At 32.4% G+C, this 57,671-nt stretch carries 52 protein-coding genes and 2 pseudogenes (1 of these 54 running past the window's edge); 23 read left to right on the forward strand and 31 right to left on the reverse strand.

Features of this window, described 5'->3' with window-relative positions:
• Positions 1 to 166 precede the first annotated feature (166 nt).
• The 10 genes and pseudogenes from BUC23_RS14370 to BUC23_RS14410 form a co-directional block, all read right to left on the reverse strand.
• Positions 167 to 676 (reverse strand): hypothetical protein, encoded by a 510-nt coding sequence (locus tag BUC23_RS14370; RefSeq protein ID WP_073210613.1) that lies wholly within the window; start codon positions 674 to 676, stop codon positions 167 to 169.
• Positions 677 to 1,358: 682 nt separating this feature from the next.
• Positions 1,359 to 2,297: a ketopantoate reductase family protein gene (locus tag BUC23_RS14375; protein WP_073210615.1), complete on the reverse strand. Its 939-nt coding sequence runs from the start codon at positions 2,295 to 2,297 to the stop codon at positions 1,359 to 1,361.
• A 70-nt stretch (positions 2,298 to 2,367) separates the two neighbouring features.
• Complete coding sequence (locus BUC23_RS14380; protein WP_073210742.1) at positions 2,368 to 2,949, reverse strand: Crp/Fnr family transcriptional regulator; 582 nt, start codon at positions 2,947 to 2,949, stop codon at positions 2,368 to 2,370.
• Positions 2,950 to 3,335: 386 nt separating this feature from the next.
• A complete protein-coding gene (locus BUC23_RS14385) occupies positions 3,336 to 3,935 on the reverse strand; it encodes an HD domain-containing protein (RefSeq protein WP_073210617.1) in 600 nt (199 codons plus the stop codon).
• A gap of 233 nt (positions 3,936 to 4,168) precedes the next feature.
• Positions 4,169 to 4,348 carry a hypothetical protein gene (locus BUC23_RS14390; protein WP_073210619.1) on the reverse strand — a complete coding sequence of 60 codons (180 nt, stop codon included), beginning with the start codon at positions 4,346 to 4,348 and terminating at the stop codon, positions 4,169 to 4,171.
• Positions 4,345 to 5,181 carry a pentapeptide repeat-containing protein gene (locus tag BUC23_RS14395; RefSeq protein WP_073210621.1) on the reverse strand — a complete coding sequence of 279 codons (837 nt, stop codon included), beginning with the start codon at positions 5,179 to 5,181 and terminating at the stop codon, positions 4,345 to 4,347. The genes BUC23_RS14390 and BUC23_RS14395 overlap by 4 nt, the downstream gene beginning before the upstream one ends.
• Positions 5,182 to 5,774: 593 nt before the next feature.
• The gene (locus BUC23_RS14400; protein ID WP_073210623.1) at positions 5,775 to 6,470 is read right to left on the reverse strand and encodes a hypothetical protein; all 696 of its coding nucleotides are present in this window, start codon (positions 6,468 to 6,470) and stop codon (positions 5,775 to 5,777) included.
• Positions 6,471 to 6,683: 213 nt separating this feature from the next.
• Complete coding sequence (locus BUC23_RS14405; RefSeq protein WP_139259899.1) at positions 6,684 to 9,860, reverse strand: hypothetical protein; 3,177 nt, start codon at positions 9,858 to 9,860, stop codon at positions 6,684 to 6,686.
• A 63-nt stretch (positions 9,861 to 9,923) separates the two neighbouring features.
• Positions 9,924 to 10,172 (reverse strand): annotated as a pseudogene (locus tag BUC23_RS17855) (SMEK domain-containing protein); the annotation flags it as partial.
• 350 nt (positions 10,173 to 10,522) lie between these two features.
• A complete protein-coding gene (locus BUC23_RS14410) occupies positions 10,523 to 10,831 on the reverse strand; it encodes a hypothetical protein (RefSeq protein WP_073210628.1) in 309 nt (102 codons plus the stop codon).
• Between the two features lie 1,344 nt (positions 10,832 to 12,175).
• Between BUC23_RS14410 and BUC23_RS14415 the strand changes: the two genes are divergently transcribed.
• From BUC23_RS14415 to BUC23_RS14425, 3 genes are read left to right on the forward strand one after another with little or no spacing between them, the layout of a single operon-like run.
• Positions 12,176 to 15,202 (forward strand): SusC/RagA family TonB-linked outer membrane protein, encoded by a 3,027-nt coding sequence (locus BUC23_RS14415; protein WP_073210630.1) that lies wholly within the window; start codon positions 12,176 to 12,178, stop codon positions 15,200 to 15,202.
• A gap of 15 nt (positions 15,203 to 15,217) precedes the next feature.
• Positions 15,218 to 16,588, forward strand: a complete 1,371-nt coding sequence (locus BUC23_RS14420) for a RagB/SusD family nutrient uptake outer membrane protein (RefSeq protein ID WP_073210632.1) — start codon at positions 15,218 to 15,220, stop codon at positions 16,586 to 16,588.
• Complete coding sequence (locus BUC23_RS14425) at positions 16,588 to 19,242, forward strand: S9 family peptidase (RefSeq protein ID WP_073210634.1); 2,655 nt, start codon at positions 16,588 to 16,590, stop codon at positions 19,240 to 19,242. Before BUC23_RS14420 ends, BUC23_RS14425 begins: the two co-directional genes overlap by 1 nt.
• 132 nt (positions 19,243 to 19,374) lie before the next feature.
• On the opposite strand, the gene BUC23_RS14430 is transcribed toward BUC23_RS14425, so the two are convergent.
• The 5 genes from BUC23_RS14430 to BUC23_RS14450 all read right to left on the reverse strand — a co-directional run bounded on the left by BUC23_RS14430 (position 19,375) and on the right by BUC23_RS14450 (position 22,879).
• A complete protein-coding gene (locus BUC23_RS14430; protein ID WP_073210636.1) occupies positions 19,375 to 19,659 on the reverse strand; it encodes a hypothetical protein in 285 nt (94 codons plus the stop codon).
• 84 nt (positions 19,660 to 19,743) lie between these two features.
• Entirely contained in the window at positions 19,744 to 20,841 is a 1,098-nt protein-coding gene (locus BUC23_RS14435; protein WP_073210638.1) for a hypothetical protein, read from the reverse strand.
• A gap of 15 nt (positions 20,842 to 20,856) precedes the next feature.
• Positions 20,857 to 21,327, reverse strand: a complete 471-nt coding sequence (locus tag BUC23_RS14440) for a MauE/DoxX family redox-associated membrane protein (RefSeq protein ID WP_073210641.1) — start codon at positions 21,325 to 21,327, stop codon at positions 20,857 to 20,859.
• A gap of 159 nt (positions 21,328 to 21,486) precedes the next feature.
• A complete protein-coding gene (locus BUC23_RS14445) occupies positions 21,487 to 22,407 on the reverse strand; it encodes a helix-turn-helix domain-containing protein (protein ID WP_073210643.1) in 921 nt (306 codons plus the stop codon).
• Positions 22,408 to 22,441: 34 nt separating this feature from the next.
• Positions 22,442 to 22,879, reverse strand: a complete 438-nt coding sequence (locus BUC23_RS14450) for a DUF7793 family protein (RefSeq protein ID WP_244153814.1) — start codon at positions 22,877 to 22,879, stop codon at positions 22,442 to 22,444.
• A 191-nt stretch (positions 22,880 to 23,070) separates the two neighbouring features.
• Here BUC23_RS14450 and BUC23_RS14455 point away from each other — a divergent pair, with 191 nt between their 5' ends.
• Complete coding sequence (locus BUC23_RS14455; RefSeq protein WP_073210645.1) at positions 23,071 to 25,494, forward strand: aminotransferase class I/II-fold pyridoxal phosphate-dependent enzyme; 2,424 nt, start codon at positions 23,071 to 23,073, stop codon at positions 25,492 to 25,494.
• A gap of 168 nt (positions 25,495 to 25,662) precedes the next feature.
• Here the strand turns inward: BUC23_RS14455 and BUC23_RS14460 are convergent, their stop codons facing one another.
• Positions 25,663 to 25,953, reverse strand: coding sequence for a hypothetical protein (locus tag BUC23_RS14460; protein ID WP_073210647.1), 291 nt, complete (start codon positions 25,951 to 25,953; stop codon positions 25,663 to 25,665).
• Between the two features lie 663 nt (positions 25,954 to 26,616).
• Here BUC23_RS14460 and BUC23_RS14465 point away from each other — a divergent pair.
• The 3 genes from BUC23_RS14465 to mobC are packed head-to-tail and all read left to right on the forward strand — an operon-like array spanning position 26,617 to position 30,310.
• On the forward strand, positions 26,617 to 27,006 hold the full coding sequence (locus tag BUC23_RS14465; RefSeq protein ID WP_073210649.1) for a plasmid mobilization protein: 390 nt from the start codon (positions 26,617 to 26,619) through the stop codon (positions 27,004 to 27,006).
• On the forward strand, positions 26,994 to 28,310 hold the full coding sequence (locus BUC23_RS14470; protein ID WP_073210650.1) for a relaxase/mobilization nuclease domain-containing protein: 1,317 nt from the start codon (positions 26,994 to 26,996) through the stop codon (positions 28,308 to 28,310). Before BUC23_RS14465 ends, BUC23_RS14470 begins: the two co-directional genes overlap by 13 nt.
• A 17-nt stretch (positions 28,311 to 28,327) precedes the next feature.
• Positions 28,328 to 30,310 carry a conjugal transfer protein MobC gene (mobC, locus tag BUC23_RS14475; RefSeq protein ID WP_073210746.1) on the forward strand — a complete coding sequence of 661 codons (1,983 nt, stop codon included), beginning with the start codon at positions 28,328 to 28,330 and terminating at the stop codon, positions 30,308 to 30,310.
• A 181-nt stretch (positions 30,311 to 30,491) separates the two neighbouring features.
• Here mobC and BUC23_RS14480 read toward each other — a convergent pair whose 3' ends face one another.
• The 13 genes from BUC23_RS14480 to BUC23_RS14530 all read right to left on the reverse strand — a co-directional run bounded on the left by BUC23_RS14480 (position 30,492) and on the right by BUC23_RS14530 (position 42,539).
• A complete protein-coding gene (locus tag BUC23_RS14480; RefSeq protein WP_139259901.1) occupies positions 30,492 to 30,839 on the reverse strand; it encodes a hypothetical protein in 348 nt (115 codons plus the stop codon).
• Positions 30,793 to 31,059, reverse strand: coding sequence for a hypothetical protein (locus tag BUC23_RS14485; protein WP_073210654.1), 267 nt, complete (start codon positions 31,057 to 31,059; stop codon positions 30,793 to 30,795). The genes BUC23_RS14480 and BUC23_RS14485 overlap by 47 nt, the downstream gene beginning before the upstream one ends.
• Positions 31,060 to 31,182: 123 nt before the next feature.
• On the reverse strand, positions 31,183 to 31,947 hold the full coding sequence (locus BUC23_RS14490) for a hypothetical protein (RefSeq protein ID WP_073210656.1): 765 nt from the start codon (positions 31,945 to 31,947) through the stop codon (positions 31,183 to 31,185).
• On the reverse strand, positions 31,944 to 32,336 hold the full coding sequence (locus BUC23_RS14495) for a hypothetical protein (protein ID WP_073210658.1): 393 nt from the start codon (positions 32,334 to 32,336) through the stop codon (positions 31,944 to 31,946). Before BUC23_RS14495 ends, BUC23_RS14490 begins: the two co-directional genes overlap by 4 nt.
• 134 nt (positions 32,337 to 32,470) lie before the next feature.
• On the reverse strand, positions 32,471 to 33,256 hold the full coding sequence (locus BUC23_RS14500; protein WP_073210660.1) for a hypothetical protein: 786 nt from the start codon (positions 33,254 to 33,256) through the stop codon (positions 32,471 to 32,473).
• 339 nt (positions 33,257 to 33,595) lie between these two features.
• The gene (locus BUC23_RS14505) at positions 33,596 to 34,876 is read right to left on the reverse strand and encodes an HlyD family secretion protein (RefSeq protein WP_073210662.1); all 1,281 of its coding nucleotides are present in this window, start codon (positions 34,874 to 34,876) and stop codon (positions 33,596 to 33,598) included.
• A 46-nt stretch (positions 34,877 to 34,922) separates the two neighbouring features.
• The gene (locus BUC23_RS14510; RefSeq protein WP_073210664.1) at positions 34,923 to 37,145 is read right to left on the reverse strand and encodes a peptidase domain-containing ABC transporter; all 2,223 of its coding nucleotides are present in this window, start codon (positions 37,143 to 37,145) and stop codon (positions 34,923 to 34,925) included.
• The gene (locus BUC23_RS14515) at positions 37,145 to 38,758 is read right to left on the reverse strand and encodes a hypothetical protein (RefSeq protein ID WP_139259903.1); all 1,614 of its coding nucleotides are present in this window, start codon (positions 38,756 to 38,758) and stop codon (positions 37,145 to 37,147) included. Before BUC23_RS14515 ends, BUC23_RS14510 begins: the two co-directional genes overlap by 1 nt.
• Positions 38,751 to 39,830: a grasp-with-spasm system SPASM domain peptide maturase gene (gwsS, locus tag BUC23_RS14520; protein ID WP_084538362.1), complete on the reverse strand. Its 1,080-nt coding sequence runs from the start codon at positions 39,828 to 39,830 to the stop codon at positions 38,751 to 38,753. The genes BUC23_RS14515 and gwsS overlap by 8 nt, the downstream gene beginning before the upstream one ends.
• Positions 39,831 to 39,910: 80 nt before the next feature.
• Positions 39,911 to 40,882, reverse strand: coding sequence for a grasp-with-spasm system ATP-grasp peptide maturase (gene gwsG / locus BUC23_RS14525; protein ID WP_073210669.1), 972 nt, complete (start codon positions 40,880 to 40,882; stop codon positions 39,911 to 39,913).
• Positions 40,883 to 40,964: 82 nt separating this feature from the next.
• Positions 40,965 to 41,099 (reverse strand): hypothetical protein, encoded by a 135-nt coding sequence (locus BUC23_RS17795; protein WP_279625706.1) that lies wholly within the window; start codon positions 41,097 to 41,099, stop codon positions 40,965 to 40,967.
• A 177-nt stretch (positions 41,100 to 41,276) separates the two neighbouring features.
• Complete coding sequence (locus BUC23_RS17800; protein WP_279625707.1) at positions 41,277 to 41,408, reverse strand: hypothetical protein; 132 nt, start codon at positions 41,406 to 41,408, stop codon at positions 41,277 to 41,279.
• Positions 41,409 to 41,882: 474 nt separating this feature from the next.
• Positions 41,883 to 42,539, reverse strand: coding sequence for a response regulator (locus BUC23_RS14530; protein ID WP_073210671.1), 657 nt, complete (start codon positions 42,537 to 42,539; stop codon positions 41,883 to 41,885).
• A 98-nt stretch (positions 42,540 to 42,637) separates the two neighbouring features.
• Here BUC23_RS14530 and BUC23_RS14535 point away from each other — a divergent pair, with 98 nt between their 5' ends.
• The 15 genes from BUC23_RS14535 (at position 42,638) to BUC23_RS14600 (ending at position 54,757) form a co-directional block, all read left to right on the forward strand.
• Positions 42,638 to 43,351 carry a LytR/AlgR family response regulator transcription factor gene (locus tag BUC23_RS14535; RefSeq protein WP_073210673.1) on the forward strand — a complete coding sequence of 238 codons (714 nt, stop codon included), beginning with the start codon at positions 42,638 to 42,640 and terminating at the stop codon, positions 43,349 to 43,351.
• A gap of 366 nt (positions 43,352 to 43,717) precedes the next feature.
• Entirely contained in the window at positions 43,718 to 43,879 is a 162-nt protein-coding gene (locus BUC23_RS17550; RefSeq protein ID WP_208609323.1) for a hypothetical protein, read from the forward strand.
• Positions 43,880 to 43,966: 87 nt separating this feature from the next.
• Positions 43,967 to 45,979 carry a tetratricopeptide repeat-containing sensor histidine kinase gene (locus BUC23_RS14545; protein WP_073210677.1) on the forward strand — a complete coding sequence of 671 codons (2,013 nt, stop codon included), beginning with the start codon at positions 43,967 to 43,969 and terminating at the stop codon, positions 45,977 to 45,979.
• Positions 45,980 to 46,354: 375 nt separating this feature from the next.
• Positions 46,355 to 47,329, forward strand: coding sequence for a hypothetical protein (locus tag BUC23_RS14550; protein ID WP_073210679.1), 975 nt, complete (start codon positions 46,355 to 46,357; stop codon positions 47,327 to 47,329).
• Positions 47,330 to 47,575, forward strand: coding sequence for a hypothetical protein (locus BUC23_RS14555; protein WP_073210681.1), 246 nt, complete (start codon positions 47,330 to 47,332; stop codon positions 47,573 to 47,575).
• Positions 47,576 to 47,623: 48 nt separating this feature from the next.
• The gene (locus tag BUC23_RS14560) at positions 47,624 to 47,941 is read left to right on the forward strand and encodes a hypothetical protein (protein ID WP_073210683.1); all 318 of its coding nucleotides are present in this window, start codon (positions 47,624 to 47,626) and stop codon (positions 47,939 to 47,941) included.
• A 1-nt stretch (position 47,942) separates the two neighbouring features.
• On the forward strand, positions 47,943 to 48,383 hold the full coding sequence (locus BUC23_RS14565; RefSeq protein WP_073210684.1) for a hypothetical protein: 441 nt from the start codon (positions 47,943 to 47,945) through the stop codon (positions 48,381 to 48,383).
• Positions 48,384 to 48,498: 115 nt separating this feature from the next.
• Positions 48,499 to 49,728, forward strand: coding sequence for a TRAFs-binding domain-containing protein (locus BUC23_RS14570; RefSeq protein WP_073210686.1), 1,230 nt, complete (start codon positions 48,499 to 48,501; stop codon positions 49,726 to 49,728).
• A gap of 5 nt (positions 49,729 to 49,733) precedes the next feature.
• On the forward strand, positions 49,734 to 50,138 hold the full coding sequence (locus BUC23_RS14575; protein ID WP_073210688.1) for a TIR domain-containing protein: 405 nt from the start codon (positions 49,734 to 49,736) through the stop codon (positions 50,136 to 50,138).
• A gap of 6 nt (positions 50,139 to 50,144) precedes the next feature.
• Positions 50,145 to 50,756, forward strand: a complete 612-nt coding sequence (locus BUC23_RS14580) for a toll/interleukin-1 receptor domain-containing protein (RefSeq protein WP_084538363.1) — start codon at positions 50,145 to 50,147, stop codon at positions 50,754 to 50,756.
• Positions 50,757 to 50,768: 12 nt separating this feature from the next.
• The gene (locus tag BUC23_RS14585; RefSeq protein ID WP_073210690.1) at positions 50,769 to 51,353 is read left to right on the forward strand and encodes a TIR domain-containing protein; all 585 of its coding nucleotides are present in this window, start codon (positions 50,769 to 50,771) and stop codon (positions 51,351 to 51,353) included.
• On the forward strand, positions 51,353 to 52,081 hold the full coding sequence (locus tag BUC23_RS14590; protein WP_208609324.1) for a DUF4231 domain-containing protein: 729 nt from the start codon (positions 51,353 to 51,355) through the stop codon (positions 52,079 to 52,081). Before BUC23_RS14585 ends, BUC23_RS14590 begins: the two co-directional genes overlap by 1 nt.
• Before the next feature lie 19 nt (positions 52,082 to 52,100).
• The gene (locus BUC23_RS17860) at positions 52,101 to 52,241 is read left to right on the forward strand and encodes a hypothetical protein (RefSeq protein ID WP_208609325.1); all 141 of its coding nucleotides are present in this window, start codon (positions 52,101 to 52,103) and stop codon (positions 52,239 to 52,241) included.
• Positions 52,234 to 52,908: a hypothetical protein gene (locus BUC23_RS14595; protein ID WP_073210692.1), complete on the forward strand. Its 675-nt coding sequence runs from the start codon at positions 52,234 to 52,236 to the stop codon at positions 52,906 to 52,908. Before BUC23_RS17860 ends, BUC23_RS14595 begins: the two co-directional genes overlap by 8 nt.
• A 424-nt stretch (positions 52,909 to 53,332) precedes the next feature.
• Positions 53,333 to 54,757, forward strand: coding sequence for a phospholipase D family protein (locus tag BUC23_RS14600; protein ID WP_073210694.1), 1,425 nt, complete (start codon positions 53,333 to 53,335; stop codon positions 54,755 to 54,757).
• Positions 54,758 to 54,872: 115 nt separating this feature from the next.
• Here BUC23_RS14600 and BUC23_RS14605 read toward each other — a convergent pair.
• Positions 54,873 to 56,075, reverse strand: a pseudogene (locus BUC23_RS14605) (IS256 family transposase).
• A 332-nt stretch (positions 56,076 to 56,407) separates the two neighbouring features.
• Complete coding sequence (locus BUC23_RS14610; protein ID WP_073210750.1) at positions 56,408 to 57,169, reverse strand: XRE family transcriptional regulator; 762 nt, start codon at positions 57,167 to 57,169, stop codon at positions 56,408 to 56,410.
• Between the two features lie 90 nt (positions 57,170 to 57,259).
• On the opposite strand from BUC23_RS14610, the gene dinB reads away from it, so the two are divergent.
• Positions 57,260 to 57,671, forward strand: the start of a protein-coding gene (gene dinB / locus BUC23_RS14615; protein ID WP_073210696.1) for a DNA polymerase IV. 770 nt of this gene lie beyond the right edge of the window; the window shows 412 of its 1,182 coding nt (coding positions 1–412); it begins with the start codon at positions 57,260 to 57,262; its stop codon lies off the right edge, out of view.

Here is a 57,671-nt window from a genome sequence, read left to right on the forward strand (position 1 = left end):
AGTGTGGTTTTGATTAATCACTTGAGTAAAACCATCTGAAAAGAGAAGCTTATTCAAATAGTCATTTCATGCTTAACGGTATGAGCTGATAAATGGTAAATCAGAATCTACAATCGGAGGCCCTTTAAAAAGGCCTCCTTTTTTTTAGGATTAATGTTTTCTCTTTTCATGACTTTTCGTCCTCAACAATTAGTTTCAACGAATTGATGTAATCCGTATCAAATTCGATCACTCGTATTTTGTTTGGCTTAAAACTCATCTCTCCCTCAAATTGTCCTTCGGTTCCCAAAAAATCGATGACCAGTTCCTCTTCATCCAGTTTTATCAGTTTACCCAGATAAACTGCTTCATCTGATTTTGTTGCAATTTGCAAAATCTCATACTTGTTTGCTAAAAAGTGTATTATAGAAGACAAATCTCTCAACGGAATTATTTCTTCTGCACTTGTTTTTAAACCTTTTAATTTAATTACTCTTTCTGTAAATTCATGATCTTTGTCTTGAATAATAGCCTTTACATTCTTGTTTTTTAATATTGTGTAGCCATCAATTATAAAATCTACAAGATTATTTTTCAGTAAAATCCAATCCTCGGTCCAATCAATAAGAAAACCACTAAAGATTTCTTTTTTGTCGTCAAACTCTATTGTAATTAATTGTCGTACGTATTTTTCCATTATGTTTATTAAGTTTGAGAGTATGCTGCTTCAGTTTGCCTGAAACGCTAGGGTAAAAAGTTTCAAATGTACTTTGTTTTGTCAATCAGAAAGTAAATATATTAGATTTACACTACAATTAAAAACTATTTCTAGTCGGTTTTCATATTATATAATTATCCCTAACTAGGGTATTCATATTTGATAAAATCATCCATATACACTAAAAAAAAGGACAGTGCATTATCATGAAATTTTAAAATTAGATGATAAAATTAGCCCCTAAAAAAAACCTCTCAGCATCTATTTCATTCCTTCCCCCTACTATTCCAATCCAACTTCCATTTATATCATAAGCCCTCCTAAGCTCATAAATCTTCCCCAAAAGGTAAAGACATAAAACCCAAACTATATTTTTACCATTTTGCGCGGTCGGGGTTAAGTAACACACGAAAGGATTCGTTCGGTAGCGGGGGTTTTTCAAGTTCATAAGACATACGTCCTCATTTTCGGCTTCCTTTAGGGAAGGGTCAATTCCTCCGTTTTTGACAAGTAGTAATCCCGAATTGACAAGTACTACGTATCGCTATAAAACAGAAAAAGATGCCTGGGCATCTTTTCTATTTGTCACTATACAAATTATTTATTCTTTACCCCTTTTTTCCAACTATCATTATAAGAATAATTTTTGCGCGTAGCTTTTTTAAATAATTTGATTTATTTCTTTGTATATCTTTATTGTTTCTTCTGTTTTTATACCTAATTGTTTACCATAATTTATAATTGCACCAGCGAATAATTCCAACTCATTATTTTTCTTTTTTGAATTTACGTCCAATTGTAATGATGTAGGGGTCGCATAGGGAAAAGAAAGTCCTTTTTCAAAAGTCCTTCTTATTATGTCAGCAGGTAAATCAATTTTGATTTTTGTAGTGATTAATTGAATTTCCTCCATAATTTGTGTTGCTCTTTGTTTAAGAAAATCTTCTTCACCAACTTGTCCAATAGATTTATTGTATCTCGCAGAAACCAAACCAAAACTCGCAATAAAGAAAAACTTCGTCCAAATGTCTACAAAACTATTTTGCTTAAAAGTAATATCCGCGCCACTATTATTGAAAATGTCGATTATCCATTTTGTATCAGTTTCTTGATTCACAGGATCTTTTCCAATAATTATTTTTCCCGTATTACCTGTGTGTTCTACAATTCCTTTTTCTTTTATGTGTGAGGCAACGTACACACAAGAAGGTAAAAATGTTCCGTTTTTAATTATATGTCTTACTCTTTCGTAAATGTCGGCTCCATTCATTAAAGCCATTACGGTTGTGTTTTTGGTTATTTTGTCTTTTATTTGATTACAAACATTTTCTAAATCATATTCTTTTACACAAATCAATATCAAATCCGATTCTTCAATTTCATCAAAGTTGTTAATAATGTTACTTGGTTTTGCAACAGATTGAGTATATTCTGATGAGAGTAGCGTAAGTCCATTTTTTTTAACTATTTCATAAGTTTCATTTCTTGCTACAAAAGTGATTTTATAGTTAGGATTGTCTTCAATAAGTTGCGCTATTTTAAAACCAAAATAGCCACCCACGCCACCAAGTCCGATTAAAGTTATTTTCTTTGAATTCATAAATTTATATTATTTTAGAATACAAATTTCTTGATAAATAAATTAAAACTTCTTGTCATTTGACAAGAAATTAAATTTTGGAAATTTCTTTTCTAATTCGGCTTAAAGAACTGTCAGTTATACCCAAATAAGAGGCGATAATTTTTAAAGATGCATTTTGAAATATGTTTGGATGTTTCTCCAAAAGTTTTGTATATCTTAAGGTTGCGTTTTCTTTTACCATTTCTAACATTCTATCGTGAAGTTTATAGTAGTTAATTATGAATAACAGCCGACTAAACTCTCTGAATTCGGGAATATTATGAAAGTTGTATTGGACATTTTCTAAATTTGTTTTCCAAAAAATGCAATTACTTAAGGTTTGATAATTTTCTTTTACAGGTTTTTGTGTAAAAAAAGAAAGAAAATCATTTACAAAACAAGGGGCTGAAAAGATATTTGTAGTAACTTCATTTCCATTATTATCAAAAGTATAGGAACGAACGAAACCACTTTCTAAGAAATAAGTGTCTTCACTGATACTATTTTCTTGTAATATAAACTCGTTTTTAGAAAGTTCAAACCTGTCAAATTTTGATGCAATCTTTTCAGCAATTTCAATTTTCATTGGCAAAACTGATTGAATGTAAATTTCCAAAATTTCTGTTTTCATTCTATATTTTTTTGTCGTTATATTTCTATTCTTTGTGGTAAAGTTAAGCACAACTCTTTTATATATGCGACTTCCAATTACAAACATATCAATAACGCTATTAACAAAAAAAACTCATCAGCATCTTCTCACTCCTTCCCCCTGCTCTTCCAGCTACCATTTATATCATAAGCCCTCCTAAGCGCATAAATCTTCCCTAAAAGGTAAAGACATAAAACCCAAACTATGATTAGTTCTATTATTTTTTACCATTTTGCGCGGTCGGGTGCCTTTTAAGTACTTATTTTCAATTAGGAACTAATGTTTATTAAAATTCCGAATGTTCAATTTAGCACTAAACCCCTCCATTTTGCCAAACCGCTTTTAGTGGCAGTTCTTCTTCTCGGTCAGTCAGTTTTTTTTATTAGAATTCCTTTGTCCACACTTTCGTTTATTAAATTCTCGGCATAATTCCAAATTGCAGACGAACCGTTTTTAATTGCTTTTTTCTTATCATAAACTTTTTGATACGGCACATTAAATTCCGTCCAAGTTCCACCATTATTTGAAGTGTTTTGCAATAGTGGTTCAAATCTATCCATTAATTTTGCAAATTTTGCTTCGTCCGTTATACCTTCTTCAAATTCTTCCCAAATTGCTATGAGTTCTTCGGCTTGTTCTGATGGTAAAAGTCCAAATATTCGCTTTGCGGCAATAAGTTCTTCGTCGGTATTTGTATGGCTTTTTGTAGAATCGTAAATAAAAGTGTCGCCCGCATCAAATTCTACGATGTCGTGGATTAAAACCATTTTCAAAACTTTAAGAACATCTATCGGTTTGTCCGAATGTTCCACCAATACAATTGCCATCATTGCTAAATGCCAACTATGTTCTGCGTCATTTTCGTGTCTATCGCTGTTAAACAGTTTAGTTTTGCGTTGAATGTATTTCAACTTGTCTATCTCTTTTATGAAGCTTACTTGTTTTAATAAATTGTCTGTCTGCATATTTCTATAAATGTTGAGAGAATTTTACTGTCTGTGTAATGTCTTTTAAAATTGCACTAACGTCAGTTCGGCTAAAAACGTTAAAACGAACTCTATTTGGTTAATCAGTGAGTTAATATATGATTTAAACTACAATTATTTTTCTTTTTAAACTCCCTATGGTTCTCCATTCAACACGGGTTTCTTTGTTCGTGCTGCGCACGCAACGAAACTCTAGCTGTTAGCTGTAGTATTTACTTTTTACCGGTTCCTCCACATCCACCACAACTTACTCTACCACTTCCATTACAACCAGAACAATTCACAACTCTAGTTTCATTAAGACCTTTATTTTGGCTTTTCGCACCTCTTCCTCCACAGCCAGGACAAGCTATTTGACCGTTACCGTTACATCTTGAACAATTTTCACTCATAATATTTTAGTTTTATTTAATTTGATATTTTTTTTGTTAAATATTTTTTTTAATTGACTTTCTAATATTATTGAATTCGTTAGGTCAGCATTAGTTAAGTCAGCTCCTTCAAAGTCAACAGTTGTCAAATCAATATTTAATAATTTACAATTGATTAATTTGGTATAAGATAAATCAGTGTTTTGCATAGATGAATCAGAGAAATCACTATTAGTAAAATCGCAAGCTGTAAATACTGAACGATCTAAATAAGATCTTATAAACTTTGAATCACAAAAATAAACACCTTTTATTGTTGTGTCTTTGAGTACTATTCCAGAAACTTCCGAAGATTTAAAATTCGCGCCTAATAATTCAATAATGTTATTATTTATTAATTTAGATTCATATAAAAATTGTAGAACTTGCCCTTTTCTTTCATCATTAAGAATTTCTATTGCAACAATTGTTCGTGTTCGCGCAATAATTTTACTTTCTTTATTTAAATTAATATCAAGTAAATTTGACTTTATTATTAAGTCTGAAATAACTCTGAAGTAAGAATCTAAGTTTTCATTTTGTTTATTTTCAAAATCTTTTTTCTCGTCTTTAGATTTTTCATATTCTTTATATATCCATCCAATTATTGCCACAGATAAAGGTATAATTAGTAAATCTAGCCAATCCCATAATTTTTTTGGCTCTGGTCCATTTTTTACAGCATCATAAGGTGCTAATCCCATCCATTCAGGAGAATCGTATGGAAAAATTGCATTATATCCAATATATAATGAAAATGCAATTATAATAATGATGATAATTGTTTTTATATAATTAATTTGATTTTTCGTCATTTTTTCAAATATTACAGCTAACTAGCATATAGGCTAATAAACTCAAGCTCTTTTGTTTCAAAACGGCACGATAGGCGCAAGTTTTGGCATAAATTGTTGCGTCTTATTTAGCGTCATCCTTATACAAATTTAAAAAAAAATCTTACATATGAAAGGGCCCGATTGTGTTTTTAAAAGCAGAACTGATCACATGAGTATAGATCATTGTCATTTTTGGGCAGTTATGCCTATATTGCTTAATGTTTCCTAAAGCGGTTCTGCTTTCTAATAAATAATAGCGTACGAAGTCGGGAGACTTCGCACAGCACACCCTATATTTAAGAATGTTTAGTTTTCAAAGAATACTTCGGAGAGCGGGATTTCCAACAAAAAAATCATAAATATCACTCATATTTCATGTGTTTAGTAAAATTACCGATAACGTCAGCACGTCTAAAAACCTCTAAACGAACTGATTTTTTTATTAATTAGAAAGTAAATATATGTGATTTAAACTATAATTATTTTTCTTTTTGACTACCTCCAGTCCAGTTCAACACAGTTTTCATTGTTCGTGCTACGCAAGCAACGAAACTTAACTGTTGTGAGAAGTTTTAATATTTAGAAAGTATTTTATTTGCAAACTCTATAGCAATTTTTGGCTCCATAGATTTTTCTATTTGGCTTACTAATTCTTCTAATCTATTTTCGTCAAATTGATAACGATCAATTATTATCTTATCATGCAAAGACTTAAGGAATGCTACAGGGGCATATTCAACTCTATTATAAAAAGTTAAAATATCCTTATAAGATAAATGATCTTTATCTTTAAATTCTACTGGAATCTTTCTACTTTTTAAAATTGCATCGTGTTTAATAGCATTATTAACTTCTCTTAATTCGTCAATATCGTTGAAGCAATCAAGTTTTCGAATATCAATTTTTTTGATTTTTAAAATATCAGAAATTGTTTCCCACTTATATAACTTTGACTTGTCTAAATCTTTATAGCTCGAGTTCAATAAAAATTTTAAACTTGTTTCGAAATGCTTATAAGAATAAATAATTTTCATTTCAGATAATGCCTTTAACTCTTCTTCGCGAAATAAAATATCATAGAAAACTTCTGAATCCACAATCGTATTTTCTTTGTTAATTTCCTTTAATTTTAAAATTTCTTCTTCATGCTTTTTGATGGCATCTTCAGCAATTTTGTCAAAGTGATTATTTTCGACGTGTAAGACAAACATTTTGAAACCTAACTCTTCAGCTTTTCTATTGTTTGTATATAATGTTGATTTTGTCATTTTAGTTCTTAAAAATTTTCCATAACGTCAGTTCGTCTAAAAACCTCTAAACGAACTCTAAACGAACTCTATTTGTTTAATCAGTGAGTAAATATATGTGATTTAAAAAACTTTTTAAAACTACCTCCGGTTCCGTTCAACACGGATTTCATTGTTCGTAATGGGCACGCAACGAACTCTAGCTGTTAGCAGCTTCCTTTATTTTTACGAATTCTATTTTTTCAACTCCTTTATAATAACTTTTGCTTTATCAAAACCAATTTTTTCTAAATCTGGAATTATTTTATCTTTAAATATTTTGTCATTTCTTCTTTGATTTGCTTTTAGAATAATTGATTTTCTGCAATTGAATAATAATTCATCTGCATATATTTTAAAAACGCTTTTGTGTAACTCAAATAAGCCTGAAAGTGATTTATTGATGTCTTCGTTTTGAATTGTGATTACAAAATTATCATTATTTATTTTTAAAAAAGTTTGCAGTTCTTTATCATATTTTCCCTTTGTTGATTCTGAAATACGTCTTATAACTTGAAATAGCGGGCCAATCTCAAAACCTTTGTGATTATTTTTTTGCAATTTGCTTAATAAATCTGTTTTACAATATTTCTCAATTAATTCTGAATTTATTGAATACCCAAAGTAAAATGATTTTAGAAAGTCGCTAATTGTTAATTTATTGTACCTTCTCTCTATTTTAGTGTATCTTTTTAAATATTCATTAAGCAAATAACTAGCTTTTTCGTTACAGTTTTGTTCGTGGTTTTTATAAACTTTATTTTTTAATCTATTTAATATTTCTAGTGATTGACATAAATTTATTTCAATATTTAAGAGAGAAACTATTAAATATTCACTATTTAGTTGATTAAAAAGGCTGATTGATTTATCTATATCAAATTCTGAAATTACCCTAAAAATATCATCTGCATAACTTATTTTTTTGTTTATGAGATAATTATCAATTAAGTTTGGAGTAATTGATGAAATAATATTTTTATCAAAATCCTTAATTTTTAAGATTTTGGGATTTCGTATTAGTTCGATAATTGAAGTACTAGAATCTATATTGTCAATTGTTTTTTTTGCAATCTGAATTGTTTGAGAATTTTTAATGCTTAAATTTTCTTTTGCAAATTCATAAAATGAAAGAAGAGAATTAATATCTTTTTCTGTTTCAATTTTTGTGATAAATTCATTTTTATTTGTTACTTCATTTACAATTAAAAAAAATAGTTTTGGTTCATCAGAAAGACGTTTTAACTCTAAAACTCTTGCTCTAAAATTTGATAAACTATTTTCGTTTATTAATTTATTTTTTAGAATTCCATTTTTTAAATCATTCGATAAAAACTTTTTAGCTGATGCAGAATTTATGTTTGATAAATCAGACAATGCTTTTGAATATTCAGATAAAGAACAATTTACTAATTTTTCTTTTATTATATTATTTTCAATTAGTTGATTGTAAATAAATGTACAAGAATTTGTGCCTACCGAAATATCAATTTTTTGGAGTTCTCTTAATGATTTTGCAATTTGATCTATTTTTTGCTTTTTTGCTTTCTCGATTAGTTTATTCCAATCCATTTTTCGGATTAGACTATAAACAAGTTTTTTTGTTTCACTTGAAGTATTTAATTCCGAAAGAGAATTTGTTATGTTTGAAAATCCTGGAAGTTTGTTTATCTTTTCTAGCCATTCAGGAAAGTGTAGAGAATTAAGAATTTTACAAACTGTTTCAGGTTTCCTACTTTGTTTACTTACTCGCATTGTCAATTCTACAATAGAATTGTTTTTTACAATTTCATTTTCAGATAATACATTTGTAATTTTTTCAAATGGCAATTCAATCGATATTAATTCTGAAATCTGAATTAAATTAGAATAATTCATATAATCTTGATATAGAAATAAATTGAGTTTATTTCTATTTAGATATGTTATTATTAAATTATAAAATTTTAATAATTTTAAATTATCTATTTGAGTACATATTTTAAATAGAATTGATATTAAAGAATTTACTTCAAATTCTTTAATATTTGACGAAAAAGATTCTATAATTATTTGCTCTATTTTTTCATTTTCTAAAATCTTTATTACAATTCCTGTTTCTTCTGAAATTTCGGAACTAAAAAATTTATTTAGTAATAGATGAATATTTAATGAGTATTCTTGTCTATTGAATTTTGTAATATAATTAATTATTAATTCTGACTTTTTAGCCAAATCAATATCATTATTCACTTGTGAAAAAGAATCAAATATTAGTTTTGCATATTCTTTATGTGGAAAATAATGATAATCACTTGATGAATATTTTAAAATTATTCCTTTTTCTTTTAGTTTATCATTAATTTCTTTTTGCCCTTTTAATAAGATAAATGGAATATCATTTTTATATAAAAGGCTATAAGTATAAAGAGAATCACTTTTGAACTCGTTTAATTTATGTTCATCATAAAAATTCTCTAAAATGCTATTTTGGTTAATCTTATCAAAAGTTATATTGTTTGATATTTTATTTCTTTTTTCCCAAACTCGTAATGCAATATTTAACTTTAATAAGTTACTACTCGTGTTTTTTAAAATATCAAAGTAATTTCCTTTAAACCAAATAATTTCTGCATATTGAATTTTTAATAGATCAATCTTTTTCGAGATTATTCCTGAAATTTTTTCTTCTAAATCTTCATTTAAATCTATTCTGTAATATTTGATTTCTTCAATTTTATCATAAATGCTATTTTCGTCATATTCATCAAAAGTTTTGTAGTAACGAGATAGAAAAAGAGATTTAATCCATTTATGTTTCGATAATCTATTTTTTATTTTTAAAAATAATTTAATGTTATCGTGAATATTGTCTAAAATCACTAAAGAATGACAATGAGATATTTGTATTAATTCTTCTAGAATTTTTGATTCGTCAAAAATTGGTTCTGTAAGATTCAAATAAAAGATTCTTTTGTTTTTTATTTTTTGAATAATTGCATATGCAATTGTAGTTTTTCCACTGCAAGGATTTCCTAAAATACAATATTGTTCTGTAATGTCATTTGTAAAATTGTAAGCTAAACTGTCAATTTTACGTTGTTCCTTTTTACTGAAATATATTAAATCTTCGTTGTTAAAATAAGTTGTGTCGTCAAATTTTTGTTTTTTTTTAATTTCTTTGAAAAGAACTAATTTTGACAACCCATAAAACTCTTCACTTATTTCTTGTTTTATTAATTCAGAAATTTCGATCCTTTTTTCTTTATCTAATTGGTTTATATCGCCAATTAAATTTTTAATTGTTTTAATATAAATTTTTACGCCATCAAGTTCTTCAACAATTGATGTATCAATATCTTTTAGATATTTAGTTTCAATTATAAAAAACACCCAAAGTTTTTCTAATCCTTTACTTTTCCAATTGTTTAACGTAAGTTTTTTAGTTTCATTAATTTTGGTTTTCTCGTTACTTTGGATTGCAGTAATTTGGATTCCAATTTTTTTTTCGAAATCATATAAGTCAATTCCTTTTGAGTTTAATTTCTCGTAGTTTAAATTTATTAATTCTTCAAAATCATAAACTTTCTTGAAAATTCTCATAAAGAAATCTTCGGCTTTTATTTTTTCATCGTGAAGATTTAAAAGACTTCCTCTTTGTATTTTATCAGTATAGGCGAAAAGATTAAGTTCTATGTCATTCATTTTCGTCTTTTATTAGTTGTTTAGAAGTTTCGTCGTCTGAAGGTTGCCACTAACTTGTGTATTAGGAATGATAAAATCAGATCTATTACTCTAATTTAGAGTGGATGTGTCTGATACCTATCAGACTTTATTTATCATCAAATATATAATAATTATCCTATAAATTATAAAAAGGTATTTTAATTTGTTACGGTATTTTTCTACATAACAAGAAGATACGTAAGTAGTCTTTGTATTGAACTATTCAAGGAGTACCGGACAGGATAATAATATAAAACAGAAAAAGATGCTCGGGCATCTCTTTTAGCATATTATTTATTCATTTTCAATGACAACCTTTTAGATAGCTATTATTTTTTATAAGCTTTTTTAACTAGTTGTCCTTTAGTCTCCTTATGAAATTTTAATTTTTCATCTTCTTCCTCCACTAATTTGAAGAAATCAGATAATGAAATTTCTAAAAAATCGCAGATTGCAAAAAGCTTACTACATGTTACATTATGATCACTAATATATCTTTCTAGACCTAAATTTTTACCAATCTCCGTAAAATATTCATTATTTTCACTTAAGATTACTCCATTGCGATCCTTATAAAGCTTCTTAATAACAGTAGAAATAGCCTTAGTAAGTTCTTCAATCTTTATCTGTTTTCCCATATAAACAAATTGAATTATAAAAAAACACCTTAACAATTACACATGTGTAAATAATATTTATATATTTGTACTATTAATTACATTTTATTTAATGTAAATTTGCGTTTCTTCATATAAAAATATTTGAAGCATTCGCTTTGAATCTCGTATCAGAAAACTGGTAATTTTAAGCAACGAGATGATAAGTAAGATGCTCACGTCCCATGCCGTGGGCTCACTTATTGTTGCTCGGTATACCAGTACCTCTGATGCATTAAGATGAGTTCCATGCCATTTTTTATTGTCTTGGTACATAACTCTCTTATATTCTTAGCACCGCTTCTTCATTTTTCATAGTCTCGCAGCAGTTTAACCCGCATGCCTATGAGTAAAATACAACTACAAACCTAAAAGAGCTTACGCCTAGCGCTAGCAGTGGTTTCAATCCGTAAACCACCAAAATCACCATCAAGGAAATCGCATTTTCTTAGCCGGTAGTAAACTCTTATGCCTAACGGCAACTAAAAACGATAACAGAAAACTTAAAAAAACGTCTATGAATCTATAAGTTATTCAGAACTATAAAACACCTGCACCGAAAGGTCCTTTGAATAAAAACACCTAGTTAATTTAATTTGAATTTGTTAATAAAAGGTGCAGGTTATTTTCTAATCCTAAAACTCTTTGCCTATGATAAACTAATAATAATGAGGTTGCTTTGCTTCGTTCCTCGCAACTCCTCGCAATGACACACTAAAAACAAGGACCTCTAACTCGCCGGCAAACTAATCTAGAGGACCATCACTAACGAAACTAACGTTTCAATTCACTAAACCAATATTAATTGATCAGATGAAATATGACAAACAAATAAAAGCGGCATTAATAGTGGCGTTTATAGCACTACTATTCTTTTGGTTTTCTGGCTGCGACCGTTTTACGGGAGGTTAAAATGTTGAATTTTAAACTTTTACCCGATGGATGTAATTCAATTCGCTTAATTTTTTAAACACATAGAAATATAGATTTTAAAATTTTGGAAGGCGTTTCACTTTCTTAAAGAGAACCATAGTTATCTGAATAAATTTTTATTACTGACAGCCAACGGATTAAATTTTAAATGTTGCCTACAGAACCCGACAAAGAAATAGATCAATCTAATTAAAATGATGCCTATGATAAAATTATAACTACTACTAGTGAGGTTGCTTCGTCCCTCGATAAGAGATTAGCTAACGCTCCGTTCGCTTCGCTCGGGTGCGTCGTACCTCGCAATGACAAAAAAAGGCCCTCTAACTCGCCGGCAAGCTAACTTAGAGGACCATCGCTAACAAAACTAACGTTTCAATTAACTAACCCAATATTATGAATAAATTTTCATTTTACAAGGGTGGTTCGGCTTTTTGGTACCTGATTCTTTTTGGGTTCTTATTAACCTACACCCCTGTTCGAGCAAAAACGGTACTGAGGCCAATGCCTTCGTTACCTCAACAAACTCAAATAAGCGGTATCATTACTCATGGCACTACTCCCTTACCGGGTGTTACCGTGGCCGTAAAAGGAAAGAAAAATAATGCTGCTATCTCTGATTTCAACGGGCAATACATCCTTCCAGCTGCTCCTACTGATACCTTGACGGTCTCTTTTATGGGATTCAAAACAGTACTCGTTCCCATAAACGGACGCAAGATAATCAACATACAATTACGGGAAGATGCGACTATGTTACAGGAGGTCAAAATTAATGCCGGCTATTATTCTGTAAAAGAAAGTGAACGCACGGGTAGTATCGCTAAAATCACATCCAAAGAAATCGAAAAGCAACCCGTTACCAATGTACTTGCGACTATGCAGGGACGAATGGCGGGTGTTGCTATTACACAGGACAGCGGAACACCTGGTGGAGGATTTACTATCCGAATTCGTGGACAAAACAGTTTGCGAGCAGATGGAAATGAACCTTTATATGTGATTGATGGAGTGCCTTATTCTTCAGACACAGTAGGATTCAACCTGACTTCGGCAGCTACACAAGGTACTACAAGTCCGCTTAATAGCATTAATCCTGCAGATATAGCAAGTATTGAGGTCCTTAAAGATGCCGATGCGACTGCCATATATGGCTCCCGTGGAGCAAATGGTGTGGTATTGATCACTACTAAAAAAGGGAAAGCAGGCAAGACTACTTTTAGCATTAATGCTTCTACTGGTTACGGCAAAGTAACCAAGATGCTGAACCTGATGGATACCTCACAATATTTAGAAATGCGAAAGCAGGCTTTTGCCAACGACAGTTTTACAGAATATCCTGCAAACACTTATGATGTCAATGGTACATGGGATCAAAACAGGAATACCAACTGGCAAAAGGAACTGATTGGCGGAACGGCCCAAATAACCAGTTTTCAGGGATCTGTTTCTGGCGGCAGTGCTGCAACCCAATATCTTTTAAGCGGTAACTATAGAAATGAGACCACTATACTACCAGGAGATTTCAAATATGGCAAAGGTTCGGTACTTTTTAGCATGAATCACATGAGTGACGACCAAAAATTTCGCATGGCCTTTTCAGCGGGTTATACGGCACAGAAGAATAACCAGTCTGCATTTGATCCAACATCACTTTCCCGAATCCTAGCACCTAACGCACCTGCATTGTATGACAGTGAAGGCAACCTGAATTGGGAAAACAGCACTTGGGTAAATCCACTTGCAAATTTTGAGCAGGAATTTCTATCGCACACAAATACGCTTTTGGCAAACTCAGTACTGTCCTATGAAATCGCAACAAATCTTCAATTTAAAACAAGTTTTGGATTTACGGATTTGAAAAACATCGAAAAGAAGACAACACCCTATACGATCTACGATCCTGCCTATGGAATAGGTAGTGAATATTCTACATTGCATTTGAACCATACTGAACGACAATCATGGATTATTGAACCTCAATTAAATTGGAAAAAAAATCTTGGTAAAGGCAAAATTGAAGCGCTTTTAGGTAGCACCTTCCAAAATCAGATCGCTACTCGATTATATGAATTTGGTTCCGGTTTTGCCAGCAATAGTTTAATCAATGATTTTGCCTCAGCTTCTTTCAGGTATGTATATACCAGTGACGAATCAATTTATAAATACCAAGCATTTTTTGCAAGGGTCAATTACAATTGGGACACAAGATATATTATTAATGCCACAGGCAGAAGAGATGGTTCCAGCAGGTTTGGGCCAGGCAAACAATTTGCCAATTTTGGGGCGCTGGGAATGGCGTGGCTGTTTTCTAATGAATCATTCTTTAAAGAAAGTAAGCTGTTAAGTTTTGGAAAACTTCGCGCCAGTTACGGAACAACAGGTAACGATCAGATTGGAGATTACCAGTTTTTAAATACCTATGTTTCATCAGGGAATGCCTATCAAGGTGTTATCGGTTTATCTCCGGCACGGCTTTACAATCCTGATTTTGGTTGGGAAACAAATAGGAAATTTGAAGTAGCATTAGAAGTAGGATTTTTAAAAGATCAAATATTTCTCACTACTGCGTGGTATAAAAACCGTTCTTCCAACCAACTTGTGGGCATTCCATTGCCGGGTACAACTGGCTTCACATCCCTTAATGCTAATCTTGACGCTACTGTACAAAACAGCGGTTTTGAAATCACCTTACGGACTATAAATTTTCAAGGCCAAAATTTCAGCTGGACTAGCAATTTTAATATCTCTGCCAGCCGCAATAAACTGATTTCCTTTCCAGGACTGGAAACCTCTCCTTACTCGGGAACCTATGTTATAGGCCAATCGCTCAACATACAAAAACTGTATCATTTTACAGGACTGAACCCTGCAACAGGCGTATATGAATATCAAGATGTAAATGGCGATGGCATACTTTCATCAGTAGATGATAAGCAACAGCTTGTTGATTTTACCCCTGATTATTTTGGAGGACTCCAAAACCAGTTTACCTATAAAGGATTACAGCTCGATTTTCTTTTCCAATTCGTTAAACAAACCAAAATAGACAATGGACCATCAGTTCCAGGCATTGGTCAAAATCAACGTCCAGAAGTTCTAAACAGTTGGCAGCAAGCAGGCGACCAAACTCCTTATCAACAACTTACTACAGGCTTAAATAGTAATGTAGTCAGTGCTTATTACCGGTATTCAGAAAGCGATGGTGCCATCACAGACGGCTCGTACATCCGTTTAAAAAATATCTCTCTGACTTATGACCTCCCTTTAAAAATGGACAATGGCATACGCTGCAGGCTTTATTTACAAGGGCAGAATCTACTAACTTTTACTAAATATAAAAATGGCGACCCTGAATCAAAATTTAACGGTTATCTGCCACCGCTAAAATTTTATACTGCTGGAGTTCAACTTACTTTTTAATTAAAACCTATAAAAATGAAAACTCAAATATTTTTTTTATTTCTCCTTGCATTGTGTTTCCAATCCTGCGACAGTTTTGTAGCAGTAGATCTTCCTGATTCACAATTGACCGGTGCCAATGTTTTTAAAGACCGAACAACAGTAAATGCAGCTATGGTTGATGTATATTCGAAATTACGGGACAGTGGACTTTTGACCGGAAGCTTAGAGGGATTATCCGTTAATCTAGGATTGTATGCTGATGAACTCAGCTATTATGGTCCAAGCGGTAATAACGCAGAATTTCGATTCAATAATTCGCTGATTGACTCCGATTCTTCCGTCTTACAGATTTGGAATGCAAGCTATAACCAAATTTATTCTGCCAACGCCATAATCGCGGGAGTTGAAAATTCGGTCGCATTGGCGCAAACCGACAAAAACCACTTCAAGGGTGAAGCGTTGTTTGTACGAGCCTTAGTGCATTTTTATCTTGTGAATTTATTTGGAGATATCCCATATATTAAAACCACCGATTATGAGCAAAACCGACTAGTGCATCGTATGCCTGTCGATGCAGTGTATGCTGCTATACTTACAGACCTAAATCAGGCAGTCTCGTTGCTGCCGGAAACCTATGTTACGGCAGAAAGGGTACGTCCCAATAGAGCCACGGCTTATGCATTGCTTTCCAGAATTTATTTGTATGCGGGCTCATGGCCAGAGGCGGCGAATGCAGCTTCAGCAGTTTTGAATAATCCTATGTATATATGGGAAGATTATCTGGACAAGATTTTCCTCAAAGAAAGTACTGCAACCATTTGGCAGTTTAAGCCAAAAACAGAAGGAGGCAATACTGATGAAGGGGATTCCTTTAATTTTGTAACGGGTCCTCCACCCAATGTTGCCCTAAGTTCCACTTTGCTTTCTTCATTTTCTAACGCAGACCAACGAAAGGTACACTGGACTGCCGCCGTAACTGATGGGACAACAACATGGTACCATGCCAATAAATACAAACAATCCTATGGCGCACCAAGTTCTATGGAGTATTCTATAGTGTTTCGGCTTGCGGAGCAATACCTGATACGCGCTGAAGCACGAGCTCAACAGGGTGACCTGATAGGTGCAAAAGAAGACTTGAATAAAATTCGCCATACTGCAGGCCTTGGAGATACTCCAGCGGTTACGGCTAATGAAATAGTTACGGCAGTTTTAAACGAAAGAAGACTGGAATTCTTTACCGAGTACGGACAACGGTTTTTTGACCTAAAACGCACTGGAAGGCTAGATGAAGTATTGTCAATATCCAAACCAGGATGGGATTCGCATGATGCTTTGTGGCCGATTCCTGCAACGGAGATGCTTGCAAACCCTAATTTATATCCACAAAATCCTAGTTATTAATGAAAATCAAAGATAAAAAATATTTGAAATTTGTTCATAGTTCCATCTCTATGTTCATTTTGGGATTAGCTTCCTGTTCCGTTACAGGGCAAGAACTACCGAAAAAACAACTTTTTCCAAAAGACTATAATCTTTGGGGAACCTTGCAGCCTCTTCGCATTTCTGATGGAGGAAAATGGGTGAGTTATAATATGCACTATGAATCACAGCAAGATACTATTTTTGTAAAAAACAGTTCTGGAACTATTCATTACTCCTTTCCCAAAGGGAGCAACGGACATTTTGGTGGAGACAATATCTTTGGATGCTTGCAATCAGACTCAAGCCTCCATCTTACGAACTTAAATAACGGCATTTCTGAAATCATTCAAAATGTAATACGATATGATTTTTCGACAAATGGGGATTATTTGCTGACACTTGTTTCAGAATCAGATAATCAAAAGCAGCTTATAATCAGAAGGGATGGAAAAATTATTGAAACTATCAGCGGAATTACGAACTATGTTTGGAATGACAAAAAAGATAGTATTTTATATGCAACTACTGTAGGAGACAAGTCAGCTATTGGAACTATTTGTATATCCAAGAATTTAAAAAAAAGGATTATTCTCGAGAACTCAGAAAACTCCTTTTTACAACTGACTTGGCAACATAATGGGAAATCAGTTTCCTTTTTTAAAGCGAAAGGAACTACTGCTCACGACGAAAATCAGATATGTTACTACAATTTAGCTTCAAAGAAACTGCATACTTTATCAGCTTCTACAGCCGAAAATTTTCCGGACAATATTATAATAGATTCAGGCTACGAACTACCAATAACCATTTCTGATGATGGTAGTAAGGTCTTCTTCGGAATTAAAAATCATGAAATTCAGGATCAAAAAAAAGGTATAGATACTGTTGAAATTTGGAATGCTACAGACAAATGGCTGTATCCTGTTAAAAAGAAAATTGACGATTGGAAACATTCCCCGAAATTGGCAGTCTGGTGGCCTGAAAGTGGTGCGTTTCGTCAAATCAGCACTATAGCGCAACCATGGGTTATGCTTACTGGCAACCAGGAATATGCAATTGTGGCAAATCCAGGAACCTATTTGCCGCAGTATACCTTTACAGGTGATATGGATTACTATATCATCAATCTTAAAAATGGGAAACAAGAGTTACTACTCAAAAAGCAATCCAGCGAATCAATGCATATGGGTATTTCGCCCGATGGACGTTACATCAATTATTATCGGGAAGGAGATTGGTGGGTTTATGATATCGCTCGTAAAAATCACACTAATATTACCCAAAAACTGCGTAATACGTGGGATACTACGGATAATGATTCTGCAAATGCTGTTATGGTTTACGGCAATCCTGGATGGTCGAAAGACAGTAAAAACGTTTTGCTATATGATGCTTTTGACCTATGGGCAATTTCAAGTGACGGTTCAGTAAGTAAAAGACTGACTGATGGTAGGCAAAGAAATATCCGTTTTACTATTGACGCTTCTGAATTTGGAAATAATGTCCTGGGCAATTATTCTGGTCGTAGCGCTTCCAGTTGCGACCTTTCCGCTAAATTATTGATAGAAGCCTTCGATTTTTACGGTTGCAGTACAGGCTATTTTTCATGGAGCACCCCCACTGGTCTTCATCCCTTGGCATTTAATGATAGTTCCATCGACAAACTGATAAAAGCACGAAACAGCCAGTCCTTTGTATATCAGGAACAAACCTACGATCGTTCTCCTAAGATGGTTATCAAAACATCTGAAAAAGCAAGAGCCACGACGCTGGTCGAAAGTAATACACAGCAGAAAAATTATTATTGGGGGAAAGCAGAAATGATCCATTATACAAACAGCTTCAATAAGCCATTAAATGGAGCATTATTTTATCCTGCGAATTATGATCCAAAAATAAAATATCCCATGGTTGTTTATATTTATGAAAAAGTATCACGCAACATCCACAGCTATGTCAACCCTTCTTTGCAAAATGTAACAGGTTTCAATATTACTAACCTTACCACAAAAGGCTATTTGGTGCTGCTTCCAGATATTACTTATGAAAGTATTAATCCAGGGCTTTCTGCCACTGATTGTGTTAGCGCGGCCGTTAAAACAGTTGTTGATAAAGGTCTGGTTGACCCAAAAAAAATTGGATTGGCAGGTCATTCTTTTGGAGGCTATGAGACTAATTTCATCATAACACAAACCGATATTTTTGCGGCAGCAGTCAGCGGTTCTGGTGTATCGGATATCATATCGGCCTATTTTAGTGTGGGACCCATTACTGGAATAGCAGATATCTGGCGTTATGAAAATCAGCAATTTCGGATGGGGAAATCTTTTTACGATAATCAGGAAGCTTATTATCGAAATTCCCCAATTGTACATGCAGCTAAAATCACGACTCCATTATTGTCATGGACAGGTAATAAGGATAAGATTATCCGGTGGGAACAGAGCATGGAATTTTACCTTGCTTTAAGTAGGCTCCAAAAAAAACATATTATGCTGGTTTACCCTGAAATGGATCATGTTCCCTCAGATCCACTACAACAGACAGACCTGACAAAACGCGTGGAGCAATGGTTTGACTTCTTCTTAAAGAATGAGCCAGCCTCCTCGTGGATTACAGAAGGCTTCGATTAAATCCAAAATCACAACTTTAAATAGCTGTGAAGTTATAATTTTGAAACAGCTATTTTGGAAATGTAAAAGATAATAAAAATGCAGTTACTAAAATTTTAGTAACTGCATTTAATGGCATGGGACATTGTCCAGCTAGTTGTTTTTATAAAGCGGAACAACACAGGCACCTGTGCCATCTTTTAACCATACTTGTCTTGGTGAAGTCTCACTCGACATACAAATATTTGCCGACACTACAGTCGTGCAATTCACATTCTGTGGCTCGCAGGAATTGGGCAAAGCGCTATGTGCAAAGGCCGTAATAGGTGGCTTTTTTGTTGCGTCAATACGTGATGCATTGGTAGTCACCGCTCCCGCGCTTGCCAATGCGAACGCAGCAATTGGCAATACTAACATTTTTACAAAACTTGTTTTCATGATATTAAAATTTAAATTTAAAAAAAATGATCTACTCTTTTCTACAGGTTTTCGATCTTAGTCCTGCTACCGGCCGGTATTTATTTAAAAAGCTTTATTATCACTCTTAGTATTTGAAATTCTGTGTATCAAATTTTGCCTAAATTTGAATTTCTGCAGATGATGCCCGATAATTACATAGAGATCCGTTTTTGTTGCCAAGAAATCTGTCATTTTATAGTCATCGAAGTTATACAGATAAAAACTCGACAGGTAGGTATTGTTTGCTATATCATACATATCTATAACCGAGGCCTTCTTCCACATCTGTCCATCTTCAAAACGTCCCCGTAATCCGGAATTAACAAATAACAGGTTGTTAGAAACTGTAGATTTTAAATTGACGGTATAGGGCTGTGCTCCAAGTTTCATTTCTCCTGAATTTTTAATCTGGATCGGTTTGAGTTTGGCACGCGTAGTGGTATCAATGGTATTACCACGATATAATACTTTAAGGTTATCATTAGTAACGATGAATTGGTTGCGGTAATAATACAGATATATCAATCTTTCAAGCTCTTTACTGTAATGGAGCATACCGTCAGTATCAAAAATTCCATCAATTTGCTTCTCAAGGATATCATCAGCAAATTTTACTTTTACACTGTCTTTAAATGTGAAGATTCCGATAATGTTTTCTTTTGAATCAAATTGCTGGGTCCGAAAGGCAATCACATCAGAATCTATGATTACTGCTTTTGAAAAATAGTGGTTTTCGTTCATTATAATTTTTGCTTTCCAATCGCTAATATTGCCTTTATAAATCACAGGTACCGTTCCATCCATTACATAAAAATAAGGAGGTACAATTTTTACCTGAATGGAACGGAAAGGAAGATCATCACGATCCAGTTGTATTGTGTATTGCTCTCTTTTTTCTAGTGTTGAATCCAGAGTTACAATTTGTAACGGTGCTTGATTGTTGCCAAGAAATATTTTTCCATTGCCGGCTCCAGCGAAGTAAAAGGAATAATTTTTTAAATCAGTTTCTGCTGTTTTAGTTATAGAACTCTGCATAAAACGACGAATGAACGGATTTTCATGAGCCATTATATCATCTGACGAAACATATAATGCAGTTATTATTCCGATGGCTATCAATGCAGTTAGTACTAGGGTTTTTATTGTCTTTTTGAGTTCCATGATTTAATTTTTAGATTATTGAACGGATACTATATTGTTTTGATTATGAGATGTTTTATCATTTTTAAAAGTAGATAGAAGCAAAGTTCCAATAACGGCTAAAAGAATAAAACCAATATTGAAAATCAGGTGTTCAGTCCAGCCCAATTTTTCCAATATCCCACCACAAGAGCAGGGGATAAAAGAACTAAAATTCAATATGATAATAATATAGGTGGTGAATAAAACCATTAAACTGAAAGCTGAAAAGAGTCCCGCTAAACGATATTTTGGAAAAATCAGAAGTAGGGCAATAAACAGTTCTGCTATCGGAACCACCCATGAAACTATACCAGTAAAAGCACTTAATAAAGGTGATTGGCCAAGTTGTGCCTGAAAATTTTGAAAATCCAGCAATTTGCTAACAGCGGCATAGACAAATAGTAGAATATACAACAGACAAATGCAGTCAAGGATATTATTTTTAATGGATACATTTACTTTCATCTGTTTTGAGATATTTAAATAACAATGTAAAATTCCCAAAACAAATCAACATAGGTGTTAGCAAATCAGGAGTTTGTCATAGCAAATCAGGATTTTTTTGAAATAGTCCATTTTTAAGCTTTCCAATACTCTTAATAGTATGATAAATAAGTCGATAGTTTATTTAATTGGAGACTGCTTTTCGATGTCAGTCGGAGAACAGCCAAATTTAATTTTGAAAGCTCTTGAAAAATTAGGATAGTTAGTAAACCCAGCCATTATCGCAATGGTTTTTAATGGTATTTTTGTATGTTTTATAAGCAGTTGTGATCGATTAAGCCTTTCACTATTATAGAACTGGTGTATGGTCATTTTAAATAAATGCCTAAAGCTATTTTTTAATTTGTATTCATTAGTTCCAAAAAGATGGGAGAGTTCTTTTAAGGTTGGCATAGTTGAATCCATATTTGCCAATATGTAATCATAAACAGCCTGTGTAGACTTTACATCTAAATAGTTGTGAATTTTCTGTTCTTCAGCAGTAAAAATTTTATTTATTGTTGTCGACTTTTCCATAGTGTTATCTACGATGGCAGAAAAAAAACAAATTACTACGTCTGTGCTTTGATAGATCTTTGAGATGGTACTGCTGGCTGGAATAACTAATTTTTCACAGGTCACGAATTCAAGTGAAACAATTGTATGATAGGATTCATTCTGTAGAATTTCAGCCATTACAGTTTCCAATAAGGATACTGATTTTTTTGCAAGAATTTCTACAAAATTCTGCCCTAAAAGTTCGTTGGAGTTAAATCCCAAAAGGTCAGGGACATTCCTACTGAAATCTTTTATAACAAATTTATTGTCTACGATAAATGTGCTTTGGACTACATACTGATGACTAAAATGGGGATTAATGAAACCTGCATGGAATATAGACTCCTTCATTTCTTCTGCCATCCAATTCACCAAAACAGTCAACGCCTCCAGTTCGTCGTCATTTCCAGTTCTTGGTATACGGTATGCAAAATTTCCTTCTGCCATCTCCAAAAGCATTTGGAAGATATTGTGTAGACGCTGCTGATCTATTTCCTGCTGCATATTTTCATTAATTTACTTGTTAAAAATTTTAATCCTAGATGAAAGCTTTCAAAAATTCCAATGCGTCTGACTTATCTGTAAATATCCTAGTTGGCACTTGAGGCTTGCTGATTTTAAGATAAAATGAAATCATTAAAATCGACACACTTTGATGTACCAATATACTAACGGCTTTAGCCAGAACAGAGCCATGTTGTGCCAAATAATCTCTGGCGGCTTTGTCAGAATCTGCGATACCTCTGATGTCACATAAAACCGGATAGGCCTTCTCTTTTTGCATTTGTATTCTGTCTGCTACAATACGCTGCGCTGCCACCAAATCAATGACAACATCAGGCTTGTACTCAAAAAAAAGTATGCTCTCACTAATCCAGAATATCGCAAATTCGTTTTCAAAATACCCATCCATAGTTTCTGATCTTTTATTATGACCTGCCAAATTAGCAATTCCTTTTCTAAGGTTAGTTGTCAAAAAAAGGTAAAATGTAATGGTAAACAATCATTTTTTGTTTTGCTTATCAATTCAGGATTTTTACATATCAAATCAGGATTATCTACATGGGGTCTTCCATTCTACCCTTTTAAATTCAGAACTTTAAAGGTTTTAAATCAGTAATACAGATTTTAAAAATCATACTGTTTAGTAACTAAAATGAAGCAATAATGGCAAAAATAAAACACAATAATTTTATCGATACTGTAGATGAAATGTTATCAGCAGCAAAAAATGAAGGGGCTATCCATCTCTATGCTGAAGACAAAATACTAAGTGGGCGCACCATTCAAATAAATGCAAAAGAGATGTTTCATTTTGCCACTACCAGTTATCTTGGACTTGAATACGACCATAGGCTAAAAGCTGCGGCAATTTCCGCTATTACGAAATACGGTACCCAATTCCCGCTTTCTAAAACGTACATTTCTCATCCATTATATCACGAACTGGAAAACAAAATTGAGGCTATGTATGGCGTGCCTGGAATTGTAACCAAGAACAGTACCCTTGGACATTTCGCGGTCATACCAACTGCAATACGAGATGAAGATGGAGTCCTATTGGATCATCAAGTACATTGGAGTGTGCAGAACGCCTGCCAACTTTTGAAATTAAGAGAGATTCCTGTCGAGATGATTCGGCACAATAACCTTCAAATGCTGGAAGAGAAGATAAAAGAGTTGTCTTCCAAATGTAAAAAAATATGGTATATGGCTGATGGTGTTTATTCCATGTTTGGCGATTATGCCCCGATAAAAGATCTACTGCAACTATGCAAAAAATATGCGCAGTTACAACTCTATTTTGATGATGTACATGGAATGAGTTGGAAGGGCAAAAATGGCACAGGATATGTCCTTGATATTCTAAAAGAATTGCCGGAAAACATCATGATTGTCGGTACCTTAAGCAAGACCTTTGGTGCCAGCGGGGCAGTCTTTATAACCTCCGATACTAAATTGCGGGAGAGAATTAAGAATTTTGGAGGGCCTCTTACTTTTTCAGCCCAATTGGAGCCTGCATCCGTGGCTGCTGCATCGGCTTCAGCCGATATTCATCTTTCCCCAGAAATTATTATTTTACAGGATGAACTGGCGCAAAAAATCACGTATTTCAATTCAATTATTAAAGCAACATCGCTTCCGATGATAGCTCCAAATAGCTCTCCCGTTTTTTTCCTTGGAACAGCAATGCCATTAACCGCTTATCGTTTAGTGCAACGCCTTTTCAACGAAGGATATTTTGTTAATCCAGGGCTATATCCAGCTGTACCGGTAAAAAATTCGGGGATCCGTATTACAGTTTCTCGCAATAATCAGGAAGAAGATATAAAAGGACTTGTTCAGGCTTTGGAATACCATTTTCCAAAAGCGCTAGAAGAAACTTCCAACACCATGAATAAAGTTTCAATGGCATTTGGCATTTCTAAAATAACGCAGAAAAAAGAAAAATTGGTTCCACAATCTTCACTCAATCTTCAATATGAAACATCGATAAAACAACTTGATAGGGCCACTTGGAATACGCTTCTAGGCGGACAAAGTATATTTGATTGGGATGGACTTTGTTTTCTGGAAGATGCTTTTAAAAATTCTGCAGATCCTAAAAATAATTGGAGTTTTCACTATTACATAATTAGCGATAACAACAACGTTCCACTACTGGCAACTTTTTTCACCTTTGGGTTATGGAAAGATGACATGCTTGCCCCCGAGTCTGTTTCACTCCAGCTTGAAGAAAAAAGAATCCGAAATCCTTTCTACCTGACCTCAAAAGTTTTAGGTATGGGTTCGCTTTTCACTGAAGGAAATCATTGTTACATCAATAAGGCACATCCTTTGTCTAAAGATGCAGTCGAATTACTTTCAGAACAAGTCGAAATGCTGAACCAGAATTTAAACGCAGACATGCTGGTGTTAAGGGATTTTGATGAAGACGTGGAACTGAATCGTATGTTCCACAATCATGGATTTATAAAAATAAACATGCCCGAAACCTGCATCATCCAAAATGTCAGCTGGAATACTATTGAGGAATTTACCTCTACCCTTTCGGCTCGTTCAAAAAAACATTTTACGAAAGAGATTTTACCTTTTGAAAAAGCGTTTGATATCACCATAAAAGAACAATTGACTCCTAATGAAATTATACAAGGGTATCAGTTATACAAGAATGTAAAAAATAATAATTATGCCGTTAATACCTTTACACATTCTATCGATGTCTTTGAAAAAATGACCACTAATCCCCATTGGGAATTTATATTGCTGCATCTAAAGAATACCGAAGAGACACAAAATGTAAGTCCTCTAGTCGGAATTCTTTTCTGTTACAAAAACTTAGATCAAACATATGTCCCCTCATTAATTGGTATGGATTATGCAGTTCCCAAAAAATTCAGCTTATACCGCCAACTTTTATTTCAGGGAATTAAACGGGCACAGGAACTTAGTTATAAAAGAATTGATTTTGGAATTACCGCCACATTTGAAAAGAGAAAATTGGGAGCCAAAGTGATTCCAAAAATTGCTTACATTCAGGCGAAAGATAATTTCTCAATGGAATTTATGGGTACACTGCAGACCAAATAGAATGTATTCCGATTTAGAAAAAACATGTCAATTTACCTTACTACTCTTTTAGTGGAGTGCTAAAATAATATCCAGATTTTTAATAGTATGTAGATGTTATACGAAAACCGCCAATCAATGGGTAACCCACTTTATTACTCTATTAATAATTGACTGGCGGCTTTTTGTTTACTTCCCGTCGCCCAATGTATTAAGTTTTTCGCTCAATTCTATAAGCCCGGCTTTCTGTAGGCATTCGTCTGCTAACACTTTTAATTCTTGTAAACTCTCTTCAGTAACACTACCTAAAAGCGACAAAGATTTGTCGTCATCTTTAGCAGACAAGCCACGCTCAATGACATGGTTTAATAACAGTACATTTTTTCGTGAAATTTTCAAATCTATTTTCACTATCTCATTCATCCCAGGCGTGCTCAATATCGTATCAAACACTTTGGCCACATCATTTGTTGTAAGCATAATTTTCACGTTTTAATTAATAATTTACTACTACAAAGATATAAAGCAGGTTCTAAATTATCATGGGCAAAATATACCTATGATAGGTTAGATCCATACCGCTTCCTTAACTTCGCATCTGATTGGAGTAATGAATTTAAAAATACATTCTAATAGACACTTTTTTCTTTAAAGACAGTAACAAAAACCTTCCTGAAAACAGTCAGGACTTTGTTGCTTTAAAATCGATTTCTTGCTTTGAAAGAGCACGCCCCTTGATCGAAAATTGTGAACCAAACCGGTTATGTGATTACTAGGATATAACAGTACAAAATTATACTCAGCGTGCACTTTCCTTGAATACTAAATGTTAGGATGAAAATACCCTTTACAAAAACTATAAAATTTTAATGATTATATCAGTAGTCCTCCTTAATCTTCAAAATAACATTTTTACTATATCAGATTTTAAAAAGAGGCTATAAATGAGAAATCTGCTTTTTAAGCATTTTAGAACTATTGAAAATTCTAATAGACGTTAAAAGTATCAGGAAGATTGCAACGTTCCTGCAATCGGCAAGATGTCCGGTTGTATCACAACCGATATCTTGCTGCCTATTCACTCGGAACTCGTGGGCAGTGACACTAAAAGATGAAAAGACTTTAAAAACAATAAAATGAGAGATGATGAAAGAGAAAAACAACCGAACAAAGTGGTTTCATCTGCGGTTAACCCCTGATGAATATCAAAAGATAATGAAGGAGTTTAATAAATCTACTTGCCGAAAACTAAGCGATTATGCCCGAAAAAATCTTTTACAGAAACCTATCGTCAATACCTATCGAAATCAATCCCAAGATGATTTTATGGCAGAAATGATTCGTTTGAGAGTGGAACTTAATGCTATCGGCAACAACTTTAATCAGGCCGTGAAAAAACTGCATACGCTGCATCAGATTGCCGATTTTAAGCACTGGCTTCTCAGCTATGAATTGGAAAAAAAGATACTTTTTAATAAGGTTGATGAAATCAAAAAACACATTCAAAAATTTGCGGAATCATGGTTGCAATAATCAAAACGGGACACTCCATAAATCGCATTTTGAACTACAATGAAAACAAAGTTCAGCAGGGAGCAGCAGAATGCATTGGAGCCGGAAATTACCCGGTTGATATTGAAAAAATGGCCTTCCCCATGAAACTAAACCGGTTCATAAAACAGGCTGATTTAAATGAAAATGTGAAACGCAACAGCGTGCATATTTCGCTCAATTTTGATGTGACTGAAAAAGGAACTCCAAAAGAGAAACTAATGGAAATAGCGGATACGTATATGGCGAAAATTGGTTTTAAAGAACAACCCTACCTAGTGTATCAACATCATGATGCTGGACATCCCCACATACATATAATTTCTCTAAAAGTCAGGGATGACGGCAGCCGTATTGACATGCAGAATATTGGTCGAAACCAATCCGAGAAAGCTAGAAAAGAAATTGAAATAACTTATGGATTGGTTCCAGCGGAGAAGCATAAACGAGAAAAAGAATTAGTCGCAAAACCAGTTGATGCGAATAAAGTGGAATATGGACGTACTGAAACCAAACGGGCCATAACCAATCTATTGGATAAGGTACTTCAAAATTATAAATACACGAGCCTGCCGGAATTTAATGCGGTACTTCAGCAGTATAATGTAGTAGCGGACAGAGGCAACGAAAATTCAAGGATTTTTCAAAATAGAGGATTGGTGTATCGCATACTGGATGAAGGTGGCAATAAGATAGGTGTTCCTATTAAAGCCAGCGATTTTTACAGCAAACCAACGCTAAAATTTTTAGAAGAACGATTTATTCCAAATGAAAAGGCAAGGACGCCCTATAAGTCAAGAATAAAAAATGCGATTGATATTGCATTATTGGACAACAAAAAAATGTCGATTCAGGAATTAGCAAAAATAGTAGAACTATCCGGAATCAATATAGTCTTTAGACAAAACGCAGAAGGTTTACTATACGGTATCACGTATGTAGACCACCAAACGCAATGTGTATTTAACGGAAGTGCTTTGGGAAAATCATATAGTGCAAAAGCCATTCAGGAACGCTGTGGTTTATATGAGGTCGAAAATCAAAAAACAACCGTTTCTAAAATTAAAAAATCGGAAGAACCTAAACCAGGAGTAAATCCAAAAGAAGTTAGCGATTCTTCAATCGATAATGGTTCAAAAGCGAATGGAGCAGTTGAATCAACTAACGTAGTAGAGAAAATAGTAACCGCAGTCACGCAGACAGAAAATGATTCCTCTTATCTGCCAAATCAACTTAAAGGGAAGCGGAAAAAGAAGAGACGAAAAGGACAATCTAATAACCAATAAATGATATTATTATGGCTATGCAAACTGGAGAAAACGAACAGGCATTGCGGAAAATTCTTGATATGACACGACTCATCAGTATCGCACTTTTACTGCTCCATTTTTATTATTACTGCTATACTGCATTTCAACAGTGGGGTTTTGTGAGCAGATTCATTGATAAAATATTGGGCAACATTCAACATACTGGATTGTTCAGTTATTTTCATAAATCTAAGATTTTTACTTTAGGTTTTTTGTTGATTTCTTTGCTTGGAGCAAAAGGCCGTAAAGACGAAAAACTGAATCATAAAACAGCTATTGCCTATATCATAACAGGTATGTTACTTTACTTTTTAAGCTACCTATTGATGTTCGTGAAAACAGATACTACTGCAATAGCAATTATTTATATAGGTAGTACGACTATCGGATTTTTATTGATGCTTTCGGGAGGGACATTACTCTCTCGAATGATAAAAAACAGGTTGAATAACAAAGATATTTTTAACAAAGAAAATGAAACCTTTCCCCAGGAAGAACGATTACTGGAAAATGAATATTCCATCAATCTTCCGGCGCGTTATTATTTGAAAGATAAAGTTCGAAACAGCTGGATCAATATCATCAATCCCTTTCGGGCTTTAATGGTTTTGGGTACACCCGGATCGGGTAAATCCTATTTTGTAATTCGTCATGTTATTACTCAGCACATTCGAAAAGGGTTTACGATGTTTATTTATGATTTTAAGTTTGATGACCTTTCCAAAATCACCTATAATACCTGGCTTAAATACAAGCACCTCTATCCTATTCCACCCCAGTTTTATGTGATCAATTTTGATGACTTGGCCCGCACCCATCGATGCAATCCCTTGGAGCCTTCTGCTATGACGGACATCACAGATGCAGCGGAATCAGCGCGAACTACTTTTCTGGGTTTAAATAAGGAATGGATCAAAAGACAGGGCGACTTTTTTGTCGAATCACCTATTAATTTCTTGACTGCTATAATATGGTATTTGAGGAAATACAAGGATGGCCAGTTCTGTACGCTGCCTCATGTCATTGAGCTAATGCAACTCGACTATGACAGTTTGTTTACGATATTGCGGACGGAAAAGGAAATAGAAGTACTCATTAATCCATTCATAAATGCTTATCTCAATGATGCCATGGAACAATTAGAGGGACAAATTGCTTCCGCTAAGATTGCCATGGCAAGACTTTCATCACCTCAATTGTATTATGTATTATCTGGGAATGACTTTACATTAGACATTAATAATCCAGCTGAACCAAAGATTGTCTGCATGGGCAATAACCCTCAAAAAATTCAAATTTATGGTGCTGTATTATCCTTGTACGTTTCCCGTTTAATCAAGTTGGTGAATCAAAAAGGGAAACTGAAAAGCAGCCTGATCTTCGATGAGTTTCCGACTATTTATCTGAACAATATGGACAGCCTCATTGCTACAGCCCGAAGTAATAAGGTAGCCACCTGCTTGGGAATTCAAGACTTCAGTCAGCTTCGTAAAGATTACGGTCGCGAACATGCAGATGTGATTACGAATATCACCGGAAACATCGTCAGCGGTCAAGTTACTGGTGACACCGCCAAACAATTGTCAGAACGTTTTGGAAAAATTATGCAAGACAGAGAAAGTCTGTCTATAAATAGCGGTGACAACTCCATCAGCCGTTCTAAACAATTAGAATCAGCCTTGCCCCCATCTAAGATTTCTTCCCTAAGTTCCGGTGAATTTGTAGGCATGGTTGCCGATGATCCTGATTGCAAAATTGAATTAAAAGCCTTTCATTGTGAAATTATTAATGACCGCGATGCCCTAAAAAGAGAAGAAGCTAATTATCAAGAGATTGCCGTGATTAGGAAGATTGACAATGCAATGGTCCAGCGAAACTATTTGCAGATAAAACAGGATATTCAAGAGATCATGCAGTCTGAAATCGAACGTTTATTACATGATCCTAGTCTGACTTATTTGGTATTGAAGAAGTAATCAATATAATTTATGTAATCTTAAACCTTTTAAAAATGAAATCAATTAACTCCTTATACTATTATAAATAATTCAAGTCTGTTTCTAAAAAAAATCAAAGGTGTTTGACCAATTGGAATTCAGCGACTATTTCCTGATTACGTGCTCGAACAATTAAAAACAAATCCAATTAAGCTTTAACTTATGTTGGACTACCGTCTTGAATACCTGGGTCTATTATTTTTGTAAACGTTGGCAAGATGCTACATACCAATTCATCTCCCTCTAAATTGATATTGGGTACTGGATTCACGACAAAGGGAATAAGTACAACCGCGGTACAAGAGTTGTTTAAGGGATTAATTACTTCTACTCTTATCTTTTGCGTTATCGTAACAAACGGATTGGGTAAAGGGCTAGAAAGCGGGTTATTATTTCCATCAAAATAACGAACCGTCATTTCTGTTTGTCCATTTAGAATAATATTTTGAAAGTTTGAAGTGTCAAACCCATATTTTCCATTCCTGCAAAGCCGGATCTGTCTCATCATCGGAAACAGTTGTTAAACTTACGGGAACTGGAAATGCTTCAGGCAAATCAGAGACGATAAACTGTACTGTTGAATCAAAAGAGCAGGCTGTTACTGTATTAATAGTTACACGCACTTTTAACACTTGAGATCCTGTTATAAAAGGGTTTGGTAATGGGCTTGAAAGCGGATTGTTATTTTGGTCCAAATAAGTGACAGTAACATTGGTCAGCACATTCAAAATAGCTGTTTGGATTGTAGAAGTATCAAAAGCATACAGCCCATCTTGATCATCATCACATTGGGTTTCTATAATCGATTTTGCAATAGGAATGCGTTCAACATTCAGAGTAATATGGCTTCCTTACCCCAAACAATCATTATCCAACCTACTATCCACACGAATGTAAATGTTTTGGGTAGTAGGGTATCCAATGTTTCTGTAAATCGCAATATTAGAGATGGAGTTTTTTTCTGCTAATTCATCATTTTGGTTTCTATAATAAGTAATGTCTAATTGCTGTCCTACCGGGAAGATGGCCTGTATTTGATTCGTTACGCTGCTAAAATCAAAAGTTGTAAATCCATCGGTATTAGTCCCCGAAACCGCATCATCACACTCCGTGAACGAACGAGTAAAATTCAAAGGTATTTGTGTTGTCGAAACAATCAGATTCAATTTTGCTATTCTAAAACAAGAATTTGTATTGCTTACTCTTACATAAACTGCATCATTACTGACTGTTTGATTGACATAAGTCGTAGTGTTTACAATCGGATTAGAATTGCTTTGAGCTTCTGATTGCGTTCTAAAAAAAGAGATGTTTTCCGATGAAACATTGTTTGCTATTTTAGGAATTACTTCTTCTAAGTTAAAAATACTAAAACCATCAATATCATCATCGCATTGTTTTAAATCAACGACGGCCGTAATAACAGGCAAAGCAAAAACTTGAGTGGTAAAAGAGGTAGTCACGGAACAATTGGGATTGTCCCTATTTACCATTTTTACATAAATTGTTTCAGTAGCATTTGTATTCTGATATGCTGTAGGGATTGCAATACTTTGGGTTAAAGCCGCATCTTTAAAATAAGTAAGAGAAAATTGCGTAGCCGATTGACCATTCAAATAGCGGCTGCTCTTTGCGTTAAATCGAAAACCACTCGACCGTCGGTATCTGTTCCTATACTTGTGTTATCACTGCTATTTAGATTCGTAATATTAGTTGCTACATTGGGTTTAGGAGCGTCAAATACGTCAATAAAAAAAGAAGTGGTACTTTTACATGTACTATTTTCATTATTCGATACTTCCGCTATAATACTTTCAGATTGATATGCATTTTGATTCATATAGGCTGTAGGCGTGGCGATAGCTATATTATTGGCATAATCTGACGCATTAGCAAAGTATTTTATAGTGTATAAATTAGGATCTTGTCCATTTAGTATTGTTGCGTTTTGCGATGTTAAATCAAAATCATATAACCCATCATTATTAGTATCACAAATTAGCAAGTTTTGTGTTGTTGTTGCGGTGGGAACTCGAGATTACAATATCTTTGGTTTTAGTGGTGGAACCTGTTATTCCAGTTGCTGTTACCGAAGCTGTTTAAGTACCCTCAGTTGCATATTGATGCGTTGGACTTATATCAGTCGAAGAAATTCCATCTCCAAGATCCGAGCTGGCTGCTGTTATCGCTTGTATTGCATTTAGTGAATTCTGTCGCAGCGCCAAAGCATAATTTTTTGACATCAAAAAAAGCATCAAAAAACGAGGTGATAAATGGTGGTAATCCCAATAGCCGACTTGTATTATTGGCAAGCGGTTGCCCAGCTTCATCAAAATTGCACCCTAACCCCAATACATCGGGATTGTTTATAATCGCTAAAGAATTTAGATTATAAGTGCAATAATAATTTTTTTTATTGGGAGCTAATTGTAAGGCTCCAATACCATAACTACCGCTGAAAATTTCTGTTTTTGAATTAGGAATGTCTATGCTCAATAAATCAAATTGTGCCAACAGATAAGAATTATCTACAGAACAATTAAAGCTTGCATAGAGAACTTTAGAATTAGTAGAAAATTCAACACCATAGGCTTTAACTTCAGTAAGAATTAATTTGGGATTAAAAACAGCTCCAGTCAACGCATCAAAATCAAAGATATATACTGACCCTTTATAATTATTATATGGACTAGTCGCCGTATCAATTTGATCGTATGCTGCTGCTAATTTTTCACCATTCGGTGATACTTTTAGGTATCCTATCGCATTCCTACGATACCCAAAAGTAGGAACACTTGGTCCAACAGTTGATTTTACTGGTGTACTACTGACACCTGTCGTTGTCACTTTGAAAGCGTAAAAGTTATCTGTAAATTGTGTAATGACCCAATATCCACTTCCAGAAGCATCGTTTACCGCAGTCAATTTTTCAGATCACTTATATTTTATTTCCTCACCATGGGGGTTTGTATCATATGTAATGAGATGATTATTTCTACTAATAATATCCCCAATACTTCCATTACTACCTATTTTACTTATATCTACTATTGAATAATTCAACCCATTATTTAATCCATCATCATTATCCGGTGTTTTACCGCTATCTACCTCATCGTGGTTCCCCGAAAAAGCATTTGGATATTTAGCAGATAGGATACTGTAATACTAAGATTAAAAAACAAAGGATGTAGTCCAGATTTTGAGATAAACTGGAAGTTATAAATTCTGATTTAAATTCCAATAAAAAAAGTATAGAATGAATTACCTCCTAAAAATATCCCTAAACTGATACAACAGGCGTTCTATTAAACGTAAATCTTCTGTGACAATTTCAGCACTCCCTGTCATTTCTTGTTGGAACGGAATCGTTTTGTGATAGGAAGTTTTTAGTTTTTGTGATAAGGATACATCAATTAGTAGATTTCCGTCTTTATCTGGTGTTAAAGAAATATTCTTGATTTTTCCACATAACATTCCGTATTGGCTGTCCGGAAAATTAGTTAAACGAATATTTACGGCTTGTCCTACTTGTATTTTTCCTGAATTCAACGCAGGTGCTTTCAATTTTCCAACATATCCTTTTTCCAAAGTTGGAATTACAGCAAAAATGGCATCACCGGCAGTAATTGTTTGATTGGCGGTCCAAATTTGTAAAAAAGAAACTTTACCAGTAACCGAAGATTGTAATACATATGCTAATTCCCAATCTTTTATTACTTTTTTTAACTGATAAAATGCTTGAATTTTGTTTCTTTCCAAATTGATTTCTTCCTTAGTTTCGTTAATTTTATTGCTTTTACTATTTTTAGAATTGTCAATCAAAGTCGATTTCAATTGAGAAATTGTGCTCAACAAACTTCTATAACTTTTTTCCGCTTGAAGATAGCCCAGTTTTTTACTCTCAAAATCCTGAGTCGAAATCACTCCTTTATTGAACAAGATTTCGTATCTATTTACATCACTTTTTTGCAATAGCAGTTCGATTTCATTCAAACTTTTTTGTTGCTGCAAAATATCCAAACGAGCTGATATTTGAACACCCTCAGAGTTTTGAGCATTCCCCTCTACCTCATAAGGCCGTAAATCAGCGTTTAATTCATTGGCGATATAAGCGGCATGAAATCCTGCATATGCACTTTCTATATCTCCTAGCTGGGCAGTTGAGAGTTCTTTAAAATCAAAATTAGTTCCGCTAACATTCGTTTTCATCATTTTTTTTAATAAAAAAACATCGTGGTAATTGGCCGTATTTTGAATAATTGCAAGAGGGGTATTTTCCAAAACCATTGCTTTGTCGTGCACCAAAACAGTTTCAATTTTACCCGTGGTTTTGGCTACAACTTTTTCGGGGGGAATGTTAGTCGTTATTACAATTTGAGCAGAAACAATATCGGGGTATTTAATGAACCATGTAGAAAAAAGTAACATGAAAATGATTCCAGAAACCACTATCGTACCCCAACGAATCATCCAATTGGGGATTCGGGTAAGAATTTCTTGGACTTCTTCGCTACGGAGTTCTAGCTCTTTATTTTTAGGCATTGTTCATTTTTTTTAATTCTAAAATCATTAATCTCAATCTATGATCCTAATTACCTAACTGCAACTGATTTCGAACCAATTCATAATAACTACCTTTTTGTTTTACTAATTCTTTATGATTGCCTATTTCAATGATTTTACCTTTCTCAAGAACTACAATTTGGTCAGCATTCATAACGGTACTTAATCGGTGTGCAATAACCACGACGGTTTTATTCTTGAAGAAAATATCCAGTTTTTCCATAATAACCTTTTCATTATTGGCATCTAAAGCCGATGTCGCTTCATCAAAAAATAACATTTCAGGGTTTTTATAAACTGCTCTGGCAATAAGCAATCGTTGTTTTTGTCCGGTACTCATTCCTACTCCTTCCATCCCTATTTTTGTGTTATACCCCAAAGGCAAACCATTAATGTATTCGGCAATGTTGGCAACATCCGAAGCATAAATCAACCTCTTTTTATCAATAAAATCAACTCCAATAGCAATATTATTGGCTATCGTATCACTAAAAATAAAACCCTCCTGCATTACTGCTCCTATATTGGCACGCCATGTTTTTTGAGAAAGATTTCCCAAATCAACGCTGGCTCCCCTCTCCAAAGGAGAGGGACTGGAGGTGAGGATAATCTTCCCACTATTGGGTTCGTAGAACTTCAATAATAATTTCATTAAAGTGGTCTTTCCGCTACCACTAGTGCCCACAATAGCAGTAATTTTATGAGCAGGAATGGTAAGACTTAAATTTTTAAGAACGGGAATAGTAGAACCAATATAGCGAAAAGATAAATCGTTGACGATGATATCACAATCTTTAGGTATGTCATGTGTTTGATGGGCTTCTTGTTGAATCTCGTCTTCTTTTTCATGTATTTCAGACAAACGGACCAGTGATATTTTCGCATCTTGCACTTCACGAATAAAAGTGATTAATTGCACAATTGGACCATTCAAACTTCCTACTATACTGCTTATGGCCATCATCATCCCTAGAGTTATTTCTCCATCAATAACTAATTTTGCCGAAAGGAAAATAATGATTATATTCTTTAATTCATTAATAAAATTAGACCCTACCGTTTGGGTTTGTTCTAACACCAATCCTTTCATAGACACTTTAAATAGTCGCGCCTGCACGTACTCCCAACCCCAACGTTTTTGCTTCTCGGCATTGTGCAATTTTATTTCCTGCATGCCATTGATGAGTTCAATCACTTTACTTTGCTCTTGGCTAGTCTCCGTAAACCGTTTGTAATCGAGTTTTTCTCTGCGTTTCAAGAAAAGAATTACCCAAAGAAAATAGAAAAAACTTCCTAAAAAGAAAACCACAAAAATCTGGATATTATAATAGGCCAAAACTCCACCCATAATCAGCATATTGATTAGTGAAAACAAAACATTGAGCGAAGATGTAGTCAAAATACGCTCAATGCGATGATGATCGTTAATACGCTGCATAATGTCACCTGTCATTCGCACATCAAAAAACGAAATCGGCAAATTCATTAATTTGATAAAGAAATCGGAGATTAAAGAAATGTTGATTCGAGCCGAAAGATGCAATAAGATCCAGCTCCTTATTAGTTCTAAAGCCGTTTTTCCAAAAAACAAAAACAGTTGTGCAAAAAGAACTAGATAGATAAAATGGATATTTCTGTTTTGTATTCCAACATCTACAATGCTTTGCGTCAAAAAAGGAAAAATAAGCTGTAAAACACTACCAGCTAATAGCCCTATAATCAATTGTGTTATAAATGATTTATATGGCAATATGTATTTAACTAAAAGCGAAAAACCAAATTTATTACTTACTTCTGTATCAAATTCACTTTGATAGAATTTTGGTGTAGGCTCTAGTAATAAAGCAATTCCTTCTTCTGTAGTTTCATTGGCATTATTTCCAATCCAAAATTTCAAAAATTCTACAGGAGTGTACTCTATCAATCCAAATGCTGGATCAGAAATAAAATACCTATCTTTTTTTATTTTATATAAAACAACATAGTGGTTTTTATTCCAATGCAGTATTGACGGGAGAGGAACTTCATCAAGTTTTGCTAAATTTAGCTTTACTCCTAATGTTCGAAAACCTATTTTTTCAGCAGCGTCACTTATTAACACCAACTTACTGCCATCTCGGATTGTTTCACTATAATTACGTAGGGCTTGGATGTTAACTATTTTACCATAATACTTGGCTATTATTTTTAAGCAGGTTGGACCGCAATCTTTTTTGTCGGATTGATGATAGTACGGAAATCTTGTCATTAATTTATAATTATATCATCATCATAGATTGTTTTATTATCGTCAGTTTTAACAAAAATGTGGTATTTACCAATTGGCAATTCAAAATTAATAGTTTCATTTTTAGGAATAATTAAAAAGCTTTTAATTGGAATCGCCAAATTCTTCATCAAATCAAATTCTTTAAAATCAATTATTTCAACTAAAACTTCTTTATTTTTATAGGCCGAAAATCCTTTATCCTTAATGACTGATTTTCTGAATATTGCATTCGGATATATTATTTTTAAACTCGGCTTTAAGTTGTTAACCAAAAAATAATCGGCAGAAGATTTTATTTTTGTTGTGCCAGCAAGATATTTACGAGGAATTAAAATTAAGTCCTGTTTAGTATCTGCACAAATCACTGTTTGATTAATTGTTATTGGATTAATTCCAGACAGTTCTTTAAAATATTCTGCCATCCATTTTCTCTCTTCATTTTTCTTTTCAATATGGTGATGCCCCACATATACAAAGATTTTGGCCTTTGGGTCTTTCTCTAAAATATTTATAATATTTTTTGCCTGACCCATTTCTCTGTCTATCCCTTTTTCAAAATTTTCATGTCCTGAAACAGTAAACCCTAAAGCGATTGCCTTCCTTATGAAGTGAGCAAAAAAAGGCTCACCCACATAAATTCCATTCAGGTAGTTTGGAGTTGACTCCTTTCCTGGACTTTCAATATTAAAACCTTCTAACGACAAATAACTATATCCATTTGCTTTCAGAGTTTCTAATAATTCCATCGCAAACAATCGATGTTTTGGATAATAATGATCTTCATTCAGCATGATCACTTGGTTTTCTTTTGCTATTTCAGCAATTTTACCAAAAACAGCATGGTCTTTATAAACGTCATCTTTGCTAGATAAATCGGCTACAATTGAATTAAAAATTCCTTTGCGCTCTTTTTCGTAATCTACAATTAAGGAATCATACAGTTTATTATTAGACATGGATGCATTAACCGTTGATAAGAACTGGAATTTATCATCATTTCCCACATCAGATTTTAGAGGCGCAGTTTTCAACTTTTTACTTGCAAAAAGAGGATTGGGATGCACAGAAGGAAAATTTTTCACAAATATGGATACAAATGACATTTTTGATCTATTTAATGAATCGATAGCAATTTTATTCAGTAAATCAGCAACAAATATCGAAGCGCTATTATCCTTGACAACATTAGTTTTTACCAATCCTAAAACCTTTCTTTTCCCTTTTTGCTTTTCGAAAAAGAAAGTATTATTAACCGCATCAGGAACTATAGTTTTAGTATTGTTTGAATTAACACTCGATACTTGTGCATTTTGATAGAAAAAATACATCTCAACGCCCTTTTCTTTTGCATCAGCAACCAAAAAAAGGTCTTTTGATGATAAATTATTATTCTTTAATAATTGCTTAAACTCTTTTTCTTTACTCAAAGAAGCTTCTCTAAATTGAATATTTTTATCAAAATCAATTCCCACTTTCAAAGAATCATTGTAAAAATAATTTCTATTAAAGTAATTTCTATCAGACAGTTTGCTTTTGTTTGAGCCACAGGAAATGAATAAGAACAACAGTAATAAATGAAAGAATCTATGCATTATTCCAAAGGTTTTTATACGGGTCATAATTACAGTTTATTTTGGTTGAATAAAATGGATCTGTTTCCTTTAGCTTATAAGGAATACTGCCATCTGGACAGATGTAGCGAAACTCACAATCCTTGCAGACAAAAATTTTATCTTTATTAATTGCCCAAAATTCCCTCACATCTTTATTATCAGCAACATCATTTAAATTAGTAATGTCAATATTGCCAAAAATAGATTGATCCTCAATATGGCGTTTTATGTCTCCATCACTGTCAATAAAAATACTTCTATTATAAGCAGTATTAAAGATTAAAGATTCATTAAAATTTTCCATACTTAATACAAAATCATGATGATTATAAATCTTCATTGAAAGCACTTCACTTAATGATTTTTTTTCATAAATAAATTTCTTTACTGCAGAATCATTTATTTTATCAACATCATAAAAAATGATTTCAGTGATTCTAGAATTTTTTTTTCTAAGCTTTACTAATTCAGTTTCTATACCTATATTGTATTTTATAAAAATTACAATGGTTTTAATTTTAGATTTATCAACAAAATGAAGTGTATCTACTATTTTTTTAAAATTAAAATCATCTGTTATTAATTTTAAACAGCTTACACCTAAATCATCAACTTTAACCTCGAAGAAGTTTTTTAAAGTTAAAATTGGTAAATTTAAATCTAAAGTTATAGTTTCAATTTTATAAGGGCGATCAAAATTATTGCTTATTGGTGGATATAAATTAGTGTCATTGTCAGTAAAAATTAATTCATTATTAAAAAAATAGCGAATATATTTCTTTAAAATAACTTTGTCATTTTTAAAATCTTGGAATAGATCATATATTCTCTTTCCTGAATATTCATTTATAAAATCAATTATTTGATTGGGTAATATATAAAAGTTTTTTCTCTGATTATCTAGTATTATCGCTCTATTTATACCTTTTACCATAAAACAGTTTGAAAACAGTTTGAATTTTTTATCAATCATTAGTACGTCTAAAATAAAGTGGTTTGTAAAATTCGTTGCAAGTTGTTTTTGAAGTTTGATAAAATAGTGACTCAACATATTTTCTGCTATTTTTTACCTTAGCTAAAACCAAATCTTCTTTTGTGCATTCTGCAATAACTGGAAGGCTTATTTTGTATTTATTTTTCATTATTTAAAAGTATCAAATTTTGCGCGACGATTTTATGTAAATCATAATTACATGGAAACGAAGTCATTCCAAATTGTCCTGAAGGATTTACTTCTAAAAAATAGTATGCACCATTTTTTGAAGATTTAAGAATGTCTATTGAACCTGTATTTAATTGTAGTTTTTTCATGAGTATATCTATTTTCATTTCAATTTCGGAAGGTAATTGAAACGGTATAAAGCGATTGGGAAAATCCCAATCGTAAGCTCTAAAATCTATTTTAGTTTGTGGGTTACTTTGCGAAAATATTGCCATTGAATAACATTTTCCCATTATATAAAAAACCCGGAGTTCAATTTCTTTTTCAATATATTCTTGAAAAAGAGAAGGACTAAAATTTATATTTAGGTTTTTTACTGTTTCAACTTTTACAGTACTTAGCCCTACAGTGCTATTAGCTAATTTAAGATGCAACGCTTCTGCTATAGGCTTAGTAATAATCGAATGATTGTTTTCTTCCCAAAATAATTTTAATTTATTTCTTTCAGTGACGATTATGGTTTTAGGTATTTGCAAACCTACATTTTTAGCTAAATTTAAAATTTCTAGTTTTGATTTCATTAAACTTCTTTTAAATAGCCACTTTTTATCATCCAAAAGACTGAAGATCAATTCGCGAAGGGCTTTAAACTCATCATTTAAAAAAAGCATTAAATCTCTTAAATAATCTAATTTGGCTTCATAATCTCTTAAATAGCCAAATTTCCTAAACCAAACGACAGAAATATCCTTTAAATATACTCTTTGTGTTGAATTTTCAAAATACGAATTTTCAGTACAATTAGAATCATATGAAAAAGTAGTTATTCCTTGCATAAGCTCTTCATCATTAACTCTTAAAACTGGGGTTTTAAAATAATTTAACCATTCAATAACTAGATCTGTATCTCTATCACCAGGTTTACTTAATATAAGAATCATAAAAATGTTATAAAAAAATATTTAGGATAATGTTTATCCTAAATACTTATGTTAAAAAAAATATTAAATCATTTTAATATTGTTAATCTACACCATCTAATTGATTATATTCACTTCCGGGTAGCTGACACCATGTTTGATGATCTTCTGGAGCATTACCTCCATTAATAGTGTCAATCTCAATTTTTTCACACTCGAAATCTTCTAATTTTTTCATAATTTTAATTATTTAATATTGATTCTAAAAACATTCTCATCATTATCAATGTCTTCAAAATAAATCATATAGTACATTTACCGAAGAATCAAGATAGGAGAGTCATAAAAAACACTTAGACATAAAACATTATGCCTAAGTATTTGTACTAAAAAGATTTAAAAATCATTCCAATTGTTAATCTTGACCATCATAATCATTTTCATACTGACCAGGATGTGTCGTCCATGTTTGGACATCTGCCAAATTACCTCCATAAATAGTATTAATCTCAACTTTTTCGCATTCGAAATCTTCTAATTTTTTCATAATTTTAATTTTTTATTATTAATATTTAAAATCACCCGTCTTCAATTTTATAAATAATTCACGTGCACTTGAATTAATTTTATAAAAGCGAATAATAGATATTTTTACCAAACATAAAAAGAAGAAATGGATTACATACATAGCAAACACAACCTTTAACAAAGAAGGTTGTTTATAAGTAAAATGTGTTAAAATTTACAAAATGGTTCTAAATAAATCACGGCTTATCGCCTTATTTACTAGACCTGAGTCGTCAGTTGTCTCAGATTTTTTTATTCGGACGATGCGTTTTTGGAATAACTACTTCTATTCACTAGAATTTTAAAGTGTTGTTCGTACTCTTTAAATTTTGAGAGTTGTTCATTTTCTAGTTTCTGCCAAACATATATAGAAGAAATGGATTGCAGATACAACAAAAACAACCTTTAACAAAGAATGTTATAAGTAAATATGTTAAAATTTACGAAAGAAGTTTTAAATAAATCCTTGTTTAATAGCTTCTTTAACTAGACCTGTGTCATCCGTTACCTCAAAAGCTTTTTTCATTCGGATGATACGCTTTTGGATAGCGCTTGTTGTTAGATGAATGATACTCTCCAACTCCTTGATTTTAAATCCTTTTGACAAATACAAAAGGATTTGACGATTGGCATCTTCAATCATTAATTCCTTTTTCCATATTTCATTGATACAGCTTTTTACTATTGGACTTTGGTATTGATTGCCCAGCAGTATCTCATATAGAGCTTGCTGTAATTTTTCAGGAGTAATGTCATTTTTTATTATAAGTCCATCCGGACGTACGTTCTTGGCGATGTCATATACAATAATGACTTCAGTATGTGCAGTAATCATAATGATTTTACAATTAGGCATTTTCTCTCGTATTAAAAGTGCCAAATCACTGCCTGATAAAATAGATTTTTCCTCATAACCGGGTAAACCTTTATCTATGATAGCTAAGTCAAAAGACTGTTTTGCAGAAGTACTTCTTAGCAGAGTAGAGTAGGCTTCCTCACAATTATAAGCTTTAGTAAAAACGGGTGGATTTTTCCCGAAAGGCTCCCCTAGAAGAGCGTTAATATAACCTTCTACAGTCATTGGGTGGTCATCTACTACAAGTACATTCATTATAAGATATTTTAACTTTAACAAAATAGGCAGTTTTTCTGCAATAAAAGAAATTTATTCTTCTCTAGATTGCACCTCCTTATTTTTAGTATAATTATATGCGGTTTTCTTTTCTTATTATTGACGACAATGCCATCAATGTGAAGGAAACTTTAGAACTCTTCGAAAATTTCCCTAATTATTTTTGCGCTGGAGTTGCCAAAGATAGTCAAACCGCAATAAATCAAATTATAAAAGTAAAACCTCAATTAGTTATCGTAAGAATTCCAATCAAATCTAATGAAAAAACTTCTTTTTTTAAAACGATTAATGACTTGTTTCAATATGTAGATCTAATGCCCTATTTCATAGCATTAGCTTCGGAACCAGATTATGCACTGGAAGCAGTACAATCGGGATTTTCTGATTATATCATAGTGCCATTAGAGTTGCAGGAGTTAGGGAAAAGTCTTTTCAAATTTGAAAAAAGAAATCCAACGACAATTCCTTCCGCTATTTGCATTAAATCATATAGCGATTACCAATTTGTAGCGCTACAAGACATTGTTTATTTAAAAGCTGATAACAACACAACTGATATTCAACTGTACAATGGTAAAACAGTGAATGCCTATAAGACTTTAAAACATTTTGAGAACACATTACCATTCTATTTTTTGAGGATACATAAAAGTTATATTGTTAACATTAATCATGTATCACGGATTCATTTCAGCAAATCAAAATGTTATCTTAATTACAATGAAATCCTGCCCTTCTCGATAACTTACAGAGATAATATTGAGGCCATAATCCGAAAGATCAATATTTAGCTCTCCTAAAGAATCTTCGTAATACATATTGAACTGATATCATATGATCAAGATTCAAAACATAGGGTTTCCCCACTTTGATTACTCCTTTAACTAGTGTACTAAATGGGTTCACTATAAGCTCTTGATATTTTAAAAATACCGCTGTTTTTACCTGTTAATTTGCCCCAGTTATAATGCATCAGAAACTTCTAAATAAATATTGAGGATGGGGAAAATCTGCTTTTAAAGCAGTGTCATTCTCAATATTTCAGAACGGCTATTTCCCAGCTTTTCTTAAAAAAGGCACTCCATTTTTGGATCAGTGCCAGTATAAAAATATTTCTAATTTTTTAAACACTTTTTATGAAAAAGCTATTAATTGCTATGGGTTGTCTATCAGCTGTAATCTTAATGTCTTCATGTACAACGGATAGTATCGGAGATGCTGAAAAAGAAACCTCAAGTAAATATACTAAACTTTCTGTATCAGCAACTGATGAAGTCATACCTCCCCCAATAGATGATAGAGATAAAACTAAGGGCTAATCTGTTGTTAAAAACCAGATAATAAAAATTATCTGGTTTTTAATCTTTATTTTTGAAAAAATAAAGATTAATTATTCCTTAGAAAAATTGAAAACAAAACTTAGAATCTTAGTGTTCGCGAATTTATTCTTACTGATTACCTCCTGTCAGAAAAAAAAAGAAAATATTGAATATGAAAATCGAGTTAAGGTGCTTTTAAACAAGTATGATTTATCAGTATTACCAGACAATTATAAAGAGAAAACATTAGACACCGTATATCTATATTTATTAAAACATGAAAATGATTCAATAAATAGAAATTTACTTTTTAAAGTTGCTAATAAGTACTACGCCTTAAATAAATTTGATAAATATCTAAAAGTTACGAAGAAAGTTAAAGAGTTTGCATCAGAGAAAAAAGATACATCGCATATGGCTAAGTCATTGTATTTTTTGGGAGAATACTATGAAGATAAAGCACAATTTGACAGCTCTTTTTACTATTATAATCAGTCTGAAAAGCTCTACAAGAACTTAAAAGATACATTGAATTCAGGTAGGATAGCATTATATAAAGGTGGTATTTTATTTGATTCTGGCAACTTCACCGAAAGCGAAACTGGAGCCGTAAACGCTTTAAAATTACTTTCAAAAACTAGCAATACTAGATTAGTTTACGAGAGTTACAATTTACTTGCGCTTTCATTAAAAGAATTAAATAATTTTGAAGAGTCTTTAAAATATTTTGATCTAGCTTTAAATCAACTACAACCACTTGAAAACGAAGATTATCCCAAGGACAAATTAGTTAAATCTAGAATATCTTGTTTCAATAACATTGGTCGCGTCTACGAAAAGCAGAGGAATTATAAAAAAGCAATAGTTTACTATGAAAAAGGTTTGGCTTTACAGGATTTAAAACTTAACTATCCAAAATCATATGCAATGCTGCTAGACAATATAGCTTATTCTAAAATGAAAGAAGGAGACTTTAAAGATATTGACAGACTGTTATTTGAGTCATTAAAGATTAGTGATAGTTTGGATATAACTCAAGGTATCGTATCAAGTAAAATTAACCTAGGAGAATATTATTTATATAAAAAGGACACTACACAAGGTTTAACTTATATTACAGAAGGTTTTAAACTGGCAAAAAAAATTAAAGCTGGTCCTTTTATAATAAGATCATTGAAATTATTAACGGAAAATGATTCCAAAAACAAAAACTATTATTCCATTTTATACATCAAGATAAATGACAGCATTCAAAATGTAGAGCGAATGACCCGGAATAAATTTGCAAGAATAACCTATGAAACGGATCAAATAGAGGAAAAAAATGAAATCCTCTCTAACAAAAACACCAATATTATTCTTGGTTCTGGAATTATTATAATTTTCTTGGGGGTCTTTTTTGCTTTTTACCGTCTAAAATCGAAAAACAAAGAATTACTATTTATTAAAGAACAGCAGGAAGCAAACGAAAGAATATATCAGCTAATGTTGGTCCAGCAATCTGAAACTGAAAAAGCACGCAGTGATGAAAGAAACCGAATAGCTATGGAATTACATGACGGAATAGTAAACAGCATTTTTACGACACGTTTTAATTTAATTCAATTAGATCCAAATGCATTAGATAAAAAGGAGCAATTGGTTAAGGAGTTGGAAAAAACAGAGAATGAAATTAGACAAGTTTCACATGATTTGACACAAAACCTGCTTTTTGAAGATAAAAGTTTACCGGAGATAATAATAACTTTAGTAGAGTCACAACAAAATCAATATAATACAAGATTTGACGTATCGGTGGATAAATACATTGACTGGTCATTGGTTTCAAGTCATAATAAAATACATGTTTATCGTATCATACAAGAAGCAATACAGAATAGTAATAAATATTCCCAAGCTGAAAGATGTTACATAATGCTACTAAAAACAGGAGATAAAATAACCATTCGTGTTTGGGATAACGGAATTGGCTTTAATGCCGAAAAAGTAAAATACGGTATTGGATTGAAAAACATCAAAGACAGGACCAAATCATTAAATGGAGACTTAAAAATTAGTTCCAATTCCGAAAAGGGAACAACCATAGAAGTCGTATTTTAATCCTTCATATTCCCCCGAAAAAAATTTGCCCTCTTTCTTTGTCAACCTCGGCAAGGATAAAGGGCAAAACTTTTATAGAGTACTACCCAATAAACTTTAACATTTTTTGCAGTAAATCTTCCTATTTTGTTAAAGTTGACTACCTAATTATTTTTTATGCATCTCGTATCACTATGTTTATGACCAACTTGATGCTATACTTAGAAATTCTAAAAATACTTTACAAAAATATATATTTAGGAAACAAATTGTCTTGGGTAGCACCCCAGTTGAGCAAAGATTATCCGAACTGATTTCAAAAAAATTTTGAAAAAGGAGGAATTCAATCAAATAGTTTTGAAATGATCATTCATTCAATAATAAAATAATTTGGGTATGGAAAAATTTAAAAAGCAAAGCCTTGAAAAAGAAAATTTCTTCAATGGAGACGATGGAATTCAGATTGATGAATTATTGGAGTTGATTAAAAAAAGTGATTATTACAATGATATTTTAGAGTATTTTAATATTGATCAAAATGATACCACAAGGATAAATATCAAAGGGGCAAAATCACTTTTTACAAAGATTAAAAACATAAATGAAAAATATATAAAAGAAGACTTGATAAGTGACCTCAAGGATTTAAATTTTGATTATAATGGAGGATTTGGGATTAAATTCAATAATCTTACAACTAACCAATATCTTAGTGATCTTAAAATTGATTCTTTCAAAGCATATCCAATTCATTCAGGTGAGAGAGATTTTTTTTCAAATCTTTATGAAATAGACAAATATGCCAGTAAACTGATCGTTAAAGGTTTCAAAGATATTTTGGATCAGAATTTAGAACTCATAAAAACGAAGGAACATCATTGTAAGAGATATCGAATTATTCACGATAATGAAGATAATACTTTTTATTTAAGAGCCATAATATCTTTAGAAAGATACTACAATTACGGCAATGCTTTAACGGTTGTCATTGCGCTTTTAAAACTGCACTTCGAAATGCAGTCAACCGACGTGAAGTATGATTTAATTTCGTTTGAATATAACGAATCGTTTATAAGAATGTTTTTTAAAACTTCCGAGACTAAAGAATTAAAAGGAGTTGGATTATTCGAAAATGCACTTCAGGTTTCAAATGATGAAATTAAAAGGGAAGCTTTGAAATTCTCAAATATCTGCTCCATAATTTTTAAAGATACAAACAATACAGAACAAAGGCTTTTTATAAAACCAAAAGATATTAAAACCAAAGTCTTATCAATTACTCATGGTACTGGTCCAACAAAAGCGTTTGCAAACTTGGAAGACTTTGTCAAATCAAAGGAAAACTTTGAAGAGCTGTTTAAAGAAGCTTAAGTGATTACCAAACTGAAAGATCATAAACAGATTGTTCATCTGGTGAGAACCAAAATTAATAATTCAAATACGGATCAAATCAAAATGTTTAAACAGGAATTAACTGGAATTCTTTTTAAAGAAATAAAAACGACAACCCAACTTTTAGAAACCTTTGACAAATTAATGCTTTTAGAAGGTTTAGAAATCGATGCTAAAGAATATTTAAGATATCTCATTTATGATGCACTAATTGATAGAAAATAATTTTAAATACAGATAAAAATTAGTAAAAAAATAAACATTTTAAAAATTATGATAATAAAAACCTATACAGATAATCCCGAACAATTAAACAATCGGATAAATAAAAAAATCAATGACGGGGATTTAAAAACTTGGGACATCTTAAAGAATAATAATGGAGAAATTCTTTATAACCATACTCCAGACCAATGGAATGAAAAAGCAATGCCAAAACCGTATATCGAATCAGATCATATTGCCTTTAAAATAAGATGGTGGGATAAAAATGAACCCGATGAAGCTACAAAAGGATACATTACGGGAAGATTTATTGAAATTTTGATGGTTCATTTTCGGGACCATTTTACTTATTTAGAAATCAAATAACATGAACACAATTATCGCAATCTGGCATTCGGGTGGAAAAGGAAAATCAGGAACTATCCTTGCACTAGCAAATTTATTACTAAGTCAGTACCCCAATCCTAACGTTATTCACTCTTCAAAAGATGTAAATAACCTTTCGGTAGATTTTTCTCTTATTATTGAAATTAATGGTAAAACAATTGCTCTGGAAAGCCTGGGGGATCCAAACACAGGATTAGAAAAAAGAATTGATGAGATTGTTAAAAAGCACAATCCAAATCTTATTTTTTGCACATGCAGAACAAGAGGAGAAACGGTACATGCAGTAGAAAAAAACACTAAAAAACACAATTATGATATCATTTGGACTTCAACCTATCAAGTAAACCAAAATCATATTAGAGCAAACCAAATAAAAGCTGAACATTTATTGGATTTGAGTGTACAATTAGGTTTGATTTGATACTGTATTGAGTTTATAAAAAATAATTCGTACATGCATAATGTTTAAAAATATAAATAGTTATGAATTCAGAGAATTTTAAAATAGTAATACTAATAATAAAGGATTTTATCAAATGAAGAAACTATGTTTTGTCATAATGGGCTATGGTAGGAGAACTGATTTTGAATCAGGTAGAACTTTAGATTTAGATAAAACTTACCTAAATATAATTAAACCTGCAGTTGAGAGTGCAGGCTACCAGTGTATCAGGGGAGATGAAATTCAAGAATCTGGGGTCATTGATAGAAGTATGTATGGTTTATTAATTCATGCCGATTTAGTTATTGCAGATATAACGACTTATAACCCTAACGCCATATATGAATTGGGAATTAGGCACGCTGCTAGGCCTTATTCAACAATAATTTTAAAAGAACAAGAGGGCAATATTCCTTTTGATTTGAGTCACAATAAAATCTTTCATTATGCACATTTAGGAGATGATATTTCAGCGACTGAAGCGGAACGATGCAAAAATGATTTAACTAATCTGATTAATGTGACTACGATTTCAAATGAAGTCGATAGTCCTCTATTCCAATATATAAATTCATTGACCCCCTACAAGCTTGAGGAAGCAGAATATAATTCTTTGATTAAAGAATTGTCTGAAAAAGAGAAACATATTTTTGCTTTGGTTGAGCATGCGAAGGCTGAAATGAAAGCCAACAATTTCATCGAAGCATCAAAAATATGGTCTAAAGCATGTAAAAAAGTTGATAATGAGCCTTACTTTATTCAACAACATGCTTTATGTGTGTATAAAAGTAAAAATCCTTCCGAAAGAACCGCGTTAATTGATGCCCTTGCTATTATTAAGCAACTGGAACCTGATGGAAAGTCAACTAATGATCCCGAAACATTAGGGATAACAGGGGCAATTTATAAACGATTATGGCTAATTGATAACGATCTTGAATACCTCAATCGAGCAATTGATTATTACGGTAAAGGTTTTAAAATCAATGCTGATTATTATACAGGAGAGAATTATGCGCTGTGCTTAGATTTTATGTCAAATGAAAATACAAATCCTGAAGAAAAAATTTATCATAAAATTGAAGCTCGTAAAACCAGGGAAAAAATTATTGAAATTATTGGTGCTATTCTGGATTCTGACAATTACCTCCAAAGAATTGATTTGAAATGGATTTATGCAACAAATGCCAATTGCTATTTGGCACTAAATCAAATAGAATTGTTCGAAGAATTTGAAAACCTTTTTTATCAAATTGCCGACATTGATTGGGAAATAGAAACTTATAAAAACTCACTGGAACATATTAAAAAAATAAAAGTTTAAAATCGATGGCTAAAACACATACTATATTTATAAGTCATTCTTGGAAATACCACAAAGACTTAGAAAATCTTAAAAATTTATTACAAAATAGAGGATACTTTAATGTTGAATTTGAAGAAGCCTCTCGAGATACTCCAATAAATTCAAACAATGCAACTTACATTAAACAACGTTTAAAAACAAAAATTACAAATTCAGATGTTATTCTGGGAATTGCTGGAGTATATGCTACATATAGTGATTGGATGAAATGGGAGCTAGACACAGCATATGTAAACAATATTCCTATTATAGGGGTTATCCCTAGAGGACAGCTAAGAATGTCAGCTATTGTCAATGATAAATCAATTACTAATGTTAAATGGAATACAGAAAGTATAGTTGAAGCCATTAGAAAATATTCAAAATAAAATATAATGAAGGGATTTAATAAAGCTTCAATGCTTGAGAGTATTTCATGGGAATTGGAGAGAATGAAAAAAATTTCAATCAGTAATAGACCCTGTGTATTCTTAAGTCATAAAAAGGAAGATAAACAAGCGTGTCGGGAAATTGCAAAATATTTAAGTAAAGCTGAAATTGATTATTATTTAGATGAAGAAGATACTGGTCTTCAGTCAGCTGCTAGTGCAAATGATCCATACCTAATAACCGAAAGCATAAAAAAAGGTATCAGAGAAAGTTCCCATATGTTATGTGTAGTTTCAGAGAAAACTTTTCAATCAAATTGGATCCCTTTTGAAGTAGGTTATGGTCATGCCGCAATCATAGATAAAGCGATGATCGAAAAATCCAGAGATCAAAAGATAAAACTATCGATTTTGACACTTAAAGAAATTTCTGAAAGATCGCTGCCTGATTTTATGAAAGTAGGATACCAAATTAGAGGTACAATAAGCCTCAATAAATACATTAGCGAACTTACAAATGAATCTGAATCCAAACTAATAAATGAAAATCGGTTGCAATCAAAAAGCTATTCATTTTCAACACACGTTTTAGATAATTATTTAAACTGGGAAAAATAAAATTAAACTACTATGGTACACAGATGCTTCATATCCTTTAAAACAGAAGACAAAGAATATAAAAAATATATTCAGGAAGAAATGGAAATTGACATAATTGATCATTCATTGGATGATGCAATTGATTCTGAAGATGAAGATTATATAATGAGAAAAATTCGTGAAGACTATCTTTCAGATAGTACCGTAACAATTTTTCTTATTGGTGAAAAATCCAATGAAAATTTAGGATTGAAGGAACAAAAATATATAAAACGAGAATTACAAGCTTCACTTTACCACGGAAAAGAAAACACTCAAAATGGTATATTAGGAATTGTATTACCATCTATGTATGACACAGTTTTTGGAGGTTCTGGAATCTGTGAAAAGTGTGGAAATACTCATACATATATTTATATAGATGATAATTCTACAATTAAAGAGTTCAGATACAATTATTATATACCAAACAATAAATGCTCTTGGTCTGAAGAAGATCGATTTTGTGTCTTAGTAAAATGGGAAAACTTTATAGATACTCCTGAAGCTTATATTGACCAAGCTTTTGACAAAAGAAGTCATCCAATATCAGAAAAAACTAAAGTAAGACCCTAATGGAAATAAAAATAAATGATCAGGATTTACCAGGATTGTATCAATCAGCCGATAGTTCTTCTTTAAAAGAACAAAAAAAATATTTTAAAGGAATAGCTTACTATTTAATCCTCTTAATTATAGCCGCTCTTTTTGCATTTTTATCAGATAGTCAGGAATACCCCATCTTTAAAATAATATCCACAGTATTATTCTTAGCTACTCTATCAATAACGATTTGGTTAAAAGTTAGCAGACCTGACGACATTTGGTATAACGGTCGTGCAGTAGCAGAATCCGTTAAAACTCGCTCTTGGAGATGGATGATGAGGACAGAGCCCTATTTTGACTGTGAGAAAGTTGAAGAAATGAGAAAACATTTTATCAATGATCTTAAAACTATTCTAAGACAAAACGAAAGCTTGATAGGTAAATTAGGTATCGAAGCAAGTATTGAGGATCCCATAACCGATAAAATGGTTGAAGTCAGAAAACTATCACTACAAGAAAGGTTTGATCTCTATCGTAAAGAAAGAATTACCAATCAAGCATTATGGTACACCAGTAAGGCAAAATTCAATAAAAGAAAATCATCTATTTGGTTTTGGATCTCTGTAGGTCTTCATATTGTTGCTATCATTCTATTATTGATAAGCATATACCAAGTGCATGTTAAACTACCCATTGCAGTCATTGCGGTGGCAGCCTCTTCTGTCTTAACTTGGGTTCAAGCTAAAAAAAAACAATGAACTTTCATCATCATATTCTTTGACAGCTCACGAAATTATTCTAATAAAATCTGAATCGACAATAATTAACTCAGAAAAGGAATTTTCAGAATATATTATGAATTGTGAAAATGCCTTCTCAAGGGAGCATACACAATGGTTTGCCAGGAAAAATGAGTAACTTAAAAAATAGGAAACCGATAAAAGAAAACACAACCTATCGTAAAGGATTTACAATTAGTAACATTGCAGCGATAATAACTTTTTCAGGATTTGTTTTGTATGGTTTAGGCTGGCTATATTGGACAAACTATCTCAGTGTTTTTAATATTGATAAATCATTTTTTGAAATGGATGTTAACAAAGCTATTGTTTCAACACTTCACTATGCATTTTTTGTTATAATCATGTTTTCTCAATATCTATGCTATTTGTACAAAGGTATAAAAAATGAAAATTTTAGTTTGTTATTTTTCATTTTGACAACAATATCTGGGGTTTATCTTACCGCTATTTATTTTGTAAATGATGAAGATATTAAAAATCTATTAAATGCACTTTCTATTCTATTAGTAGTTTGTTTACTTGTTTTTAAACCTTTATTTTTGACTAGATTTCGCAAACAAAGCATCAATAAGGAATTTGTCTTACTTTTTTCATTTATATTCTTGTTTACTCCTGTATTTTACTACATTCATCAAAGTAAAAAAGATGCTAAAAACTTTATCAGAAATTATAGAGAAAACATAGAGTTAACAACCAACGATAATTCTAAAATCATTTCTGGAAAACTAATCCTTTTTATGAATGAAAAATATTTTATAATGACAAAAATCAACAATAAATAGAATGTTATTGCAATAAATAGTTCAAATATTTTGAATTCAAAGATTCTAATTGATAACAATTAACTAGCATAACAAGTCGAATATATCTATATCATCTCAAAGCTAATGCGCAAATTTTTTCCATGCCCGCACGTCAAAGTTATCAAATCTAAATAACAACAAAAAACTGAAATCTGAATCTATTTTTCACTTCAACTAGCTTAGAAAAAGAAATGTCTCACCAAAATATTCTACAATATTTTAGTACAGAACATCTACTAAGAAGAAAAAAGCAAGTTTCCCATCTTATTATTTTTGTACTGTTTTTTTTTGTTGGCAATTTTTGAGAGCATTTTTGTAAAAAAAATATACATTTAGAAAAAAACATAATCAATTATAAATATTGAATTTAATAAAATATAAATTCGTAATTAAAATAAAATAAATGCCTAAATTTTTAAATACTCAGGGATTAAGCGAATGGATATCCCGTATCATTGATGAAACCCAAAGAGAATTAGTTATTATCTCCCCCTATTTACAACTTTCTAACAAGATTTTTCAAAAATTAATGAAAGCCAATGATCGAGGCGTTGAAATTATTTTTATTTATAGAGAACTACAGGTTAAAGAATCTGAAAAAGGTAAATTACTGGCTATTGATAATTTGAATTTGATGTACCATCCGAACATACATGCCAAATGTATGTACAACGAAAATTTTCTGCTTATCGGCTCTATGAATCTGTATGAGTATTCAGAAAAAAATAACCGGGAAATGGGTATCCTATTTCACAAGATGGATATTCCGGAACTGGGCGATGATACATGGGGCAATGCTGATAATGATAACCTTTTCGATGAAGCTTTAGAAGAAATCATTGAAATAAAGAATGGAGCAGAAATGGAGCGCCCTAGCCGAGAGACTGTCGAAGATAAGTTTGAATTAGATATCCTTAAAAACAAATTAGATAAAACTCAAGAGTATGTAAAACTAATCAATGATATTTTTATTCATAAAAAGTTTATTGTTATTGATAATAATGTCTTTTTGTGTAAAAGCTATATGGATAAAGTAGATGTAACGATAAGTAGCAGAATTGAATTTTTCTTAAACCTAGATAAGAATAAATTAAATCAATTATATAGAAAATATGAAAACAACATAAAAAGCATGGAATTTTCTTTTTCCGGTTTTAAATTTTATTGGAATACACCTGTACAAATTTGTTTATACAATGATTCTAAACATCCGTTTTGGGACAATATTGAGACAAATGAAGCTACTGTTCGACTAAGAAAGAAAGGAATTGATGAGGTAATTCAATTTATAAAATCAGAAATAATAACTAACAATAACACCGATAATAATACATCGGCCGTACCTGCTATCGGTACAGTAAAATTAACCCAAACAGGTAAAGCTATTAAGGAAACGGCAGAAATAAAGGAGGAAAGTACAAAAGTTAAGGAAGGATTGTCTCCATTAAGTCCGTTCGAAATCGGGAAAATTAAAGAATCCTTTAAGGAAAAATTCCCAGAATCCAAAATAAATAGTACTGCTGAATATGTGTATTGCAATCATCTGTTACCTTACGGAGATGTCATGTTCAGAGAAGGATTTGAAATACGATTTATCAACGTAAGAAATCATAATCAGATTATAGATATTTTGCGGGCTATTAATTTTGAGAAGAACCATTATAAATATGAACAAAAATTGACAATAAAAAACAATCAACCCCCATATTTATCATATGTACCACAAGGAGTTAATGATATTCAAAAATTAATCTACGATTATATATTTATGACCAAAACAATTTTAGATAAAACAAGAAATATTGAAATTCAAAAAATGTTCATTTAATAGAAATAACGACATGGACATTGAATGGAAAATAAACCAAAAAAACATCAAAAATCTAATATTCAATCGACACTATCCCATAAAGTGTGTAAGTTGAAAAGTTAAGGCTTCGAATTTAAAGTCGGAGCCTTTTGTCAAATATAAGGGTAAATTGGTTTAAAACAATTCCCCAGTTTCGGACAGGCATTGACCATTTCTTGGTTGCTTCTCTTAAAGCCAAATATACCGATTTAAGCACAGCATCATCTGTGGGGAATGACATTTTATTTTTATTTTATTTTCGGATTTTACCATTAAGATTTTCAATTAAATTTGTAGTATAAATAATTTTTCGGATTTCAATTGGGAAGTCAAAAAACACTGTTAGCTCATCCCAGTTGTCACGCCAAGATTTGATAGCATAAGAATATTTAGCATCCCATTTATCGGCAAAATCGTTTAATGCTAGCTCTGCTGCTTGTTTTGTTGCAGCGTTGTAAATATGTTTCATATCGGCAGTAAACTGCTTGCGGTCTTTCCATACAACGTATTTACAGGCATTCCTAATTTGATGAACCACACATATTTGGGTTTGAGACTCCGGAAAAACACTTCTGATTGTTTGAGTAAAGCCGTTCAAATTATCGGTAGCTGTGATAAGAATATCTTCTACACCACGAGCTTTTAAATCAGTTAGAACACTCATCCAAAAACTACTACTTTCGTTTTTGCCAAGCCACATACCTAAGACTTCCTTTTTACCTTCTCTGTTGAGTCCAACAGCTAAATAAATGGTTTTGTTGATTACTTTGGAGCCTTCTCTAACTTTGAAAACAATTCCATCCATCCAAACAATTAAATAAAGATCGTCCAAAGGCCTATTTTGCCAAGTAATTACTTCAGTGGTAATTGTGTTTGTAATTCGTGATATTGTTGAAGTGGAGACTTCAAAATCATATACCTCCTTGATTTGTTCCTCAATGTCGCTAACGCTCATTCCTTTTGCATAAAGAGATTTAATAACATTTTCTATGCCTTGAGCTATATTTCCTCTTTTTGGAACCAGTATAGGATTAAATGAAGAGTCTATATCGCGCGGAACTTTGATTTCATTTTCTCCAAAAGAGGTCTTTATTTTTTTGGTTCCGTGTCCGTTACGATAATTTCCGCTGGCGGTTTTATCGTGCTTCTCATTGTCTAAATGAGCATCGAGTTCGGCATCTAGCATGTGTTCCACAGCTCGTTTGTGCATCGTTTTGAAGAATGAGGTTAAATCATCCGCATTCTTGAAAGATTTATAAAAATCTTTGTTGTTTAATAATTCGTCTTTGTCGATCATAACTATGTAAATTTTAAAAATATGAAAAAAAGTTATTTCCGAAAATTTTTTTTGAGCTTTGAGGGCTCAAAAAATTTTCAGAATAACTTTTCGACTTACACAGTTAGTGAGACACTACCATTCAAATCTCCTTACAGTCAAACTCCGTTATTTATTTGTTTAAATACTTTTTTAGATAGTATCTTTTCATTTAATAATTTTGTGTGCACAACAATTTACTTTGTAATTTCTTGTCAAAATTTGTATAGTCCCGGTACACCTCGATAACTTAAAATCCTTAAAAAAATAAAGAAAGTTACTTTCTGTATCTTTAATGCGGAATTTAGAATTACTTAATATCTTTTTATATCTTTAATTTCATTACTTAATTTTAAATACATATCTTTTATAGTATTAGGAATAGAATTATTCGGCTTAAACTCTTTAATTGCTATACTACAGGTATATTCCCAAATTTCTAAAATATCAGAAGCCTTGACTTCGTAAGCGGGATAAAAACTATTGTCTGATTCCACAACCAATATATTTTTTTTATTTTTATTCAATCGTTTATACACCATACCCTCACTTTTGGTTATTAGGATATAAGTCTTGCCATCCATTACTTCGCCCAATTTTTCAATATAGCGCCCGACGATGATGGAACCGTCCTCGTGTGGGGGCATAGAATCACCTTCTACAGGAAATCCTCTATGCTTTCCTGGGCCCAAAAAGGGCAGAGAAATCTGTTGCAAACTTTCAATATATTCCGGATCGGCATAACCATTCAAATACCCAGCCTTAACTTTTTGAGTAACAATTTCAATAAAATTCTCCCCGTTGGTATCAACAGTGATTGGCAATACCAATCTGTTATTTTCTAATTTCAGCAAATTATCCATCGGAATTTTTCGAACATCTACAGAAAGCAGTAGATCAATACTAATATGGTAATAATGCGCTATTCTTTTCAGTATTTCATAAGGGGCTTCTGAAGTCCCATATTCATATTTCGCATACCTCCCTCGACTTATCACCAGTGATTCGGCTACCTCTTCCTGAGTAATTTTCTTTTTCTCCCTAAGGCTCCTGATGTTGTCGAAAAATAAAGACATAGTGATTTTGTTATAATTTGTAACAACAAATATAATCAAATTTGTTACAATCTGTACTAATTTTGTAAAGTATAAAACAAGGAAAGGATTATGATAAGAGCAATTGTACATATGGATTTAGATACTTTTTTTGGATCCTGTGAAAGACTGGGGAATTCAAAACTGGAGGAGATACCATTGATTATTGGTGGTGGTGACCGCGGCGTAGTGGCTTCTTGCTCCTACGAAGCCCGCACCTTCGGAGTTCGTTCCGCTATGCCTATTAAAATGGCTCTCCGCCTCTGCCCGCAGGCAAAAGTAATGAAAGGCGATATGGAATTGTATTCCAAATTATCACATGACGTCACCGAAGTGATTCAGGAGAAAGCACCAGTCGTGGAAAAAGCCAGCATAGATGAATTCTACCTCGATATTACCGGAATGGATAAATTTTATGGGGGGTATAAATGGTCCAACGAGCTTGCCCAATCCATTACCAGAGAAACTGGCTTACCAATAAGCT

Source organism: Flavobacterium xinjiangense, from assembly GCF_900142885.1.
In the GTDB taxonomy this organism is placed as follows: Bacteria; Bacteroidota; Bacteroidia; order Flavobacteriales; family Flavobacteriaceae; genus Flavobacterium; species Flavobacterium xinjiangense.

Coding starts and splice junctions, on each gene's coding strand:
- BUC23_RS14570 (WP_073210686.1), top strand. CDS start 48,499: ATGAAGAAACTATGTTTTGTCATAATGGGCTATGGTAGGAGAACTGAT.
- BUC23_RS17550 (WP_208609323.1), top strand. CDS start 43,718: ATGGGTTGTCTATCAGCTGTAATCTTAATGTCTTCATGTACAACGGAT.
- BUC23_RS14505 (WP_073210662.1), bottom strand. CDS start 34,876: ATGCCTAAAAATAAAGAGCTAGAACTCCGTAGCGAAGAAGTCCAAGAA.
- BUC23_RS14595 (WP_073210692.1), top strand. CDS start 52,234: ATGAGTAACTTAAAAAATAGGAAACCGATAAAAGAAAACACAACCTAT.
- BUC23_RS14510 (WP_073210664.1), bottom strand. CDS start 37,145: ATGACAAGATTTCCGTACTATCATCAATCCGACAAAAAAGATTGCGGT.
- BUC23_RS14565 (WP_073210684.1), top strand. CDS start 47,943: ATGAACACAATTATCGCAATCTGGCATTCGGGTGGAAAAGGAAAATCA.
- BUC23_RS14535 (WP_073210673.1), top strand. CDS start 42,638: ATGCGGTTTTCTTTTCTTATTATTGACGACAATGCCATCAATGTGAAG.
- BUC23_RS14600 (WP_073210694.1), top strand. CDS start 53,333: ATGCCTAAATTTTTAAATACTCAGGGATTAAGCGAATGGATATCCCGT.
- BUC23_RS14385 (WP_073210617.1), bottom strand. CDS start 3,935: ATGCAGACAGACAATTTATTAAAACAAGTAAGCTTCATAAAAGAGATA.
- BUC23_RS14430 (WP_073210636.1), bottom strand. CDS start 19,659: ATGAAAACAAGTTTTGTAAAAATGTTAGTATTGCCAATTGCTGCGTTC.
- BUC23_RS14590 (WP_208609324.1), top strand. CDS start 51,353: ATGGAAATAAAAATAAATGATCAGGATTTACCAGGATTGTATCAATCA.
- BUC23_RS14420 (WP_073210632.1), top strand. CDS start 15,218: ATGAAAACTCAAATATTTTTTTTATTTCTCCTTGCATTGTGTTTCCAA.
- BUC23_RS14390 (WP_073210619.1), bottom strand. CDS start 4,348: ATGAGTGAAAATTGTTCAAGATGTAACGGTAACGGTCAAATAGCTTGT.
- BUC23_RS14380 (WP_073210742.1), bottom strand. CDS start 2,949: ATGAAAACAGAAATTTTGGAAATTTACATTCAATCAGTTTTGCCAATG.
- BUC23_RS14440 (WP_073210641.1), bottom strand. CDS start 21,327: ATGAAAGTAAATGTATCCATTAAAAATAATATCCTTGACTGCATTTGT.
- BUC23_RS14480 (WP_139259901.1), bottom strand. CDS start 30,839: ATGATGAGACAGATCCGGCTTTGCAGGAATGGAAAATATGGGTTTGAC.
- BUC23_RS14580 (WP_084538363.1), top strand. CDS start 50,145: ATGAAGGGATTTAATAAAGCTTCAATGCTTGAGAGTATTTCATGGGAA.
- BUC23_RS14425 (WP_073210634.1), top strand. CDS start 16,588: ATGAAAATCAAAGATAAAAAATATTTGAAATTTGTTCATAGTTCCATC.
- BUC23_RS14445 (WP_073210643.1), bottom strand. CDS start 22,407: ATGCAGCAGGAAATAGATCAGCAGCGTCTACACAATATCTTCCAAATG.
- BUC23_RS14585 (WP_073210690.1), top strand. CDS start 50,769: ATGGTACACAGATGCTTCATATCCTTTAAAACAGAAGACAAAGAATAT.
- BUC23_RS14575 (WP_073210688.1), top strand. CDS start 49,734: ATGGCTAAAACACATACTATATTTATAAGTCATTCTTGGAAATACCAC.
- mobC (WP_073210746.1), top strand. CDS start 28,328: ATGCAAACTGGAGAAAACGAACAGGCATTGCGGAAAATTCTTGATATG.
- BUC23_RS14550 (WP_073210679.1), top strand. CDS start 46,355: ATGGAAAAATTTAAAAAGCAAAGCCTTGAAAAAGAAAATTTCTTCAAT.
- BUC23_RS14460 (WP_073210647.1), bottom strand. CDS start 25,953: ATGCTTACAACAAATGATGTGGCCAAAGTGTTTGATACGATATTGAGC.
- BUC23_RS14470 (WP_073210650.1), top strand. CDS start 26,994: ATGGTTGCAATAATCAAAACGGGACACTCCATAAATCGCATTTTGAAC.
- BUC23_RS14415 (WP_073210630.1), top strand. CDS start 12,176: ATGAATAAATTTTCATTTTACAAGGGTGGTTCGGCTTTTTGGTACCTG.
- BUC23_RS17795 (WP_279625706.1), bottom strand. CDS start 41,099: ATGAAAAAATTAGAAGATTTCGAGTGTGAAAAAATTGAGATTGACACT.
- gwsS (WP_084538362.1), bottom strand. CDS start 39,830: ATGTTGAGTCACTATTTTATCAAACTTCAAAAACAACTTGCAACGAAT.
- BUC23_RS14400 (WP_073210623.1), bottom strand. CDS start 6,470: ATGACAAAATCAACATTATATACAAACAATAGAAAAGCTGAAGAGTTA.
- BUC23_RS14455 (WP_073210645.1), top strand. CDS start 23,071: ATGGCAAAAATAAAACACAATAATTTTATCGATACTGTAGATGAAATG.
- BUC23_RS17800 (WP_279625707.1), bottom strand. CDS start 41,408: ATGAAAAAATTAGAAGATTTCGAATGCGAAAAAGTTGAGATTAATACT.
- BUC23_RS14610 (WP_073210750.1), bottom strand. CDS start 57,169: ATGTCTTTATTTTTCGACAACATCAGGAGCCTTAGGGAGAAAAAGAAA.
- BUC23_RS14410 (WP_073210628.1), bottom strand. CDS start 10,831: ATGGGAAAACAGATAAAGATTGAAGAACTTACTAAGGCTATTTCTACT.
- BUC23_RS14560 (WP_073210683.1), top strand. CDS start 47,624: ATGATAATAAAAACCTATACAGATAATCCCGAACAATTAAACAATCGG.
- BUC23_RS14530 (WP_073210671.1), bottom strand. CDS start 42,539: ATGAATGTACTTGTAGTAGATGACCACCCAATGACTGTAGAAGGTTAT.
- BUC23_RS14375 (WP_073210615.1), bottom strand. CDS start 2,297: ATGAATTCAAAGAAAATAACTTTAATCGGACTTGGTGGCGTGGGTGGC.
- BUC23_RS14395 (WP_073210621.1), bottom strand. CDS start 5,181: ATGACGAAAAATCAAATTAATTATATAAAAACAATTATCATCATTATT.
- BUC23_RS14370 (WP_073210613.1), bottom strand. CDS start 676: ATGGAAAAATACGTACGACAATTAATTACAATAGAGTTTGACGACAAA.
- gwsG (WP_073210669.1), bottom strand. CDS start 40,882: ATGATTCTTATATTAAGTAAACCTGGTGATAGAGATACAGATCTAGTT.
- BUC23_RS14515 (WP_139259903.1), bottom strand. CDS start 38,758: ATGCATAGATTCTTTCATTTATTACTGTTGTTCTTATTCATTTCCTGT.
- BUC23_RS14435 (WP_073210638.1), bottom strand. CDS start 20,841: ATGGAACTCAAAAAGACAATAAAAACCCTAGTACTAACTGCATTGATA.
- BUC23_RS14465 (WP_073210649.1), top strand. CDS start 26,617: ATGATGAAAGAGAAAAACAACCGAACAAAGTGGTTTCATCTGCGGTTA.